Genomic DNA, 53,600 nt, shown 5'->3' with positions numbered 1-53,600 from the left:
GAAGTGGTCGACCGGGCCCTCGCCCTCGGCCAGCGGGATGCCGTAGAGGCGCCAGGCGCGCCGCGCCGTGGTCCAGTCGCCGAGCGCGGTGGCGGCGATGCCGAGGTTCCAGATCGCGCCCTCGTTGCCCGGATCGCACTGCACGGCGCGCGCATTGGCCTCGAGCGAGGCGGCCCAGTCGCCGCGGTACTTGTGGATCAGGCCGGCGTTGTACCAGGGCACGGCCCAGTCGGGACGGTGGCTGCTGGCCTCGGCATAGGCCTGCAGCGCGCCGTCCTCGTCGCCGTCGTCCTGGCGCGTGTTGCCGAGGTCGTTGCAGGCCTGGGCCTTGCCGGCTTTTCCGAATCGAAGGGGCATGGGGAGGAGCGAAGCGGTCGGGGGCGGAAAACGGGCCGTATTCTGCGCCCTGAACGCGGCACCTCGGCCCGCATACCCCGATGGCCGCCCCCGCTGCCCGGCGGCCGGCCGGCGCCTCTGGCACACTGCCGGCTTCCCCCTCTCCCGCTTCGCCTCCAAAGGATACTTTTCCATGGCCTCCGAGTTCGTCTTCGCCCCGCCTGCGACCGTTTCCGTTCCCGTCGTCGGACAGACCGCCCGCTTCCCGGTGCACCGCATCTACTGCGTGGGCCGCAACTACGAAGATCACGCCAAGGAAATGGGCTTCACCGGCCGCGAACCGCCGTTCTTCTTCATGAAGCCGGCCGACGCCGCCGTGGTGGTCGAGGCCGGCCAGACCGGCACCGTGGACTACCCCACGCTGACCAAGAACCTGCACCACGAGATCGAGCTCGTGGTGGCGATCGGCACCGGCGGCAAGAACATCGCGGCCGCCGACGCGCACAAGCACATCTTCGGCTACGCCGTGGGCCTGGACATGACCCGCCGCGACCTGCAGAACGAGATGAAGAAGCAGGGCCGCCCCTGGGACATCGGCAAGGGCTTCGAGCAGAGCGCGCCGATCGGCCCGATCGTGCCGGTGGCGCAGGCCGGCGACGCGGAGAAGGCAGAGATTTCGCTGCAGGTGAACGGCAGCGATCGCCAGCGCAGCAACGTGAGCAAGCTGATCTGGAACGTGGCCGAGACCATCGAGCACCTGTCGGCGGCCTGGGAGCTGCAGCCAGGCGACCTGATCTACAGCGGCACGCCCGAAGGGGTGGCAGCGGTGGTCGCGGGCGACACGCTGGTGGGCGAGGTCGCCGGCCTGCCAGTGCTGACCGTCAAGATCGTCTGAGGCCGCGAGCACGCCCGCCCCATGCTGCTGCGCATCCCCATCAAGCATTGCAAGAACTGCGGCACCGCGGTGGTCTACCGCGTGCCCGACGACGGCGACACCAAGGAACGCGCCGTCTGCCCGGCCTGCAACACGATCCACTACGAGAACCCGCTCAACGTGGTGGGGACCATCCCCGTGCTGGGCGACAAGGTGCTGCTGTGCAAGCGCAACATCGAGCCGCGCTGGGGCAAATGGACGCTGCCGGCGGGCTTCATGGAGCTCGAGGAGACCACGGCCCAGGGCGCGGCGCGCGAGACCGACGAGGAAGCCGGTGCGAATTTCGAGATCGAGAGCCTGTTCGCCGTGATGAGCGTGCCGCGCGTAGGACAGGTGCACCTGTTCTACCGTGCGCGCCTGCTCGACGACCGCTTCGATCCGGGCCACGAGACCATCGAGGCCAGGCTCTTCGCCGAAGAGGAGATTCCCTGGGACGAGATCGCCTTCCGCACGGTGCGCGAGGCGCTGCAGCACTACTTCGAGGATCGGCGCCGCGGCAGTTTCGACCGCGTCCACACGATCGACATCGTCTGAACCGATGAAGCACGCCATCTCCCTTCGACGCGGCGCGGCGCTCGCGTTCGCCGCCGCCCTGCTGGCCGCCAACGCGGCCCGCGCCGAGACAGTGGGCGAGGTCGACACCGCCTTCAAGCTGATCGGCCCCGACCACAAGATCGTGATCGAGGCCTACGACGACCCCAAGGTCAACGGCGTGACCTGCTACGTGTCGCGCGCCAAGACCGGCGGCATCGCGGGCGCCTTCGGCGTGGCCGAGGACAAGGCCGAGGCCTCGATCGCCTGCCGCCAGGTCGGCCCGGTGAACGTGACGCAGCCGCTGCCCAAGCGCGAGGAGGTCTACAGCGAACGGCTGTCGGTGCTGTTCAAGCGGCTGCGCGTGGTGCGCATGGTCGACCCACGGCGCAACACGCTGGTCTACCTCACCTACTCCGACCTGCTGATCGACGGCTCGCCGAAGAACAGCGTCACCGCGGTGCCGATCGACCGCGGCACGCCGATCCCGCTGAAGTGATCGCCTGAAGCCGCGCGGCCGTCCGCGCGCGGGAAGTCCCTGCCGGCCCGATGGGAACGTGCCGGCGACTTTGCTAGCATCGACCGGCCGGGACCACCCGGCCCCGAGATCCGAAGGAACCCTTCAGAACGCCCCCGTTCCAACCGAGCGCCATGCACCTTCAGACTTCCGTTTTCCGAATCGGCGCCGCGGCGCTGCTCGCCGCCGGCATCGCCGCCTGCACGACCACGCCGTTGCCGCCCATGCAGCAGCCCGGTCGCACCACGACGGCCCCGCCGCAACGCCAGGCCATGTTCATCCGGCCCGCCGCCGGCACCACCATCGGCCGCTTCGACGGCGTGCGCAACAAGGGCGTGGACATCGCCGGCAACCTCGGCGACCCGATCGTGGCCTCGGCCGACGGCCGCGTGGTGTACGTGGGCAACGAGCTGGCCGCCTACGGCAACATGGTCATCGTCAAGCACAACGAGACCTTCCTCACCGCCTATGCCCACGCGAGCACCATCCTCGTGAAGGAAGGCGCGGTGGTGCGCCAGGGCGAGAAGATCGCCGAGATGGGATCGGGCGGCGATGCCAACCGCGTGAAGCTGCGCTTCGAGATCCGCAAGAACGGCGTGGCCGTCGATCCCGAGCCCTACCTGAGCGGCCGGCTGCAGCAGTAAGAGAGCCTCACAGCAGGCTCTCGGGCACCAGCGGCGCGAGCAGCTCGAGCCGCCAGCGCGCCCAGAAATTCGTCTCCGGCTCGGTGTGCAGGATGGTGTCGGCACCATCGCCCGCGGCCGGGCTCACCCATTCGATGCCACCGCGCGGCCCGAGCTGCAGCTGGTAGGCGCCATCGAGCCGGATGAAGCCGATCAGGCTGTTGAGCTGCTGCGCGATCTGCGGGCTGAAGATGAAGAGCCCGATCTCGGTGTTGTGCAGCACCGAGCGCGGATCGAAGTTCATCGAGCCGATGAAGACCGTGCGCCCGTCGATCACCGCCGACTTGCCGTGCAGCCGGCCGCTCGAGGTCTCGTACATGCCGAAGCGCCGGCTCTGCTCGACCCGCTTGGGACTGAGTTCGTAGAGCGCCACGCCCAGACGCAGCATCTCGGCGCGGTAGCGGCGGTAGCCGATGTGCACCAGCGACTCGTCGGTGGCCGCCAGCGAGTTGGTGACCATGATGTAGCCCACGCCGTTGCCGCGCACATGCCGGATGGTTTCCATGCCGCCGCGGCCCGGGATCAGGTAGGGCGTGGTCTGCATGATCTCGGTGCGCGCGCCGCGCAGGTGGCGCTGAAGGTTGAACTGCACGCTGTCGGGCGAGACATCGGCCGGCGCGCCGCGGCCCTCCTCGGGCGCCAGCGCCTTGGCGGGCGCGTCCGCGTAGGCCTCGGCGCGCGCCCACGCCAGTTGCAGCTGGCCCGTATCGAGATCGGCGGCCAGCGGATGGTGGCCCAGCAGATCGGTGGCCGAGGGCTGCTCGGGCTCGGGCGTGCCCGGCCCGCTCGTGAGTTCGTCGAAGCGCGAGCGCAGTGCCTGCGGCGATGCGCCGTCGGCCGACACCAGCGACTCGATCGGGTAGACGTAGGGGCTGTTCCAGTAGATGTCGAACAGCGAGGACAGCTTGTGGACCACGGGCCCGGCCACCAGCGTGTCGATGTCGATGAAGTTCGAGCCGCCGTCGCGCAGGAAGTACTCGTTGGCGATGTTGCGCCCGCCCATCACCGCCATCGTGTCGTCGACCACGAACAGCTTGTTGTGCATGCGGCGGTGCACGCGGTTGAAGTCGAGCAGCGACGCGGTCCAGCGCGTGCCGAAGTGCTCGCGCCCGGCGGGGAAGGGATTGAACATCCGCACCTCGACGTTCGGATACGCGGCCAGGCCCCGGAACAGCGGATCGGCGCCGGCCGTGTAGAGATCGTCGACCAGCAGCCGCACGCGCACGCCGCGCTGGGCCGCGTCGCGCAGGTGGCGCAGCAGGTAGCGGCCGGTCTCGTCGTTCTGCACCAGGTAGTACTGCACGTCGATCGAGCGCTCGGCGCGGCGGATCAGCTCGATGCGCGCATGCAGCGAGAACTGCGCCATCGGCAGCAGGCGAAAACCGCTGAGCGGCTCGTCTTCGCTGCGCGGCGCGGTCGCCCTCACGAGGCGGCCGAGCGTGGTGTCGGCGCCGTTCGGGATCGTCACCGACGACCGGCGCGCGACCTCGGTGGGCAGGCCCGCGCAACCGCCCAACAGCAGCGCGAAACCGAGCGTGAGCCAGAGGACGAGCGTCGGCCATGCGCGGCCGATGCGGCCTGCAGGCAAGGTGGCGGGCGAAGCGGATGGGTGTGGCAAGGAGATGGCCGCACCGGAAGGCGATGCGGGCGGCGGTTTCTACCACGAGGCGACGACCCACGCAGCCTGCGTAATGTTGAGGCAATGCGCCTGCCTAGCATCGGTGGCCGACGCGCATCGCCCACGGCCATGGCGTCTCGCACCTGGCGGCCTGCCGCGCCATGCCGGGTTCCCTCCATCGCTTCGCAGACCCTGCCGCACATCGATGACCCTCGGACTCGCCACGCCGCCTCTTCCTCTTTCTTCGACCTGGCCAATGGCCCGCACCGCCGCCACCGCGGAAGACGCCAGGCCGCGCCGGCTCGAACTCGTCGATGCCTTGCGCGGCTTCGTGTTGTTCGGCGTGCCGGTCGTGGGCCTGCGCGGCTTCTCGCCGTTCGACTTCACGGGCGCCGCCGTCTCGTGGCCGCTCCTCGTGCTGGCGGGACTGTTGGCCGGCCTTGTCTTCGGCCATGCGGACGCGCTGCGGCAGTCGGTGGCTCATCGGCGGTTCTGGCGCCGGCTGCTGCTGGCGAGCCTCGCGACGGGCTTGCTGCTCGCGCTGCACGTTCCAGCGGGCCGATTCACGACCGGCCTGCCGCACGCGGCGACGGCGCTGGCCCAGGGGCTTTTCTGCATCGCGGCTTTCGTGCTGCTGTTCCAGCACGCCGCCTGGCGGCGCCGGCTGCGCAAGCTGACACCGCTGGGGCGCATGGCATGGAGCAACGGTCTCGTGCAGATGCTGGTGGGCCTGAGCCTGTTCTACGGCGTCGGCCCGGGTCTGTGCCCGAAGTTCGGCGTGGCGGGCCTCGCCGTGGCCTGCATGGCGATCCTGGCACTGCAAGCGGCCGCGAGTTGCTGGTGGCTGCGGCGCTACCGGCTCGGCCCCCTGGAATGGGCCTGGCGCAGCCTGGTACAGGGGCGCATGGCGCCGATGCGCTCGAAGCGGGAAGGACAGGTCTGATGCCGGCGGGCGCCTCTAAGAGAGATTTAACAATGCACTGCAACAATTCTCGGCGGATGGCCGGAGAGCCTCCCAGGGACCACGCAACACCGCGCCCGCGCCCGCGCCGGGAATTTCATGGCCAACCCGTTTTCGCCCTGCCCCTGCAGCATCGAGCATCTGGACAGCAGCCTGCAGCAGGCCTGGATGCGCTTCTTTCCGTGGCTGAAACCCTACCGCTGCAAGAACTGCGGCAAGTCGCAGCTGCTGCCCCCACGGGACGTGGAACGGGCCCTCGCCAGCCTGAGCAGCAGGAAGCCTCCGCGCCGGGGCCCACCCAAGCGGGCCAGGGTTCTGTAGCACGCCCGTCACGGGTGGGGGCTCTGCTCTTCCGGTCCCTGCTGGCTTGCGGTACAAACGTATATGTGTAACCCCCTGTAAACCGTGGGGTGCGAACTTACGTTAGGACCGCATGCGAGCATCCGACCCTTTCTTTATCGCTTTCGTTTTCATAGCCGGCATCGGTGCCGGCGCTGCCCTCATGGCCATGCTGGCCATCCTGCGGGCGGAGAAGCCGCGACGACAGCCGAAGCCTCGGGTCGAACGCGAGCATGTCGTCATCGGCCAGACCGGCTTCGGCAGCCTCTGAGAGGCCCGGCGGCGGCTCGGTGAGCGTCAGGCGCGGCGCTGTGAGCGTGCGCGCCGCCTGAGAGTGCGAGGGCCCAGCGTCGAGGCCCCGCGGTTCAGAGGCGAAAGCCCGTCTTTCCTTCGTCGATCATGCGATGGGCAAAGGCGACGCAGTTCGAGAGAAGCTCTTCTTCGGACCTGAAGGTGCCAATGCCGTGGCGGATGCGCCGAGTGGCCTGGCCTTCCTTCTCGAAAGTCACCCACGCGGGCCATTCGCCATTTTCTCGGTCCTGGATGTGGCGGCGTGCAACGAAGCCGCCCTTTTTGAGGATTTCGATGTGCTGCATCGGATGTCCATTTTTTTCTTGAGTGCGGGATTATTCTCGCGACAAGGTCTCAGGAACATGTCAGGCGCCGGCGGAGTTGTGACGGTCGGTAAAGGGTTGGCGGCGATATCGCGCGGCAGCGCGGCTTCAGGCGGCACGGATCGGCGCATCGCTTTCAGACATCTGCTTGTCGCGAAATCACTGTATATTCAAACAGTATTTCCACGCCGATTCTTCCCATGACCCAAGTTGAGCTGTTCCATCAACCGGCCATCGTCGATGGCGCCCTTCCAGAGCCCTTCGAAGAAGCACCGCCAGCGCGGCAGAAAGCCGGGCCCGCGCTGTCTTCCACGGAACTCGACACCGAGCCTCCCGCCGCTTACGAGGTGCTCCTGGCCGACTATGCCCGCGCCAGCGACGAAGCCATTGGCTTGGCGCAGCGGCGTTTCCAGCGCGAGCTCGAGCGGCAACTGGGCGGCGACGTGCTGCCGGCGCTGCGCGCCTTCCAGAACGCGAGCGAATCGAGCGAGAACGAACTCTCGAAGGCCGACATCGTGCTCGCGCGCCGCTGGGCCAAGGCCTACGACACGGCCAGGACAGCAGGCTTCCGCGATCTGGGCGATACGGACGAGGCGTTCTTCGAAGTCCGGGCGACGGCGTAGCCCTCGAGGGACGGGCTCGGTCGGCCCGGCACAATGACCTCCCATCCCAGTCCCGAGGAACCTCCGCCTATGGCCGACGACGTCTCCATGGTCTTCTTCGCATCGAGCGACTCCAGCCCCGATCTGAACGAGGCCGCGCGCCTGTTGACCGAGCAAGGCCTGGATGTGGCCGCCGATGGCGAGGCGCTCGTCGTTCAATGGGAGGACGACGGGCCCGCCCTTCGGATCAGGCTGTCCGCCGCGCCGCACGTGAACGCGGAAGCCATCGAGATCGCCGAAGGCACGGTGCATGCCGCCGCCATGCGCGGATGCAACGCCCGCTTCGAGATCGACATCGACGACCTCGACGAAACGCTGGACGAAATCAACACGCTGATCGAGGTGCAGGCGACGCTGCAGGATGCGACGGGCGGCTACCTGTTCAATTCGTGGAACGGCGAACTGAGCGCGCCGGATTCATCGCGCGACTGATCGCGCCTCGACGAAACGAACACCTCTCGGACACAACAAAAAAAACGGGTCAGAGCTTGTGACTCTGACCCGTTGTTCCATCTGACGATGATTATTGGTCGGTGTGAAAGGATTCGAACCTTCGACCCCTTGCACCCCATGCAAGTGCGCTACCAGGCTGCGCCACACACCGAAGCTCTCGATTATAGCCTTCTCTTTTCAGCGTCCGACAGTCAGCAACTCACGAATTTCAAAAAGCTCGCGGCGAAGCTGCAACAACTGCGACAGGTCGACGCTGCGGGCCGCGTTCGGTGCGGCTTCTTCGTCGTGCAGCGCGGCCTCGAACTCCTCGTGATCGATCTCGACGGCCTCCATGCCTTCGAGCGGAACCTCGCCGGCCTTGCGGCGGTCGCGTTCGTGCTGCACCAGTTCCTGCAGCTTGTTGCGTGCACCGCTGATCGTGAAGCCCTGGTCGTACAGCAGGTCGCGGATGCGGCGGATCATCAGCACCTCGTGGTGCTGGTAGTAGCGCCGGTTGCCGCGCCGCTTCATCGGGCGCAACTGCGTGAACTCCTGCTCCCAGTAGCGCAGCACATGCGGTTTCACCCCGCAGAGTTCGCCGACCTCACCGATGGTGAAGTAGCGTTTGACGGGAATGGGCGGGAGTGCCTTGTCGGCCATGTTCTCCATTGAAATCAAGTCTGCGCGCGGCAAACCTCAGAGGTTACTCCACGGAAGCGCGCCCGAACAAGTCCTATTCGGAACCCAGGCTCCACTCGACCTCGGGGGCGGCGTTCGGATCGATGTTTCCGTGAATCTGTTCCTTGAGCTTCGCGCTCGCATGGAAGGTGGCGACGCGACGCTCGCCGATCGGAATGGCTTCGCCGGTGCGCGGATTGCGGCCCGGACGCGGCGCCTTCACGCGGATCTGGAAGTTGCCGAAGCCCGAGATCTTCACGTCGGTGCCTTCGATCAGGCTGTTGGCAACCAGGTCGAAGAAAGCCTCGACCATGTCCTTGGACTCGCGCTTGTTCAGGCCGATCTGCTCGAACAGCAGGTCGGCCAGATGCGCCTTGGTGAGCGCGGGCGTCTCGAGTGCTTCGAGCGTGAATTCGACGGCATTCATTCGGGTCATCCTCTCAGGCGTCCGCCCACCTTCGCAGCCAGTTGATCGACGATGGCGCGCACGGCCGGCTCGACTTGCTCGTCGGTCAGGGTGGCGCTGTCGCCCTGGAAGCTCAGGCGCACCGCCATGCTCTTCTCGCCGGGTGCAAGGCCACCGGCCGCGGCCACCGTGCCGTCGCGCGCGGGCTGCGGACGGTAGATGTCGAACAGCACGGCGTCGCGCAGCAGGCCTTGCGCGGCGCCGGTCGAACGGATGGCGTCGATCAGCGCATCGTGCGTGACGGCTTCCGCCACCACCACCGCGATGTCGCGCTCGACCGCCTGGTGCTTGGGCACGGCTTGCGCCACCGGCACGGGCCGCGCGGTGACGGCATCGAGGTCGAGTTCGAACAGCACGGCGGGCTGCGCGAAATCCCACTTCTGGCGCCAGCGCGGATGCAGTTCACCGACGAAGCCGATGGCCTTGCCGTCGACCGTCACGCGCGCCGAGCGGCCCGGATGCAGCGCCGGGTGTTCGGCGGATTCGAAGCGCGGCACCAGCGGCGCGAGCAGCGCCTCGACGTCGCCCTTCACGTCGTAGAAGTCGACGCGCTGCGCCTTGCCGTCCCAGCGCGCTTCGTCGGCATCGCCCCAGGCGAGGCCGGCCACGCGCATCGGCTGGTGCACGCCGCGCACGGTGCTGTCGGTGGTGGCCACGCTGTCGTCGCGCAGGAACACGCGGCCCAGCTCGAACACGCGCACGCGCGGCGCCTTGCGGTCGAGGTTGAACTTGAGCACCTGCAGCAGCGAGCCGAGCAGCGACGAACGCATCACGCTCATCTGGCTCGCGATCGGGTTCAAGAGCTTGACCGGGTTGTCGTTGCCCGCGAGCTCCTTCTCCCAGTCGGCTTCGACGAAGCTGAAGTTGATGGTTTCCTGGTAGCCCAGCGCGGCGAGGCCGCGGCGCACCGCGAAGCGGCTGCGCTGCGCCTCGGGACGCACGCGCGCGGTGATCGGCGCGAGCGGCGCGGTGGTCGGCAGGTTGTTGAAGCCGATCAGGCGCGCGACCTCTTCGATCAGGTCTTCCTCGATCAGCAGATCGAAGCGATGCGGCGGCGGCACGATGGTCAGCGTGCCATCGCCCTCGGTCAGCGCGAAGCCCAGCCGACGCAGCGCGTCCACGCACTGGGCCTGGGTCAGCGGCATGCCGATCACGCGCGCTGCGCGCGCCACGCGCAGCGTCACGGGCAGGGCCTCGGGCACGCGCAGGATCTGGTCGTCCATGGCGCCGGCCTGGCCGCCGCAGATCTCGACGATCAGTTGCGTGATGCGCTCGATGATCTCGACGGTGCGGCTCGGGTCGACGCCGCGCTCGTAGCGGTGGCCGGCGTCGGTCGAGAAGTTGAAGCGGCGCGAGCGGCCCTGCACGGCCTCGGGCCACCAGAACGCGGCCTCGACGTAGATGTTGCGCGTATCGTCCGAGACCGCGGTGGCATCGCCGCCCATGATGCCCGCGAGCGATTCGACCTCGCGCGCATCGGCGATCACGCCCACCTTGTCGTCGACCGAGATGGTGTTGCCATTGAGCAGCTTGAGCTGTTCGCCGGCCTTGCCCCAGCGCACGGTCAGGCCGCCGTGGATCTTGTCGAGGTCGAAGATGTGGCTGGGCTGGCCGTACTCGAACATCACGTAGTTCGAGATGTCGACCAGCGGCGTGACGCTGCGCTGGCCGCAGCGCGCGAGGCGCTCGACCATCCAGGCCGGTGTGGCGACCTGGGTGTCGACGCCGCGCACGATGCGGCCCGAGAAACGGCCGCAGAGCTCGGGCGCCTCGACCTTCACGGGCAGCTTGTCGGCGAAGGCCACCTCGACCGGCGCCACGGTGCGCGGCTTGAGCGGCGCGCCGGTCAGCGCGGCGAGTTCGCGCGCCACGCCATACACGCTGAGACCATGCGCGAGGTTGGGCGTGAGCTTGAGCGTGAGCAGCGTGTCGTCGAGCTTGAGCACTTCGCGCACGTCGACGCCGATGGGCGCGTCGGCCGCGAGTTCGAGCAGGCCGCCGTGGTCTTCGCTCAGCTGCAGCTCGCGTGCCGAGCACAGCATGCCCTGGCTCTCGACGCCGCGCAGCTTGCCGAGCTTGATGAGGAAGGGCTTGCCGTCCTCGCCGGGCGGCAGTTCGGCGCCCACCAGCGCGCACGGCACCTTGATGCCGACGCGCGCATTGGGCGCGCCGCACACGATATTGAGCAAGGCGCCCTGCCCCGCGTCGACCTGGCAGACGCGCAGGCGATCGGCGTTCGGGTGCTGGACGGCTTCCTTGATCTCGCCCACCACGATGCGCGTGAAGGGCGGCGCCGCCGGCCGGCGCTCCTCGACCTCGAAGCCGCCCATGGTGAGGGTCTCGGCCAGTTCGGCGCTGTCGATGGGCGGGTTGCAGAACTCGCGCAGCCAGGATTCCGGGAATTGCATCTCTTCGATCTCGATCTGTTTTTCTGGTGTGGAAGGTCTCGTTTCGTCTCGCGCGTCAGCCGATCACTGGAATTGCGAGAGGAAGCGCAGGTCGCCGTCGAAGAACAGGCGAAGGTCGTTCACGCCGTAGCGCAGCATCGTGAGGCGGTCGGGGCCCATGCCGAAGGCGAAGCCGATGTAGCGCTCGGGGTCGAGGCCCATGTTGCGCACCACGTTCGGATGCACCTGGCCCGAGCCCGACACCTCGAGCCAGCGGCCGGCCAGCGGGCCGCTCTGGAACTGGATGTCGATCTCGGCGCTGGGCTCGGTGAACGGGAAGAAGCTCGGCCGGAAGCGCAGCACGAGATCGTCGCGCTCGAAGAAGGTGCGGCAGAAGTCGGTGAAGACGACCTTGAGGTCCTTGAAGCTCACGTTCTCGCCGAGCCACAGGCCTTCGCACTGGTGGAACATCGGCGAATGGGTGGCGTCGCTGTCGACGCGGTAGGTGCGGCCCGGCGCGATCACGCGGATCTCGGGCGCCTTGACCGTGCCGGTGGTGTCGGCGGCCGCGGCCGCGAACTCGGCCGCGTACTTCTTGATGTGCTGGTGGGCGTAGCGCACCTGCATCGGGCTGGTGTGCGGACGCAGGTTGTAGGGGATGCCGTCCTCGCCGTTCAGGTCGACGTAGAAGGTGTCCTGCATCGAACGCGCCGGATGGTTCGGCGGGTTGTTGAGCGAGGTGAAGCTGTGCCAGTCGCTCTCGATCTCGGGGCCGTCGGCCACGTCGAAGCCCATGCTCGAGAAGATCTCCTCGATGCGCTCGAGGGTGCGGCTCACCGGGTGCAGGCCGCCCGGGATGCGGCGGCGGCCGGGCAGGCTCACGTCGAGCGCCTCGGCGCGCAGCTGCTGCGAGAGCTCCTCGTCGGCCAGTTGCTGGCGGCGTTCGTTGAGGGCGGACTCGATCGCCTGCTTGGCCACGTTGATGGCGGCACCGCGCGACTTTTTCTCGTCGACGCTCAGTGCGGCCATGCCCTTCATCAGCTCGGTGATGCGGCCCGACTTGCCCAGGAACTGGGCCTTGGCGTTCTCGAGCTCTGCGGGGGTCTTCGCCTGCGCGAAGGCGGCACGTGCGGTGTCGACCAGGGAGTCCAACTCGTTCATAGCAACAACAGATTTCTTCGGGGAAAAATAAAAAAGGGCTGGTGCTCTTTCAAGCGCCAGCCCTTGTGCCGTGGGCGCAGGAAACTGTCCGGGGACGGTCTCCCGCTGTGCAGAATCAAGCAGCCAGCTTGGCCTTGACCTGCTCCACGATGCCCGCAAAAGCGGCCTTGTCGTGCACGGCGATGTCCGCAAGCATCTTGCGGTCGATCTCGATCCCGGCCTTGCGGATGCCGTTGGCGAACTGGCTGTAGGTCAGGCCCAGTTCACGCGAGGCGGCGTTGATACGCGCGATCCACAGTTGACGGAACACGCGCTTCTTGGTGCGGCGGTCACGGTAGGCGTATTGGCCTGCCTTCATCACCGCCTGTTTGGCGATGCGGAAGACATTGCCGCGGCGACCGCGGAAACCCTTGGCGAGTGCGAGAACTTTCTTGTGGCGGGCGCGAGCCGTTACACCACGTTTGACGCGAGGCATGTGATTACTCCTTGTTCGTCAGTTGATCAAATGCCCATGCCGGGCAGCATCGCGGCCATCGAAACCATGTTGGTTTCGTGCACCGACACCGCACCACGCAGGTGACGCTTGTTCTTGGTGGTCTTCTTGGTCAGGATGTGACGCTTGAAGGCTTGACCGCGCTTGACGGTGCCACCGGGACGAACGCGGAAACGTTTCTTCGCGCTGCTCTTGGTCTTCATTTTGGGCATGTGAATGCTCCTTTAATTTGTGCTCGTGAGGCGCCTTGGATGAACTCCATGGACTTGTTGGCCCCGAGACACTTCTTCATCCCGCCACCGCCTTCGCTTGCCTTTCGGCACGCGCCGGCGATCGGCGAAATCCCTTCAAATTCTCACTTCCGTCGGCACCCGGGGCTTTCGCCACCGGGCCCGGCCGGACCTTCGCTCAGGCGCCGACGGTGGTCGGTGCCGCGGCGGCTTCCGTCGCCGACTTTGCCGGAGCGCTGCCGGGCTTCTTGCGGCCCGGCGCGATCATCATGATCATCTGCCGGCCTTCGAGCTTCGGAAACTGCTCGACGAGGATCGTGTCGCCGAGCTCGTCGCGGATGCGCTGCAGCAGGGCGAGACCGAGTTCCTGGTGCGTGATCTCGCGCCCCCGGAAGCGCAGCGTGATCTTGCACTTGTCGCCATCCTCAAGAAAGCGCCGGATGTTGCGCATCTTGATGTTGTAGTCGCCATCGTCGGTACCGGGCCGGAACTTGATTTCCTTGACCTCGATGACCTTCTGCTTGGACTTCGCCTCGGCCGCCTTCTTCTGCTCGTGGTACTTGAACTTGCCGTACTCGATCAGGCGGCACACCGGTGGATTGGCCGCCGCGACGACCTCCACCAGATCCACGTCCTGCTCACCGGCGAGGCGCAAGGCCTCCGCAAGACTCACAACACCCAATTGCTCGTTATCCGGGCCGATCAGGCGGACTTCCGGGGCCATGATTTCCCGGTTCAGGCGATGTTGGCGTTCCTCGCGGTGGCGGCGGTCGCGAAATGCAGTAGCGATGGTTGGTATCCTCTAAGTTTTGCTACAAAAAAAGTAGCGAAAGCCGCTCAGTCCTCGCGGGCAAGCGGTATATTTGACACAGAAACATGTGGGGTGTTTCGACGACAAATCAACGCTTGTCAGCAATGTCCTGGACGACCCGTTGCACGAACGATTCGAGGGACATTGCACCGAGGTCTTGATTGCCCCGGGCGCGCACTGCGACGGCGCCAGCTTCCTTTTCCTTGTCGCCCACGACAACGATGTAAGGGAGCTTTTGCAACGAATGCTTGCGTATTTTATACGTAATCTTCTCGTTGTGCAGATCAAGCTGGACCCTAAGCCCTTGATTTTGCAGCGTTTTCGCAACTTGCGCGGCGTAATCGGCCTGTCCTTCGCTGATATTGAGCACCGCCACCTGCACCGGCGCGAGCCAGGCGGGCATCGCGCCGGCATGGTGTTCGATCAGCATGCCGATGAATCGCTCGAGGCTGCCGACGATCGCGCGGTGCAACATCACCGGGTTCGCGCGGCCGCTCGACTCCGTCACGTACTCGCCGCCCAGGCGCTCGGCCGTGTTGAAGTCGACCTGCATCGTGCCGCACTGCCACTGGCGGCCGATCGCATCGCGCAGCGTGTACTCGATCTTCGGTCCGTAGAAGGCGCCATCGCCCGGGGCGATCACGAACTCCACGCCCGAGCGGCGCAGCGATTCCATCACCGCGTGCTCGGCCTTGTCCCAGAGCTCGTCGGAGCCCACGCGGTTCTCGGGCCGCGTCGCTACCTTGTAGAGGATGTCCGTGAAGCCGAAGTCCGCGTACACCTTCTGCAGCTGTGCCGTGTAGGCGATGCATTCGTCGAGGATCTGGTCCTCCGTGCAGAAGATGTGGCCGTCGTCCTGCGTGAAGCCACGTACGCGCATGATCCCGTGCAGCGCGCCGCTGGGCTCGTTGCGGTGGCACTGGCCGAACTCGCCGTAGCGCAGCGGCAGGTCGCGGTAGCTGCGCAGGTCGCTCTTGAAGATCAGCACATGGCCCGGGCAGTTCATCGGCTTGAGCGCGTACTCGCGCTTCTCCGACTCCGTCGTGAACATGTTGTCGCGGTAGTTCTGCCAGTGGCCCGTCTTCTCCCACAGGCTCTTGTCGAGGATCTGCGGACCCTTCACTTCCCAGTAGCCCGTGTCGCGGTAGATGCCGCGCATGTACTGCTCGACCTGCTGCCAGATCGCCCAGCCCTTGGGATGCCAGAACACCACGCCCGGCGCCACTTCGTCGATGTGGAACAGGTCGAGTTCCTTGCCGAGGCGGCGGTGGTCGCGCTTCTCGGCTTCCTCGATGCGCTGGATGTACTGGTCGAGCTGCTTCTTGTCGGCCCAGGCCGTGCCGTAGATGCGCTGCAGCTGCTCGTTCTTGGCATCGCCGCGCCAGTAGGCGCCGGCCAGCTTCGTGAGCTTGAAGACTTTGAGGAAACGCGTGTTCGGCACGTGCGGGCCGCGGCACATGTCGACGTATTCCTGGTGGTAGTACAGGCCCATGGCCTGCTCGTCGGGCATGTCCTCGACCAGGCGCAGCTTGTAGTCCTCGCCGCGCGACTTGAAGACCTCGATCACCTCGGCGCGCGGCGTCATCTTCTTGACCACGTCGTAGTCCTGCGCGATCAGCTCGCGCATGCGCGCCTCGATCGCGGCCATGTCCTCGGGCGTGAAGGGGCGCTCGAACGCGATGTCGTAGTAGAAGCCCTCCTCGATCACCGGGCCGATCACCATCTTGGCCGTCGGATAGAGCTGCTTGACCGCGTGGCCGACCAGGTGGGCCGTCGAGTGGCGGATGATCTCCAGGCCCTCGTCGTCCTTGGGCGTGATGATCTGGAGCTTGGCATCGTGGTCGATGACGTCGCTGGCGTCGACCAGACGGCCGTCGACCTTGCCGGCCACCGTCATCTTGGCGAGGCCGGGGCCGATGGACTTGGCAACGTCGGCCACCGAGACCGGGCCGGGGTACTCGCGCTGCGAGTTGTCGGGGAGCGTGATGTGGATCATGAAAAACCTCGGGCGAAAAACAAAAAAGCGCGGTGGATGACCGCGCTTTGCTGTGGCAGGGAAGCTGGCTCGAACCAGCGCGCGCGGTTTAGCGGGCGCTTCCTTCGAAGAAGAAAACACCGCAGGTGGCTTGCGGAGTAGTTCGCGGTGTCATAACCAAAGTGCCTTTCTCGCCCTTGTTGACAGTGAAGCCTCGGATTCTAGCCGCTCGGCGCGCGGGCCGTGCCGAGCGGCCCATTAGCCCATTACGCCACGCCCGCCGCGTTCTTGAGCCCCAGCACGTCGATCGGCTCGATCGTCGGCGGCTTGGCGAACAGCTCGGGCGCCTTCGCCATCAGCGCCTGCGCGATCGGGCCGCCGAGGTGCGCCTGGCGGCCCGCCTCGGTCTCGAACGCATCGAACACGCCGAAGGTGGTCGGCGACAACCGCAGCGCGAACCAGATCGGCGTGGTGGCTTCGTCGCGCGCCATCGCGAGGCCGGCCTCGAGGAACTGCTGGACCTCGGCCTCCTTGCCGGGCTTGGCTTCGAGGCGGGCGAACAGGGCGAACTTGATCATGAACATCTCCGGTCGTTGCAAGGTGGAAGCGGTGCGCGGATCGCAACCGCTACGGTGACTCTAGAGTCGGCCCTCGCTTTCACCTATTGGCATTTTTGACATCTTTGATATTGTTATTGCCATGCGACTCGACATCCTCGCGCTCGACGGCGTGTTCGACACCGGCCTGGCCACGGTGGCCGACGTCTTCACCACCGCCAACGAACTGGCGGGCCTGCTCGCGCTCGGCGTGCCACCCTTCGAGGTCCGCCTCGCCGGCCTGCGCAAGCGCGTGCGCACCGCGCAAGGCCTGAGCGTGCCGGTCGTGCCGTTCGCCGCCGCCAAGGCACCTGACTGGATCGCGATCCCGGCCATCGGCGAGAAGATGCCCGCGGGCCTGGCGCGGGCGCTCGAACGCAAGGACATCGCCGATGCCGGCGCCGCGCTGCGCGAACGTGCCGACGAGGGCGCGAAGATCGCCGCCGCCTGCATCGGCACCTTCGTGCTCGCCGAATCGGGCCTGCTCGATCATCAGCAGGCCACCACCACCTGGTGGCTCGCCTCGATGTTCCGCCAGCGCTATCCCGAGGTGCGGCTCGACGACACGCGCATGCTCGTGCCCTCCGGGCCGTCGCTGGTCACCGCCGGCGCGGCGCTCGGCCATGTCGACATGGCGCTGTGGCTGGTGCGCCAGGTCAGTCCCGAGCTGGCCGCCACGGTGGCGCGCTACCTGATCGTCGATTCACGGCCCGCGCAATCCGCCTACGTGATCCACGACCACCTGAGCCATGCCGATCCGATGGTCGAGCGCTTCGAGCGCTGGGCGCGCGCGCGGCTGGCCGACGGCTTCTCGCTCGACGACGCGGCGCGCGCCGTCGGCACCAGCAAGCGCACGCTGGCGCGCCGGCTGCAGCAGGTGCTCGGCAAGAGCCCGCTCGGCTACGTGCAGGACCTGCGCGTGGAGCGCGCGGTGCACCTGCTCAAGACCAGCGACCGGAGCCTCGAGCAGATCGCCGCGCTGGTCGGCTATGCCGACGGCGTGACCTTGCGCACCCTGCTGCGCCAGAAGCTGGGCCGCGGCGTGCGCGAAGTGCGCATGCGCGACTGAGGCGGGTCCGGCACGGACGAAAAAAAGCCCGGCGCGCGGCCGGGCTTCAAGGTGACAGCGAATGTCGAGTCAGTTGCTCAGTGGAACTGCTCTTCTTCCGTCGAGCCGGTCAATGCCTTCACACTCGACTGGCCGCCCTGGATCACGGTGGTCACGTCGTCGAAGTAACCCGCGCCGACTTCCTGCTGGTGCGACACGAAGGTGTAGCCCTGTTCGCGCGCCGCGAATTCCGGCTCCTGCACCATGTTCACGTAGTGCTTCATGCCCTCGCCGCGTGCATAGGCGTGCGCGAACTTGAAGGTGTTGTACCAGTTGACGTGGATGCCGGCCAGCGTGATGAACTGGTACTTGTAGCCCAGGTCCGAGAGGTCTTCCTGGAAGGTGGCGATCTGCTTGTCGTCCAGGTTCTTCTTCCAGTTGAACGACGGCGAGCAGTTGTACGACAGCAGCTTGCCGGGGCAGGCGGCATGCACGGCCTGCGCGAACTCGCGGGCGAAGCCGATGTCGGGCACGCCGGTTTCGCACCACACCAGGTCGGCATAAGGCGCGTAGGCGACGCCGCGGCTGATGGCCTGCTCGAGGCCGTTCTTCACGCGGTAGAAGCCTTCCGAGGTGCGCTCGCCGGTCAGGAAGGGCTTGTCGTTGGCGTCGTGGTCGGAGGTGATCAGGTTCGCGGCTTCGGCGTCGGTACGGGCCAGCACGATGGTGGGCACGCCCAGCACGTCGGCGGCGAAGCGCGCGGCGATCAGCTTCTCGCAGGCTTCGCGCGTCGGCACCAGCACCTTGCCACCCATGTGGCCGCACTTCTTGACGGCGGCCAGCTGGTCTTCGAAGTGCACGCCGGCGGCACCCGCGGCGATCATGTTCTTCATCAGTTCGAAGGCGTTGAGCACGCCGCCGAAACCGGCTTCGGCATCGGCCACGATCGGCAGGAAGTAGTCGATGAACTCCTTGTCGCCCGGGTTCACGCCACGGCCCCACTGGATTTCATCGGCGCGGCGGAAGGTGTTGTTGATGCGGCGGACCATGGTGGGCACCGAGTCGTACGCGTAGAGCGACTGGTCGGGGTACATGGTTTCCGAGCTGTTGCCGTCGGCGGCCACTTGCCAGCCCGACAGGTACACGGCTTCGAGGCCGGCCTTGGCCTGCTGCATGGCCTGGCCGGCGGAGATCGCGCCGAAGGCGTTCACGTAGCCCTTCTTCGAACCACCGTTGATCTTGTCCCAGAGCTTCTCGGCACCGCGCTTGGCGAGCGTGTAGTCGATCGGGAACGAACCGCGCAGGCGCACCACGTCGGCCGCGCTGTAGCCGCGCTTCACGCCCTTCCAGCGGGGGTCCGTTGCCCATTCTTTCTCGAGGGCGGCAATCTGCTGTTCGCGGCTGAGTTGTTCGGTGAGGGTCTGGGGCATGGTCACTCCGTGAGTTGATTGAAGGGTTGGTTTCGAGCGTTTTGGCGCTGCGGCCATGGGCTTACTGTAATCGCGTCGCCCACTCTTATGTCTTATAGAAGACATATTTTTGCATCAACAAAATCAACAACTTACGGAGATATTTCTCAATGAGAAAACAACTTTCTCATATCGAGAAAAAATACTGCGGTGCAGCAGCAGCAATTTTCACGATGCGCAATCACTCTTTCGTCTGTGAAAAACGCGGGCCCAACCGCGCGCCGTCAACGCCGCGAATGCGCGATCCAGTCGCCACCCGCGATCACCGCGCGACCCTCGATGCGCGACGGATGGATCTCGTAGACCAGGCAATCGAAAGCCTGGCCGTCGCTGGCCTGCACGCGCAGCCAGCGCTTGATGTACTCGCCCGAATCGTCGTCGGCCACTTCCTCGAGCCGATCGAGCGCGGCCTCCACCTGCGCATCGATCGCGTAGATCTCGCCCTTCACGCGCGTCGTGCCGCCCAGCACCATGCCCGGATAGGCGCCGAGGTCGTAGAGCGTGCCCGCGAGTTCTGCATCGGCCACGCGGCGCGGCGGCGGCGCGAAGCGCGCGATGTCGTTGCGGCCACCCGCGCGCAAGGTGCCATAGACGAAGACGTGGCGCTCGCCCGGCGCGGGCGTCGGTTGCGGCATCATCGATGCCTCCTTTGGCATCATCGATGCCTCCTTTCCCAAATCACCCCAGTCTATTGAACCCCGCCGCACCCGCCCCAGGCCGGCTCATGGCCTACGGCTGCCTCGCGCTGAGCATGTCGCTCGTCGGCTGCTACGTCGCCCTCTCCAAGCCGCTGGTCGCGGCCTTCCCGGTGCTGCTGCTGGCCTGGCTGCGCTTCGGCATCGCGGCGCTCGCCATGCCGCACTGGCTGCGTCGCGCGCCCAACGAACCGCCGATGACCGCACGCACGCGCTGGCTGGTGTTCCTCGAGTCCTTCCTCGGCAACTTCCTGTTCTCGATCTGCATGCTGTTCGGCGTGAGCCTCACGAGCGCGGTCTCGGCGGGCGTGATCATGGCGTCGATCCCGGCGGCGGTCGCGGTGGCGAGCTGGCTGTTCCTGCGCGAACGCATCACGCTGCGCATCGGCCTCGCGATCCTCTGCGCGGCGATCGGCATCGGGCTGCTCGCGCTCGCCCCGGCGCATGCGAGCGCGCACCCGGGCACGGGAGCGTCCTCGTCGATGCCGTGGCTGGGCAACCTGCTGGTGTTCTGCGCGGTGCTCTGCGAGGCCGCCTACGCGGTGATCGGCAAGTCGCTCACCGGACGGCTCGGCCCCAAGCGGATCTCCTCGCTGATCAACCTCTGGGGCTTCGTGCTCAGCACGCCGCTGGGCATCTGGTTCGCGCTGCAGTTCGACTTCGCCGCGGTGCGTCCCGGCCTCTGGCTGCTGCTGGTCGCCTACGCCCTCGCAGCGAGCATCTGGACCGTGTGGCTCTGGATGACCGGACTGCGCCACATTCCCGCCGCGCAGGCCGGTGTTTTCGCCGTGATGCTGCCCGTGAGCGCGGCCCTCGTGGGCGTGCTCGTGCTCGGCGAAAGCCTCTCCCTGGTGCAGCTGTTCGCGTTCGCGCTCGCTCTCGCAGGCGTCTTCCTGGCGACCTGGCCCGCGCGCCGCAGGCAAAACGGGCGCTCTCCCCTCTGAAAAAACAACAGCCTCCAATGAAAAAACCGCTTTTTCCCTTGGAAACGCGTTTTTTCTCATTTAGCATCCGCGATGCCAGTGGAGACCCTGTTTTTCATTGGTGACTGTTCAACCAAAAAAGGAAATCAACCATGGCAACTGCAAAGAAGGCTCCGGCCAAGAAAGCTCCGGCAAAGAAGGCCGCTGCTCCCGCGAAGAAGGCTGCTGCTCCCGCGAAGAAGGCCGCTGCACCGGCGAAGAAGGCTGCTGCTCCTGCCAAGAAGGCTGCCGCACCGGCGAAGAAGGCTGCTGCTCCTGCCAAGAAGGCTGCACCCGCGAAGAAGGCTGCTGCGAAGGCTCCCGCCAAGAAGCGCACCCCGAACGCCGCCTTCATGAAGGCCCTGACCCCCAGCCCCGCACTGGCTGCCGTGGTCGGCTCGACGCCGCTGCCGCGCACCGCCGTCGTGAGCAAGCTGTGGGACTACATCAAGAAGAACAACCTGCAAGACAAGGCCAACAAGCGCAACATCAACGCCGACGCCAAGCTGAAGGAAATCTTCGGCAAGGCCCAAGTGTCGATGTTCGAACTGGCCGCGCTGATCGGCAAGCACGTCAAGTAAGCGCACCACTCGAGCGGCCTCCGGGTCGATCAGGAAAGCCGGCGACAGCCGGCTTTTTTTCGTCCGTACCTTTTGCGAGCGCCTCAGCGCGAAGTGTCGGCACCCTGCGCAAAGAAGCGCGAGGGCGTGCAGCCGAAATGGCGCCGGAAGGTCTCGATGAACGCGCTCACCGAGCTGTAGCCCACCGTCAGCGCCACCGCCGTCACGGGCTCACCCATGCCCAGCAATTGCACCGCCTTGAGCAGCCGCGCCTGCTGGCGCCACTGCGCGAAGCTCAGGCCGGTCTCGGCGGCGAAGCGGCGCGTGAGCGTGCGGCGTGCCATGCCGATGCGATCGGCCCATTGCTCGAGCGTGTCGTCGCGCGCGGGATCGTCGGCCAGCGCAGTGGCCAGCGCGAGCAGGCGCCGCTCCTGCGGCAGCGCGAGATGCAGCGAGGTCCGCGTGCCCGCCACCAGTTCGTCGACCAGCACTCCCACCAGCCGCAGGCGGCGCGCTGCCTCCCCCTCTTCGCCGAGCGACACCAGCCGCCCCACCAGCTCGCGGATCAGCGGCGTCGACGCGAACACATGCGGCTGCGCGGGCAAGGCCGTCGTCAGCGCCGGATCGAGATAGAGGCTCCACCCGGCCGTCGCACCGTGGCTTTGCGCCGCGTGCGCGCAGCGCGGCGCGATCCAGCCGATCCATCCGGGCGGCAGCACCCAGCGCCCCGCGCTGGTCTCGATCAGCTGCAGGCCGGCGCGCAACGCGAACAGCTGGCCTTCCTCGTGCGCATGCGCGCCCGTGGTGCGCGGTGCCTCGTAGGCGTTGAGATCAAGCCGCGCCATGAGCTCAGCCATCGCGTCGCTCCATCTGCGGCATGGCCCGATGGCGATACCGATTGGCACCGCGCCGCAAGCCCGCAGCGTGGCGCCTGCCTAGCATCGAAGCCATCGATCCACCCTTCCCTCTCTTCTTCAAGGAGTCGCCATGAAAGCCCAGGATGTCCTGCCCGATGACCAGAACTTCGCCGTCCTCAACGGCCAGCCCGTGCGCAAGGGCTCGGTCGGTGCCTTCCTCGCCAATGTGCGCGTGCTGGAGGACGTCCAGGCCGGCGAGGCGCAGCGCCAGGCCGCGCACGAGGACCTCGTCGCGCTGATCCCCGCGCTCGAGGCGCTCGGCCTGTTCGATGTGTTCGAGCTGCGCTCCGCAGCCCTGCGCGCGGAGGTCGCGAGGCATCGCGCCGCGCTCAGCCCCGCGCCTGCTGCTGCGCCGCGCGCCTGATCGACGACAGCGTGCCGCGCGTGGTGATGACCTCGGGGTCGAGCGGAATCTCGATCAGCGTGCCGGTGTCGGCAGCCAGCGCACGCAGCAGCGCGGCCTCGAACTGCGCGGTCTCGGTCACGCGCTCGGCCGCGTAGCCGTAGGCGCGCGCCAGCCCGCAGAAGTCGGGATTGCGCAGCGCGGTGCCGCTGGTGCGCTCGGGGTACTCGCGCTCCTGGTGCATGCGGATGGTGCCGAACATGCCGTTGTTCAGCAGCACGACGATGCTCTTGCCGCCATGCTGCGCGGCCGTGGCCAGCTCCTGGCCCGTCATCAGGAAATCGCCGTCGCCCGCGATCGTGAAGGCCACCCGGCCGGTCGCGAGGCTGGTGGCGATGCCGGCCGGCACGCCGTAGCCCATGGCGCCGCTGGTGGGCGCCAGCTGCGTCTTGTGGCCCTTGGCGAGGCCGTGGTAGCGGAAGTAGCGGTGCACCCAGCTCGCGAAGTTGCCGGCGCCGTTGGTGATCGTGGCATCGGCCGGCAGGTGCTTCTGCAGCGTCGCCACCACCGCCGCCATGTCGACCGCGCCGCGCGGCGTTTCCGTGGGCATGCCGGCCAGTGCCTGCGGCTCGAGCCAGGCCTGGTAGTCGGCGTTCGCCTGCAGCGCCCAGTCCTCCCAGGGCAACGTGGGCGGCGCGCTCAGCACCTCGAGGCTGCGCGCCGCGGCGCTCATGCCGGCATTGATCGCGAGGTCGGCCTGGTAGACGCGGTTGAGCTCCTCGGCGCTGGCATGGATGTGGACCAGCGTCTGCTTCGCCTTCGGCGCCTCGAGCAGCGTATAGCCACCGGTGGTCATCTCGCCGAGGCGCGGGCCGATGGCGAGGATCAGGTCGGCGTCCTTCACGCGCTGCGCCAGCTTCGGATTGATGGCGATACCGACATCGCCCGCATAGAGCGGATGGTGGTTGTCGAAGGTGTCCTGGAACCGGAAGGCATTGGCCACCGGCAGCCGCCAGTTCTCGGCGAAGCGCTGCAGCGCCTGCGCGGCCTGCGCGGTCCAGCCGCCGCCGCCGGCGATCACCAGCGGCTGGCGCGACTTCAGCAGCAGCTCGCGCAGGGTGCGCAGCGCGCCCGGGTCGCTCCAGGGCTCGACCGCCTCCACCCGCGGCAGCGGCCGCGCGGCGGTCTCGCTGCGCAGCATGTCCTCGGGCAACACCAGCACCACCGGGCCGGGGCGGCCGTTCATCGCGGTCGAGAAGGCGCGCGCGATGTACTCGGGGATGCGATTGGCATCGTCGATGCGCTCCACGCGCTTGGCGAAGCCCTTGGTGCTCGGGCCGAAGAAGCTGCCGTAGTCGACCTCCTGGAAGGCCTCGCGGTCGCGGAAGTCGCTGCCCACGTCGCCGACGAACAGCACCATCGGCGTGGAATCCTGGAAGGCGTTGTGCACGCCGATCGAGGCATTGGTGGCGCCCGGGCCGCGCGTCACGAAGCAGATGCCGGGGCGGCCCGTGAGCTTGCCGTGCGCCTCGGCCATGAAGGCCGCGCCGCCCTCCTGCCGGTTGACGATGAAACGCGCGCGCTCGCCGTAGGCATGGAAGCCGTCGAGCACCGCGAGGAAGCTCTCGCCGGGCACGCCGAACGCGATCTCCATGCCCTGTTCGAGCAGGCACTCGACGATCAGGTGGCCTGCGGGTTGTGATGTACTCATGAGCAGTAGAACTCCAACACTTTGTCCGCGGCGATTATGTGCGCCCGCCCCGCCTCCCTTGTTTTAATTCCCCAAATGGTTAAATTCGCGCCATGAAGGCCACCGCCCCCGACACGCTGGAACCCCGCTCGCGCGATGCCGACCGTTCGCAGCTCGCGATCCTCGCCTCGGCGCGCGACGAGTTCTCGGCGCGCGGCCTCGCGGGTGCGCGCATGGACAGCATCGCCGAGCGCGCGGGCCTCAACAAGCGGCTCATCTACTACTACTTCGGCAGCAAGGACGACCTGTTCCTCGCCGTGCTCGAGCGCACCTACGCCGACATCCGCGAAGCCGAGCAGCGGCTGCACCTCGACGAGATCGATCCGGTCGAGGCGATCCGCCAGCTGGTGTCCTTCACCTGGCACTACTACCTCGAGCATCCCGAGTTCATCACCCTGCTCAACAGCGAGAACCTGCACCAGGCCTCGCACCTCAAGCGCTCGGAACGCATCCAGGAGATGAACTCGCCGCTGGTGCAGCTGCTCGACACGGTGCTCGAGCGCGGCCGGCGCGACAACCTGTTCCGCGCGGGCGTCGATCCGGTGCAGCTCTACATCTCGATCGCCTCGCTGTGCTACTTCTACCTCTCGAACAACCACACGCTCTCGGCCATCTTCGGCCGTGACCTGCGCGCGCCCAAGGCGATGGCGCAGCGCCTCTCGCACATGACCGACCTCGTGCTCGGTTACGTGCTGCACTGAAGAGCCCTTCCCGCCGCGCTCCGTCGCTTCCTGCCGCTCCTCGCGCGGCGGCGGGGCCGCGCGCCATCGCCGCGCACGACGACCCCCATCGCTTCAAAGATCTACGGGTATCCACCAGGGTCCACCCGTTGACGCTGCCGCGCCCGCGTTCCTAGAATCAGCAATTCACTTATTGGTGAATTAAGCTCGCAACGACACCAGCGGCACCGCCGCGCGGAGACACCACCCATGAAGCAACTCGCACGCACCGCCACGCTGGCCGCGATCGTCGGCCTGGGCGCCCTGCTCCCCGCCCTCGCCGGCGCGGAAGCCGCCTACCCCAGCAAGCCGATCCGCGTGATCGTGCCCTTCGCGGCCGGCAGCACCACCGACATCATTGCCCGCGCCATCGCCGACAAGATGGGCGCGAGCATGGGCCAGCCGCTGGTGATCGAGAACCGCGGCGGCGCCAGCGGCACCATCGGCCAGCAGGCGGTGGCCACCGCGGCGGCCGACGGCTACACGGTGATGATCCATTCCTCGTCGCACACGGTCAGCCCCTCCACCTTCGCCAAGCTGCCCTTCGACACGGTGAACGACTTCGCGGGTGTCACGCCGATCTCCTCGCTGCCCAACGCGCTGGTGATCGCGCCCTCGAAGAACATCAAGACGCTGCCGCAACTGCTGGCCGCCGCGCGCGCCAAGCCCGGCAGCATGAACTTCGCCTCGGCCGGCCAAGGCAGCGCTACGCACCTGAACGCCGAGAAGTTCAAGATGGCCGCCAAGATCGACGCGACCAACATCCCGTTCAAGGGATCGGGCGAGGCCGTCACCGAGGTGCTCTCGGGCCGCGTCGACTACTACTTCTCGCCGATCGCGCCGGTCATCGGCCAGATCAAGGAAGGCCAGTTGCTGGCACTCGCCGTGGGTTCGCCCAAGCGCGCGGCCGCCCTGCCCGACGTGCCCACCACCGCCGAGGCCGGCGTGCCCGGCTCCGAGTTCAACTTCTGGATCGGAATGATGGCGCCCGCGAAGACGCCGCGCGCCGTGGTCGACCGCCTGCACGACGAGGTGGCGAAGGCCCTCGCCACGCCCGAGGTGAAGGAGCGCTTCCTCAAGCTCGGCGCCGATGCCTGGACGCTCAAGCCCGCGCAGTTCGATGCCTACATCAAGCAGGAGATCGCGAGCAACGCCGAGCTCGTGAAGGCCGCCGGCCTCGCGGTCCAGCAGTAACGCCGCTTCCGCCAGCCCCCGTTTCCCCCGCTCCGCCCGCAGCCCACCGACTTCCGACCGAACGTCCCGCGCCGCCACCGGCGCGCTCTCCATGATCCGCAAACTCCTGCTCTCCCCGGCGCTGCGCCCCTTCCTGCTGATCCTGCTGCTGCTGGTGCTGTGGGACCTGGCGATCCGTCTCTTCAAGATCCCGGCCTACCTGATCCCGCCGCCGTGGGAGGTGGTGAAGCAGCTGGTCAACGAATGGCCGCGCCTGCTGGCCGAGAGCTGGAAGACCACGCTGGCCACGCTCGGCGGCTTCGGCCTCACCATCCTCATCGGCATTCCGATGGCGATGGTCATCGCCTACTCGCGGCTGGTCGAGTCCTACGTCTATCCGCTGCTGGTGTTCTCGCAGAGCATCCCCAAGGTCGCCATCGCGCCGCTGTTCGTGGTGTGGTTCGGCTTCGGCATCTTCCCCAAGGTGATCTCGGCCTTCCTGCTGGGCTTCTTCCCGGTGGTGGTCTCCACCGTGATGGGCTTCAAGTCGGTCGAGCCTGACATGCTCGACCTCGCGCGCTCGATGGGCGCGAGCCGGCTGCAGACCTTCTTCAAGATCAGCCTGCCGCAGGCGCTGCCGCAGATCTTCAGCGGCCTCAAGGTCTCGGTCACGCTGGCCGTCGTCGGCGCAGTGGTCGGCGAGTTCGTCGGCTCCAACTCGGGCATCGGCTACGTGCTGCAGGTGGCCAACGGCAACTTCGACCTGCCGCTGATGTTCGCCGCGCTGGTCGTGCTCTCGAGCATCGGCGTGATCCTGTTCGTGGCGGTCGACCTGGTCGAGCGCCTGATGATTCCCTGGCACGCCTCGCAGCGCCACGCGGACTGATCCACCCCGCCCCTTTTCTTTCTGGTTCCTTCGCCCACGCCAACAACTCCCTGGAGACAAGACATGAAGAAACTGCTTCCCCCGCTGCTCGCCGCCGCCGCGCTCGCCACCTTCGCCATCGCTCCCGCCCATGCGCAGGGCGACAAGCCCAAGGACAAGGTCACGCTGATGCTCAACTGGTATCTGTACAGCGAGCACGCGCCCTTCTTCCTCGGCAAGGAAAAGGGCTTCTACGCCGAGGAAGGCATCGACCTCGACATCCAGGAAGGCCGCGGCTCCGCCGTCACCGCGCAGGCGGTGGCCGCCAAGTCGGCGACCTTCGGCTACATCGACGTCACGACCATGATCAAGGCCGCCGCCAAGGGCGCGCCGCTGAAGTCCACCGGCGTGCTGTTCCAGGTCAGCCCGATGTCGGTCATGGGCTTCACCGAGAAGAACATCAAGACGCCGAAGGACATCGTCGGCAAGACCGTGGCCGTGACGCCGGGCGACTCGATGTCGCAGATGTGGCCGCTGTTCCTCAAGGTCAACGACATCAAGCCCGATCAGGTGAAGATCGTCTCGGGCGATGGCCAGACCAAGCTCAATGCGGTGATCAACGGCCAGGCCGACCTGCTGCTGGGCTACGTGATGGACCAGGCGATCAAGCTGCAGGACGCCACCGGCAAGCCGGTGTCGCCGATCCGCTTCGCCGACTCGGGCGTGAACCAGATCAGCTCCGGGATCATCACCAACAAGAACCTGCTGACCGAGAACCCCGACCTGGTGAAGCGCTTCATGCGCGCCTCGACCAAGGCCGCCGAAGCCGCCGAGAAGAGCCCCGAGGCCGCGGTCGACGCGATGCTCAAGGCCAACCCCAAGGCCGGCGTGCGCGACACGCTGATCGTGGGCATGAAGCAGAGCGTGGCGCTCTATCACACCAAGGACACGGCGAACCAGCGCCCCTTCCGCGTGGCGATGAAGAACGTCAACGAGTCGCTGGACCTGCTGGTGCAGTACGGCGGCATGGACGCCTCGACGCGCGGCAAACCAGAAGACTACGTGACGCTCGATTTCCTGCCGTAAACAGCTCGCCCCCAGGCTCCGCGCACTTCGTGTCGCTTCTCCCACCCCCTACCGGGGGCAACACCAGCGGCCCGGCAAAGCCGGTTCCGCGGTGTTCCCCGAAAACGCCACAAGCGCCCCGTCACCTCGTTCGCTTCGTCCTTTACTACGCTCCATGTCTCCAGTCCAACTGATCGAAGCGCGCGGCGTCTCGAAGATCTACCAAAGCAAGGATGGCCCCGTCGAGTCGCTGAAGCCGCTCGACTTCGCGATCCGCGAGGGCGAGTTCGTCTCGGTCGTCGGCCCCTCGGGCTGCGGCAAGAGCACCTTGCTCAAGATGGTGGCGGGCCTGCTGCCGATCAGCGGCGGCAGCCTCACGCTGGCCGGCAAGCCGATCCAGGGACCGCAGAAGGACGTGGGCATCGTGTTCCAGAGCGCGGTGCTGCTGCCCTGGCGCAGCGTGGAGGACAACATCCTGCTGCAGGCCGAGATGCGCCACCTGCCGATGGACGCCGCCAAGGCGCGCGCCCACGAGCTGATGGCCATGGCCGGCCTCAAGGGCTTCGAGCGCAAATACCCGTGGCAGCTCTCGGGCGGCATGCAGCAGCGCGCCTCGATCTGCCGCGCGCTGCTGCACGATCCGTCGGTGCTGCTGATGGACGAGCCCTTCGGCGCGCTCGACGCGATGACGCGCGAGAAGATGAACCTCGAGCTGCAGCGCATCTGGATGGCCTCGAAGAAGACCGTGATGCTGATCACCCACAGCATCCCCGAAGCCATCTTCCTGTCGGACCGCGTGATCGTGATGAGCGAGCGCCCGGGCTCGATCGCGGCCGTCTACGACATCGAACTGCCGCGCGCCCGCACCCTCGACATGATGGCCTCGAGCGAGTTCGGCCACTACACGAAGCTGGTGCGCGCGCATTTCTTCTCGCAGGGCATCCTGGACCACTGACCATGGACGCGCCCCGTTTCCACGTCGAGGAGATCCGATTCGCCGAGCGCGACGTCGCGCTGCGGCTGCCGTTCCGCTTCGGCGCCGCCACCGTCACCGCCTGCCCGCAGGTCTACGTGCGCGCGCGCATCCGCCTCGAGGACGGCCGCACGGCCAGCGGCTGCGCGGCCGAGATGATGGTGCCCAAGTGGTTCGACAAGAACCCGGCGCTCACCAACGAACAGAACTTCGAGCAGCTGCGCTTCGCGCTGCGCGACGCGCGCGAGGCCTACACCGGCGAGGCCGATGCCCAGACCGCCTGGACGCATTTCGCCGCCAACTACGCCGCGCTGATGGCGCGCGCCCGTGCCAAGGGCCTGCAGCCGCTGGTGGCGGGATATGGGCCGGCCCTGATCGACCGCGCGATCTTCGATGCGCTGTGCCTGCATGCCGGCACCGGCTTCGCCGCCGCGATGAGCGCCAACCTCGGCGGCATCGACATCGCGGGCAGCGGCCTGGCCGACGACCTCGCCGGTTTCGACATGCCCGCCTTCCTCGCCCGGCAGCACCCTGCGGAGCGCATCGCCGCGCGCCACACCGTGGGCCTGGCCGACGCGATCGACGACGACGATGCATTGCCCGATGCGCCCGCCGACGGCCTGCCGACCACGCTCGTGGCCGCCGTGCGCCGCTACGGCCTCACGCACTTCAAGCTCAAGCTCGGCGGCGACACCGCGCGCGACATCGACCGGCTCGAGCGCATCGCGCGCGCCATCGACGGCCATGCGCAGCTGGTCACGCTCGACGGCAACGAGCAGTACGCCGATGCCGATGCCTTCGCCGCCTTCCTCGACCGCCTGCTGTCCACGCCCGCGCTGTGGGCGCTGGCGAAGAGGACGGTGTTCGTCGAGCAGCCGATCCGGCGCGACGCCGCGCTCGAGCGCGATGTGCGCTCGCTCGGCCGGCGCATCCCGCTGCTCATCGACGAATCCGACGCCACGCTCGATGCCTTCGTGCGGGCGCGCGAACTCGGCTACACCGGCGTGTCGAGCAAGAGCTGCAAGGGCTTCTACAAGTCGGCCGTCAACGCGGCGCGCTGCGCGCGCTGGAACGCGGCCGACGACGGCACACGCTACTTCCTCTCGGGCGAGGACCTGACCATGCAGGCCGGCCTCGGCGTGCAGCAGGACCTGGCGCTGGTGAGCTGGCTCGGCCTCTCGCACGTCGAGCGCAACGGCCACCACTACGTCAACGGCCTCGCGGCCGTGCCCGAGGCCGAGCAGCACGCGCTGCTGCGCGCCCACCCCGATCTCTACGAATCCAGCGATGGCGCGGTGCGCCTCGCGATCCGCGGCGGACAGCTCGCCCTGTCCTCGCTCGCCTTTGCGCCCGGCTTCGCCACCGGCCAGCCCGGCGCGGGCATCTCGTGGGACGCCATGCGTTCCGTCTACTGAAGCAGCGCTTCTCCGTCCCCTCTCTCACTCAAGGAAAGAACATGCCCACCCAACGTCTAGGAATCATCATGCACGGCGTCACAGGCCGCATGGGCATGAACCAGCACCTGATCCGCTCGATCTGCGCCATTCGCGCCCAGGGCGGCGTGACGCTGTCGAACGGCGACAAGGTGATGCCCGACCCGATCCTGATCGGCCGCAATGCCGAGAAGATCGAGGCGCTGGCCAAGGCCCACGGCATCCAGCGCTGGGGCACCGACCTCGACAAGGCGCTCGAGAACAAGGACGACACCGTCTTCTTCGACGCCGGCACCACGCAGATGCGCCCCACCCTGCTGGCCAAGGCGATCCGCGCCGGCAAGCACGTCTACTGCGAGAAGCCCATCGCCACCAACCTCAACGAGGCAGTGGAGATCGCGCGCCTGGCCGAGGAAGCCAAGGAGAAGCACGGCCTCAAGCACGGCGCGGTGCAGGACAAGCTCTTCCTGCCCGGCCTGCGCAAGCTCGACATGCTGCGCCGCGCCGGCTTCTTCGGCCGCATGCTCAGCGTGCGCCTGGAGTTCGGCTACTGGGTGTTCGAGGGCGACCTGCAGCCGATCCAGCGCCCGAGCTGGAACTACCGCAAGGAAGACGGCGGCGGGATGATCCTCGACATGATGTGCCACTGGCGCTACGTGCTCGACAACCTGTTCGGCGAGGTCAAGTCGGTGTCGTGCCTGGGCACCACCCATATCCCGAAGCGCTGGGACGAGGCCGGCCAGCCCTACGAGGCCACGGCCGACGACGCCGCCTACGCCACCTGCGAGCTCACCGGCCACAACGGCGAGCCGGTGATCGCGCAGATCAACATGAGCTGGGTGACGCGCGTGCGCCGCGACGACCTCGTGACCTTCCACGTCGACGGCACCGACGGCTCGGCCGTGGCCGGCCTGTCGAGCTGCCGCGCCCAGTCGCGCGTGGCCACGCCGCGCCCGGTGTGGAACCCCGACGAGAAGCAGACCATGAACTTCCTCGACCAGTGGCAGGAGATTCCGGACTCGCAGGTCTACGACAACGGCTTCAAGATCCAGTGGGAACACTTCATCCGCCACGTGGTGGAGGACGCGCCCTACAAGTGGACCCTGCCCGAAGGCGCCAAGGGCGTGCAGCTGGTCGAGGCCGCGCTCGAATCGTGGCAGGACCGCCGCTGGGTCGACGTGCCCGCGCTGAAGGTCTGAGACCCGGAGACCCGACCGCATGGCCCTCTCGCTCAAGCTCCCCACCGCCGGCGGCGCGCTCGCCGACTACGCGCTGCGCGGCAGCACGCCGCCGAAGCCGCCCGCGGGCGTGCGCTTCGACCGCATCGCCTACTCGGCCGCGCACGTCGTGGCCGACCCGCTCGCGGCCATCGATCCCTGGCTGCAATGCGCGGTCGACTGGGACGCCACCCTCGCCTACCGGCGCCACCTCTACGCGCTCGGCCTGGGCGTGGCGGAGGCCATGGACACCGCGCAGCGCGGCATGGGCCTGGACTGGCCGACCTCGCTCGAGCTGATCCGCCGCTCGATCGACGCCGCCAGCGACATCCCCGGCGCGCTCGTGGCTTCGGGCTGCGGCACCGACCACCTCGACCTCGATGCGGTGAAGAGCGTCGACGACGTGATCCGCGGCTACGAGGAACAGATGGCCGCCATCGAGAAGCTCGGCGGCAAGCTGATCGTGATGTGCAGCCGCGCGCTGGTGCGCGTCGCGAAGAGCCCGGCCGACTACGAGCGCGTGTACGACCGCATCCTGAGCCAGGCGAAGCAGCCCGTGGTGCTGCACTGGCTCGGCGAGATGTTCGACCCCGCGCTGGCCGGCTACTGGGGAACGACCGACGTCGATGCCGCGATGGAGACCGCGCTCGGCGTGATCGCGGCCCATCCCGACAAGGTCGACGGCATCAAGATCTCGCTGCTCGACAAGGACAAGGAGATCGCGATGCGCCGGCGCCTGCCGACCACCGGCGGCCCCGACGGCCAGGGCGCTCGCATGTACACCGGCGACGACTTCAACTACGCCGAGCTGATCGCGGGCGACGGCCACGGCAGCCACCCCACGCACGGCAAGAGCGATGCGCTGCTGGGCATCTTCGACGCCATCGCGCCGGCCGCCAGCGCCGCCCTCGGCGAACTGGCCGCGGGCCGCGTCGAACGCTTCCACGAGATCCTCGGCCCCACCGTGCCGCTGTCGCGCCACATCTTTGCCGCGCCCACGCGCTTCTACAAGACCGGCGTGGTCTTCATGGCCTGGCTCAACGGCCACCAGAAGCACTTCACCATGGTCGGCGGCCAGCAGAGCACGCGCTCGCTGCAGCACTTCGCCGAGCTGTTCCGGCTGGCCGACGCGGCCAACCTGTTCGAGCAGCCCGAGCTCGCGGTGCGGCGCATGAACACGCTGCTGTCGCTGCACGGCGTGGAGTAAGCTTGTCCATGCGCGATTTCTCGCAGAACCACGACTGGCTCTCGATCAACACCGCCACGGTGCGCAAGCAGTCGGGCGTCGAGGTGCCGCTCGACCGCATCGTCGACCAGTGCGCCGAGCGCGGCATCCGCGCCATCAGCCCCTGGCGCGACCAGGTCGCGGCCGTCGGCATCGACAGGATCGCGCGGCAGTTGAAGGCGCACGGCATCGGCCTCTCGGGCTACTGCCGCGGCGGCTTCTTCCCGGCGCCCGATGCCGCGGGCCTGAAGGCCGCGCTCGACGACAACCGCCGCGCCATCGACGAGGCGAAGACGCTCGATGCGCCCTGCCTCGTGCTGGTGGTCGGCGCGCTGCCCGGCGCGCTCGACGGCAAGGCCGCCTACCGGGACATCGCGCGGGCGCGCGCCGAGGTGCGCGACGGCATCGCGGCCTCGCTCGAGTACGCACGCGAGGTCGGCATGCCGCTGGCCATCGAGCCCCTGCACCCCATGCAGGCGGCCGACCGCGCCTGCATCAACACGCTCGAGCACGCGCTCGACCTCTGCGACGAGCTCGATGCGGGCAGGAGCGGCATGCTCGGCGTGGCGCTCGACATCTACCACGTGTGGTGGGACCCGAAGCTGCAGCAGCAGATCGCGCGCGCGGGCCGCGAGCGCCTGCTGGCCTACCACGTCTGCGACTGGCTCACGCCCACGCGCGACCTGCTGTCCGACCGCGGGATGATGGGCGACGGCGTGGTCGAGCTCAAGAAGATCCGCGGCTGGGTGGAGGACGCCGGCTTCGCGGGCTTCAGCGAGGTCGAGATCTTCTCGAACCTCGACTGGTGGCAGCGGCCGGGGGCCGAGACGCTCGACGTCTGCATCGAGCGGCATCGCAGCGCGGTCTGAGCACGGCCCCGGGGCGAGCAAGCCATGGCGGCCTGTGCTGCAATGCGCCCATGCCCGCCCCCAGCCTCGACGACCTGCGCCGCTACGCCGTGGCGCGCACCCTGTTCAAGCCCACCACGCTCCCCGGCGCGATCAAGAAGCTCGGCTTCGTGCAGGCCGATCCGATCCGCGCCCCGGCGCGCGCGCAGGACCTGACGCTGCGCCACCGCGTCACCGACTACCGCGCGGGTGACCTCGAGCGCCGCTACACGCGGCTCGCGATCGAGGAGGACTGCCTGGTCAACTACGGCTTCCTGCCGCGTGAGCACCTGGCGCTGATGCATCCGCGCGAGGCCGCCAAGCCCTGGGACGCCGAGACGCGGCGCAAGGCGGCCGACGTGCTGGCCTTCGTGCGCGAGCGCGGGCGCGTGCATCCGCGCGAGGTCGAGCAGCACTTCGCGCACGGCCGCATGCGCAACTACTGGGGCGGCTCGGGCAATGCGTCGACGCACCTGCTCGACGGCATGCACTACCGCGGCCTGCTGCGCGTCGTGCGGCGCGACAGCGGCACGCGCATCTACGAGGCGGTCGAGCATGCGCCGGCCGACGAGAGCCCGACCGGTCGCGCGCGCCGCGCGGCGGCGCTGATCGAACTGATCGTGCGCAAGTACGCGCCGCTGCCGGCCGGCAGCCTGACCTACCTGGTGCGGCTGCTCGGCTATGGCGCGCCGCACCTGGCGGCGCAGACCCAGGCCGCGCTGCGCCTCGCGCGCGAGGAGCTCGCGAGCCTGCGCATCGACGGCACCACCTGGTACTGGCCGGCCGACGAGAACCCGGCCTCGCGCCGCCATGCGCCCGACGACGCGGTGCGCCTGCTCGCGCCCTTCGACCCCGTGGTGTGGGACCGCCGCCGCTTCGAGCTGCTCTGGGGCTGGACCTACAAGTTCGAGGCCTACACGCCCGCGCCGCAGCGCCAGTTCGGCTACTACGCGCTGCCGCTGCTGTGGCACGACCGCGTGATCGGCTGGGCCAACGTGAGCGCACCCGAGGGACGGCCCCAGCCCGCCTTCGGCTACGTCGAGGGCCGCAAGCCGCACGGCGCGGCCTTCCGCGCGGCGCTCGACGACGAGCTCGGGCGCATGGCCGAGTTCCTCGCGGCGCGCTGAGCCGGCCACGGGCCACCCCCGGCGGCCTGGGGTCTTGGCCCGTGCGCGACAGGGCCGGGCGCGCCGCCTGCCTAGAATCGCCCCCGCCCCGGTGCGAGCCGGGGCAAGCGTTCTCAGGGCGGGGTGCAATTCCCCACCGGCGGTGATGGCGGCGTTCTTCGAACCGAAGGCGCCGCATGAGCCCGCGAGCGCCCGTGGCTTGCAACGAGCCGCGGGGTCAGCAGACCCGGTGCGATCCCGGGGCCGACGGTCACAGTCCGGATGAAAGAGAGCGCGAAATGCGGGCCGGCCCGCGCGCTCCTGCCATGGAGCGTGCGGTCTGCTCCGTGGTTTCGTGCGCCCTGATTCAGGAAACCTGCTTTTGAAGAGGCACACCATGAGTCAGATCAACGACCTTCCCCTTTCCGCCATCGCCGCGACGGACGCGCCGCGCGGCCAGCGCATCGCCTTCGTCGAGGCGCAGTGGCATTCCGACATCGTCCACCAGGCGCGCGACGCCTTCCTCGAGGAGATGGAGCGCCTGGGCGTGCCGCGCGATCGCATCGACGTCTTCGACGTGCCCGGTGCCTTCGAGATCCCGCTGCATGCCAAGCGGCTCGCGCTGTCGGGCCGCTACGCCGGCATCGTGGCTTGCGCGCTGGTGGTGGACGGCGGCATCTACCGCCACGAGTTCGTGGCCAGCACGGTGGTCAGCACGCTGATGTCGCTGCAGCTCGAGACCAACGTGCCGATCTTCTCGGCCGTGCTCACGCCGCATCACTTCCACGAGCACGTGGAGCACCGCAAGTACTTCCATCGCCATTTCGCGGTCAAGGGCTCCGAGGTGGCCGAGGCCTGCGTCAAGACGCTGAAAGGTCTGCAAGAGGTCGAAACGCTGCTGGCGGCCTGAACGCGGGCGCGCTAGTCTGGGTGGATGGCCTCCCCGTCATCCCCCACCTCACCGCCCTCCGCCGCGCCCGGTCGTTACACGCTCTACGGCGCGCCCGGCTCGGGCGCGACGCCCGTGCATGCGGCGCTCACGCTGATCGGCCTCGGCGACCAGGTCGACACGGTCGATATCGCGACCTGGGAAGGCGATGCCGAGCGCGATCGCATCGCCAACCTGAACCCGATGCGCCAGGTGCCGGCGCTGGTGCTGCCCTCGGGCGAGCTGATGACCGAGAGCGCGGCGATCCTGATCTGGCTCGGCGACCGCCATCCTGAGGCCGGCCTCTGCCCCGCACCCGGGGATGCGCTGCGCGCGCAGTACCTGCGCTGGATGGTCTACCTGCCGGCCGCGATCTATTCGATGTTCTGGGTGCGCGACGATCCCGCGCGGCTGGTGCCCGACAAGGCGGCGCAGCCCGCGATGCTCGAGCGCTCGGCCGAGCGCGTGGCCCATTGCTGGCACCTGATGAACACGCAGATCGCCGAGCCCTCGCCCTACCTGCTCGGCGAGCGCATCGGCATGCTCGACCTCTACGTGGCCGTGATGTCGCGCTGGACACCGTGCCGCGAACGCTTCTACCGCGAGGCGCCGCGCATGGCCGAGGTGGTGAAGCGCGTCGACGCCGAGCCGCGGCTGGCCGCGTTCTGGGCCGAGCGCTTTCCGTTCACGCCGGGCTGGGAGCGCGGCGAGTGACGCGCGTCGGTCCGCAGCTTCCGATAATCGCGCCATGACCCGCAAAGAAGCCACCACCGACTACCCGATGACGATCTACCACAAGCCCAACTGCAGCACCTCGCGCAACGTGCTGTCGTTGATCCGCGAAAGCGGCGTGGAGCCCGAGATCGTCGAGTACCTGAAGACGCCGCCGTCGAAGAAGAAGCTGCGCGAGCTCGCCGACGCAATGGGCCTGAAGGCGCGCGAGCTGCTGCGCACGAAGGAAGAACCGTACGCCACGCTGAAGCTCGACGACCCGACGTGGAGCGACGACCAGATCCTCGGCTTCATCGTCGAGCACCCGATCCTGCTGCAGCGCCCGATCGTGGTGTCGCCGCGCGGCACGCTGATGTGCCGGCCCTGGGAGCGGGTGCGCGAGATCCTGCCTGCCGCCTAAGGGCTGTCGGATTCGCGCAGTGTCCAGCCGTTGTCGCCGGGCGCCAGGCGATGGGTCGGCGCGAGCGCGTCGAGGAAGCGCGCATCGTGCGAAGCCACGACGAGCACGCCCGGAAAGCCTTTGAGCGCCTGCTCGAGCGCTAGCACCGAGGCGATGTCGAGGTGGTTCGTGGGCTCGTCGAGCAGCAGCATCTCGGCCGGAGCGCCGCTCCACAGCGCGCAGGCCAGCGCGGCCTTGAGTCGCTCGCCGCCGCTCAGTTGCGCCAGCGGCCGCAGCACTTGGGCCGCACCGAGCCCCAGCAGCGCGAGCCGGGTGCGCAGCTCGCCTTCGGGCAGCGGCGAATGCAGCGCATCGAGCTGCTGCAGCAATGACCTGTCGAGCGACATCGCGGCGCCGCCATCCTGATCGAGCCATGCCGGGCGCAGCGGTGCTTCGCAACGCCCGGCGATCGGTGCCTGCTGTCCCGCGAGCATGCGCATCAGGCTGGTCTTGCCGCAGCCATTGGGGCCGCCGATGCCGATGCGCACGGGGCCATGCAGGCACAGGTCCAGCGGCTTCGCGCCGGCCGGCTGCGCGGGCACCGCGCCCTCGAGCCACAGCACGCGGCGCCCGGCGGGAACCACCGAGCCCGGCATCGCGAGCGCGATGGCCGACGGTGGCGCCACGCCGGCGGCCGCCTCGCGCACCGCGGCATCGAGCGCCGCGCGACGCTCGCGCTGCCACTCGTGCTCGCGTCCCGCGTGGGCCTCGGCATTGCCCTGGAGGCGGCCCAGGTAGAGCCCGCCTAGATTGGCATCGCGCGCCCAGGCGGCGCCGCGCGCAACACGGCGTTGCTGCGCGTCGTGCTGCCGGCGCAGTTCGCGCAAGGCGGCGTCGCGCTCGTTGCGCGCATGCGCGAGCCGGGCCTGCGCGGCATCGGCCCCGCGCTCGCGCCAGGCGCTGTAGGCCTGCCAGCCGCCGATGCAGCCGCGCAGGCCGCGGGCCGGCGTGATCTCGACGATGCGGTCCATGCCCTCGAGCAGTTCGCGGTCGTGGCTCGCGACCACCACCACGCCACGCCAGGCCGCGAGCCGCTCGCGCAGCCAGCGCCGTGCATCGGCATCGAGATGGTTGCTGGGCTCGTCGAGCAGCAGCGCATCGGCGCCCGAGAGAAAGGCACCGGCCAGCGCGACGCGGGTGCGCTCGCCGCCGCTCAGGCTGTCGGCGCGGCGGTCGATGGCGAAGGGCAAGCCCGCGTCGGCGAGCGCGGCCGCGAAGCGCGCGGGCAGGTCCCAGCAGCCCTCGGCATCATCGAAGTCGGCGGGCGTGCCCTGCCCGGCCTCGATGCGCGCGAGCGCGGCGAAAGGGCGTGCGAGGCCCGCGAGCGCGGCCAGGTCCGCATCCGGCGCGACGCCGGCGTTCTGCGCCACGTGCACACGGCGCGAGGGCCGCACGATCGCGCCCGCGGTGGGTTCGCGCCGGCCCGCGAGCAGGTCGAGCAGCATCGACTTGCCGGCGCCATTGCGCCCGACCAGCCCGATGCGCCCGGGCTGGAAGGTCTCGCGGAGATCGTCGAACAGCAGGGTCCCGCCCGGCAGCGCGAAGCTGGCGTGGCGCAGCTCGAAGCCGGCGGTGGCGGAAAGAGAAAAGGAAGCGTCCGGCCCTGAACCCGGGCGCGGTGCGTGCGTGCGATGAGCCATGCAGGCCCTCCGATGAATCGTTGGCAAGGCGATGCACGGTGGTCATGCATCGCGGCGATCAAGGAAGGCTCAAAGGCGCATTTCGGGGGGACGCTCCGGAAAAAACGAAAGGGCCGTGAAAGGCCCCGGGCCGGTTTGGAGGCGGACCTCGCGCGAAGGTTCCGCGACTTTTCTCTTCTTCAGCGCCGCAGCAGCGCCGGCAGCGCCGAGGCCAGCATCGCCACGCCCGAGGCCGTCAGCAAGCTCAGCACGATCTTGCGGAAGGTGGCTTCGCTGATGCCGATGTACAGCCGCGCGCCGAGCCGCACCGGCACGAACACGGCCACCGCGACCAGGCCCAGCAGCGGGAGGGTCGACACGGCGACGCCGCCGCGCGCCACGTGCAGCGAGAAGGCCACCACCAGCATCGTGAGGTTGAAGTTCTGGATCACCGCGCGCTGGGTGTCGCGCTCGAAGCCGCGCAGGGTGCACCACAGCGTGGGCACCACGCCCGAGAAGCCGCCGATGCCGGCCATGGCGCCGCCAATGGCACCGGCCACGCCGTCGGCCACCCGGCCGCCGAAGCGCACGCGCGGCAGCCGCTGCGACATCAGCATCGCGGGGCACCACAGCACCAGCACCACGCCGAGGCAGACCTTGAACAGCTCGACGTCCAGGTGCGGCAGCAGCCAGACACCGAAGGGAATGCCCGCGAGGCCGCCGGCGACGAAGGGCCACAGCAGCTGGCGGTCGAAGCGGCGGCGCACGCTGAAGGCGGTGATCAGCTGCCCGGTCATGCCGCCGAACAGCGCGAGGATGGCCGCGAGCTGCGGGTCGAGGGTCCAGGCCCAGACCGACATCGACACCATGCTGAACGCAAAGCCGGACAGGCCCTGCACGAATCCCGCCAGCACCGCGCCGACGATCACATAGAGATACAAGGACTGCATGCGGCCGATGATATCGGCCGCCCCCTGCGAGCGAAGGGACTCAGGCCGAGGCCGGCACCAGCGCCGTGCGGCGCACGCGCGTCACGTTGAAGGCGCTCGCGATCAGCACGCCCTGCACCAGCGCCAGGCCCACGATCACGGCCACGTACTGGCCATGGTCCATCAGGCGGCCGAAGATCAGCGGCGCCACGGCCTGCCCGATGTCGAGGCCGGCGTAGACCACTCCATAGACGCGGCCGGTGGCATTGGGCGGCGTCGAGCGCTTGACCAGCAGGTCGCGCGAGGGACCGGCCACGCCCGAGACGAAGCCCATGGCGCCGAACAGCACCGGCACCACCAGCGGCGGGAAGTCGGCGAAGGCCAGCACCAGCGCCAGCGCGGCGGCGATGCCGAAGCCCAGGCCCACGATGCGCTCGCAGCGCGAGGGATCGGAAGCCAGGAAGCCGCCCGCCACCATGCCGGCCGAGCTCGCCACCATGTAGACCGTGAGGCACACCGCCACGATGCCGACCGGCACCGCGTGCAGGTGGCCGGCCGCGACCGGCGCGAAGGTCTGGACCACGCTGATCACGGCCGCATAGAAGAAGAAGAAACCGAAGCACATCCACACGGCCGGGATGCGCAGGAAATCGAACTGCCCGCCCACCGCGGCCTCGCCCTGGCCGGTGGCCTTGTGCACGGCCTTCACGTCGAGGTCGAGCACGCGGCGGTAGACCCACAGCACCAGCAGCACCACGATCGCGAGCACGCCGGCCGAGGCCAGCGCCACGCGCCACGAGGTGGCGATGGCGATCGGCACCACGAAGGCCGGCGCCAGCGCCCAGCCCAGGCTGCCGGTGATGCCGTGCACGCTGTAGGCATGGCCCAGCCGCGTGGGCGCGACCTTGCGGTTGAACAGCGTGTAGTCGACCGGGTGGAACACGCCGTTGCCGATGCCGCCGACCACGGCGCACAGCAGCAGCATCCAGTAGCTCTGCGCCAGCGCGTAGCCGAAGGCGGCCAGGCCCAGCGCGCCCAGCCCGACGAACAGCACCGGCCGCGGGCCCAGCTTGTCGACGATGAAGCCCGAAGCCGCCTGCACGATGCACGAGACCACGAAGAACACGGTCAGCACCGCGCCCAGCTCGGTGTAGCTCACGCCGAAGGCGTCCTTGAGCCAGGGGAACAGCGGCGCCAGGATCAGCTGGCTGAAGTGGCTGATCGCATGCGCCAGCCCGACCAGGCCGATCAGTTGGGCGTCGTTGCGCAGGGTGGTCGGGGCGGTGGCGTCGGGAGTGGTCGAGGCGGAGGAAGACATGGATTGCTACAAAAAACCGGGGCAAGCCCCGATGCTATGTCCGGGCTCGGCGGCAGAATGGCGATACCGCGACAACATTTGTCGAAACTATGCCAAGCGAGCCCCCCACCCCTGCGGACGGCGTTCCGCGACCCGACAAGCCGCGCGCGGCCCCGGTGCCCGCGCCGGTCACCAGCGTGGCCTCGCTCACGCCGCACCTGTACGCGCCCGACGCGGTGCGGCCGCTGCGCGCCAAGGAACACTTCCTGAGCGCCGACACCTTCGTCGAGCTGCACCAGCATCCGTGGCCGCAGCTGACCTTCTCGACCCGCGGCGTGATCCGCCTCAACACCCAGGACGGCAGCTACATCGTGCCGCCCTCGCGCGCGGTCTGGGTGCCGGCCGACATGCCGCACAGCATCATGCTGATCGAGGACGCCGAGCTGCGCACCATCTACCTCCATGCCTGGCTGGGCCCGGCCTGGGAGAAATGCGAGGTGCTCGAGATCAGCCCGCTGCTGCGCGCGCTGATGCTGGCGCTGGACACCACGCCCGACGGCCTGCCGCCCACCGACGCGCATGCGCCGCAGCGCGAACGCATGATCGCGCCGCTTTTGGTCGACGAGCTCGAGCGCGCCACGCAGATCCGCATCGACGTGCCGCTGCCCGCCGACAAGCGGCTGCGCCAGCTCTGCGAGGCGCTGCTGCGCAACCCGGCCGACCGCGCCACCCTGGCCGAACGCGCCGCCAGCATCGGCGCCAGCGAACGCACGGTGGCGCGCATGTTCCGCGACCAGCTCGGCATGAGCTGGCAGCAGTGGCGCCAGCAGGCGGTGATGGCGCATGCGCTGCCGCTGCTGGCGCGCGGCATGGCCGTGAGCCAGGTGGCGGCCGCCAGCGGCTATGCCACCGACAGCGCCTTCTGCGCCATGTTCAAGGCCGCCACCGGGCGTTCGCCGACCTCGTTCCAGCACCGCAAGCGCGGTCCCTCGTCCGCGCACGCCTGAGGTGCTTTGCGCCGGGCGGTCACGGGGCTCTGGCAAGATCGCCGCCACCCCGCCATGAACCGACCGCTCCCCCTGCCCCTGCCCGCCGCACCGGCCACGCCCACCTGGGGCGCCGAGATCGGGCGCCGCGTGCGCAGCCTGTTCCTGCTGAAGGCGGTCGGCACCACGGTCTTCACCTGGCTGTTCTTCATCGGCTACTTCCACCTGCTGCGCAACCCGGCCTTTCCGGTCACGGTGATGCCGCTGACCGCGCTCGACGCGCTGGTCCCGTTCCAGCCGCACTTCCTGGGCGCCTACCTGTCACTGTGGCTCTACGTGGGCGTGGCGCCCGGGCTGCAGCCGAACTTTCGCGAGCTGCTGGTCTACGGCTTCTGGGTCGGCGGGCTGTGCCTCACGGGGCTGGGCCTGTTCTACCTGTGGCCGACGCAGATACCTCCTCTGGCCATCGACGTTTCGGGCTATCCGGGCTTCGAGATGCTGCAGGGCGTGGACGCGGCCGGCAACGCCTGCCCGTCGATGCACGTGGCGGTGGCGATCTTCACCGCGGTGCGACTCGAGCACGTGCTGCGCGAGGCCCGCACGCCGCTGTGGCCGCGGCTGCTGAACTGGCTCTGGTTCGCGGCCATCGCCTGGTCGACGCTGGCGGTCAAGCAGCACGTGGCGCTCGATGCACTGGCCGGCGCGCTGCTCGGGCTGGCCTTCGCGCTGCCCTCGCTGCGCTGGCGTCCGGGTTACCGAGCACGCTGACTCCCCCTTCCGGCCGGCATGTCCCTGCGGTGGGAGCGGATATCATTGGCGCTCACCGACCCTAGACATACGCCGAGCGAGGAAGGGATCGATTGCAATCGATCAGCGGCTGGCAAGAGAGACCACAGGCATCGCACGATGAGTTCGCTGAAGGAATTGCAGGACCTGATCCAAGAGAAGTACGGCATCGAACCGTCGACCCTCGACCCCCATGCCTCCATGCGGGAGAAAGGCGGCCTCGATTCGCTGGCGCTGGCCGAATTCCTGTTCGCCATCGAAGACCACTTCGGCATCACCATGCCCGACGAGGACGCCAACATCGACACGCTGGCCGAACTGGCCGTGCTGGTCGACAAGGTCCGCGCCGCCAAGCCAGCGTGAACACGCCCTCGGAGGTCGCCGTCACCGGGCTGGGCGTCGTCGCCCCGCACGGCGACCATCCCGACACCTTGTTCCAGGCCCTGCTGCAGGGCCGCTCGGCCATCGCGCCGGTGTTTCCCGAACTCCCCAAGCCGGCCGCCGCCGCCACCGTCGCCTTCGACGAGAGCCGCTGGTTCACCAAGCTGCAGCTCGCGGGCGTCGACCGCGTGAGCCAGCTCGCGGTGGCCGCCGCCGACCTCGCGATGCGCGATGCCGGCATTCCCGCCCTCGCCGACAGCGGCCTCGACGCCGAGCGCGTGGGCGTCTACGGCGGCTGCGGCATGGGCGGCGCGGCGGCGCTCGAGGCCGCCTACCGCGGCAACGGCCGCGTGTCGCCGCTGACCATTCCGGCCTTCATGCCCAATGCGCCGGCGGCCCACGTGTCGATGCGCCAGGGCGTGCAGGGCCCGGTGCTCACCTATTCGGTGGCCTGTGCCTCGTCGTCGGTGGCGATCGCGGAAGCCGCCAAGGCGATCCAGCGCGGCGAGGTCGATCTCGCCATCGCGGGCGGCAGCGAAGCGCTGATCGTGCCCGGCGTGGTGCTGGCCTGGCAGGCCATGATGACGCTGGCCGGCTTCCAGCCCGGCGAGGCGGCGCGGGCGGTCAGACCCTTCGCGGCCGACCGCAGCGGCTTCGCGCTCGGCGAGGGCGCGGCCTTCGTGGTGCTCGAGTCGGCCGAGCGCGCGCGCCGGCGCGGCGCGCGCATCCATGCGCTGCTCGCCGGCTGGGGCCTGAGCAGCGACGCCACCCATCTCACCAAGCCCGACGCGCCCGGCCAGGCGCGCGCATTGCGCTCGGCCCTGCGCCAGGCCGGCCTGGCGCCGCGCGACGTGGGCTACTGCAACGCGCACGGCACCGCCACCCGCATCGGCGACGCGGTGGAGCGCAACGCGCTGGCCGCGGTCTGGGGCGACGATCTCGACGGCCTGCGCACCAGTTCGACCAAGGCGCTGCACGGCCACCTGCTCGGCGGCGCCGGCGCGCTCGAGGCGGTCATCACCATCCTCGCGCTGCGCGAACGCCGGCTGCCACCCAACGTGAACGGCGGCCAGGCCGATCCCGACTGCGCGCTGAACCTCGTGGCCGCAGGCGACGCCGACGCGCCCGCGCTCGAGGCGGCGATCAGCAATTCCTTCGCCTTCGGCGGCACGAACTCGGTGCTGCTGTTCCGCCGCGCCTGAATCGCGCCGGCCTCAAGCGGTCGGCAGTTCGCAGACCCAGTCGATGAAGGCCTGCACCAGCGGATCGGCCGCACGCTGCGGCGGCACGAACACGCTGTAGCCGCGGCGCGAGGGCGCCTCGTGCTCGCAGGCCAGCGCCAGTTCGCCCGAACGCAGCGCGCGCTCGACGTAGTAGCGCGGCACCAGCCCCACGCCGAGGTCGGCCCGCACCGCCTCGACCAGCATCGAGAACAGGTCGAAGCGATGGCCGGCAATGAGGTTCTCGGGCGGCTGCATCGCGGCGGGCGCCTGCGCGAACCACTCCTCCCAGGCACCGAGCCGGCTGCGCAGCTGCAGCAACGGTGCCGCGCGGAAATCGCCGCGCGCCATCTCGGCGCGGCCGCGGGCGCCGGGCGCGCACACCGCCACGCAGGCCTCGGCCATCAGCGGCTGCGTGTGGGCGCCGGGCCAGACCGCATCGTCGTACTGCACGCCGACGTCGAAGGGCAGGTCCTCCATGTAGCGCAGCGTCGGGAAGACCTGCAGGTGCAGGCTGCAGCCCGGCTGCAACGCCGTGAAGCCGGGCAGCCGCGGCAGCAGCCAGCCCTCGGCCAGCACCGGCACCGCGCCCACGATCAGCCGCAGGCCGTCGGTGCGCCGCGCCATCGCCTCGAGCGTGTGGTCCTGCAGCCGGATCAGGTCGCCCGAGATCTGGCCGTGGTAGCGCCGGCCGGCCTCGGTCAGCGTGGTGCCGCGCGCGGAACGCTGCACCAGCCGCACGCCGATCTGGCTTTCGAGCAGCCGCAGCTGCTGGCTCACGGCGCTGTGCGTGAGGCACAGCTCCTCGGCGGCGCGGCTCACGCCGTGCTGGCGCGCGACCGCGTCGAAGACCAGCAGCGCGCGCGTGCTCGGGATGTGACGTCGCATGGTGTTCGTTAGAAAAACTGACGGAGTCGAAGATTAAACCCCAGCACGACAGCCGACTGAAAGGAAGAATCGCCGACGCTTCGTCCTCGGCGAACCGGTGATGCCGTCGTCGAGGCTTCGAATCCCCCATGCTCCGTCGAACGACGGTTTTTCTTTCAACAGGATCCTTCACTCCCGGACTACCGCATGCCCCGTCTCGCGCCCTCTTCCCTCCGCCTCGCCCCGCTTGCCCTCGCCCTCGCGGTGTTCGGTACCGCCCCGCTCGCCTATGCGCAGAGCGCGGCGGTGGCACCCACGCCGGCCCAGGTGAGCCCGGAGGTCGAGAAGGCCTACACGCAATTGATGGCCGCGCCCACGGTCCAGAAGCTGCTCGAGGCGGTGAAGGCCGACCACGAGCGCTCGGTGGAAGACCTGAAGCTGCTGACCGAGATCGAGGCGCCGCCGTTCAAGGAACAGAAGCGTGCCGAGGCCTTCCTCGCGCGCATGAAGGCGCTGGGCCTGGCCGACGCGAAGATCGATGCCGAGGGCAATGTGGTCGGCCTGCGCAAGGGCACGGGCAATGGTCCGAAGCTGCTGATCTCGGCGCACCTCGACACCGTGTTCCCCGCCGGTACCGACGTGAAGGTGAAGGAGCGCGAGGGCAAGCTGTTCGCCCCGGGCATCTCCGACGACACGCGCGGCCTGTCGGTGCTGCTGTCGTGGCTCAAGGTGCTCAACGACAACAAGATCCAGACCCGCGGCGACCTGCTGTTCGTCGGCAATGTCGGCGAGGAGGAACTCGGCAACCTGCGCGGCATGAAGGCGATCTTCCGCGACCATCTCGACATCGACGGCATGGTCGGCCTCGAGCCCTCGCCCGACGGCAACGTGCTGGTGCTGGGCACCGCGAGCCATCGCTACGAAGTGAGCTTCAAGGGCCCGGGCGGCCACAGCTTCGGCGCCTTCGGCCAGGTGCCCAGCGCGATCCACGGCATGGGCCGCGCCATCGCCAAGATCGCCGAGGTGCGCACGCCCAGCTTCCCCAAGACCACCTTCACGGTCGGCACGGTCGGCGGCGGCACCTCGGTCAACACCATCGCGCCCGATGCGCGCATGGCGATCGACATCCGCTCGGACGACATGGCCTCGCTGCTCGAGGCCGAGAAGAAGATCCTCGCCACACTCGACGAGGCCGTGGCCGAGGAGAACAAGCGCTGGAACGTGAACACGCTGAGCGTGAGCACCAAGCTGATCGGCGACCGGCCCGGCGGTCGCACCCCACCGGATTCGGTGATCGTCGAGGCCGCCACGCGCGCCAACGCGGCCTTCGGCCACAAGACCTTGCTGCGCGGCGGGAGCACCGATGCCAACGTGCCGATCTCGCTCGGCATCCCCGCGATCATCATCGGCGGCGGCGGCAAGACCGGCGGCTTCCACGCGCTCAGCGAGTGGATCGACGTGACCGACGGCTGGAAGGGCGCGCAGAACTCGCTGGTGACCGTGCTCGGGCTGGTCGGCGTCGCGGGCGTGAGCGAGCCGCTGCTGCCCAAGCGCCCGGCGCGCACGCGCTGAGCCGGTCCGCGCGGCGACCTCCTTTCGCCACCGGGGCGGCGTATGCTGTGCCCGCATATCCATTCGCACCAAGGAGGTCGCCATGAAGTTCCGTTCCACCCTGATCGCGCTCGCCCTGCTCGCGGCCGGCGTCTCGGCCAGCGCCGAATCGAAGCTGCTCGACCAGCTCAAGAACCAGATGGGCGGCGGCGCGGCCAGCGCCGGCAGCAACGGTGCAAGCAGCGGCGGCGCGACCGCCGGGCTGGCCGAGAACCTCGGCTTCTCGATGCCCGCGATCGGCAACAACACCATGGGCAACGCGGCCGGCGTGCTGCAGTACTGCATCAAGAACAACTACCTGGGCGGCGGCGACGCGGCCTCGGTCAAGGACAAGCTGCTGGCCAAGATCACCGGCCAGAAGCAGCAGCAGACCGGCTTCGCGAACGGCGCCAAGGGCCTGCTCAAGGGCGGCGACGGCCAGACGCTCAACTTCAAGCTGCTGACCTCGAAGGTCAAGGAAAAGGGCTGCGACTACGTGCTGAAGAACGCGACCAAGCTGCTCTGAGGTCCAGTGCCCCGGCAGCGGCGATGCCGGGGTAAACCGTGCTGCCCCGGCACCGTGCGGCGCACTAACATCGCACGGTCGCGGCATTTTTCCTCTTCCCTTCGTTCTCGTGCCGCGTCCGCCCACGCCCCGCGTGCGCGACAGACCGCTTTCCATGACGCCGCCACCCGCCACCTCCGCTTCTTCCCCGTCCCTGCGCCAGCGCCTGGCGCGCTGGGTTCCCTGTCTGGGCTGGCCGCGCCCCTCCGCCGCCCTGCTGCGCGGCGAGGCGATGGCCGGCATCACCGTCGCGCTGATGGTGATCCCGCAGGGCGTGGCCTATGCGGCGCTCGCGGGCATGCCGCTGGTCACCGGCGTCTACGCGGCGCTGTTCCCGGCGCTGATCGCCGTGATGTTCAGTTCCTCGCAACGGCTGTCGGTCGGTCCGACCGCGCTCACCAGCCTGCTCGTGGGCGCCTCGCTCGCGCCGCTGGCGGTGGCCGGCAGCCCCGAATGGGTGGCGATGGCGGTGTGGCTCACGCTGATGTCGGGCGCGATCCAGATCGTGCTGGGCGCGGGCGGCTTCGGCTGGATGCTGCGGCTGGTGAACTCGCCGGTGCTGATCGGCTTCACGCAGGGCGCGGCGGTGCTGATCGCGATCTCGCAATTGCCGGCGCTGCTGGGCTTCACCGGGCGCACCATCCCGCAGGTGCTGCGCGGCGACGGCCCGCTGCCCGACCTCACGGCCATCGCCTTCGGTCTCGGCGGTATCGCCGTGCTGTGGCTGGGCAAGCGCTTCGTGCCGCGCTTTCCCACCACCATGGCGCTGGTGGCCGGCGCGGCCGCGCTGAGCTGGGGCATCAGCTACGCGCTGCGCGGCGGCGCGGTGGTCGGCAGCCTGCCCTCGGGCCTGCCCGACTTCTACTGGCCCGGCCTGCTGCCGGCCAGCACCTTCAGCGCGCTGGTGCTGCCGGCGCTGATGATCACGCTGGTGAGCTTCCTCGAGACCGCCTCGAGCGCCAAGGTCGACAACGCGCGCGCCGGCACGCTGTGGAACGAGAACCAGGACCTGATCGGCCAGGGCCTGGCCAAGCTGGCCTCGGGCTTCACCGGCGCCTTTCCCACCAGTTCCTCGTTCTCGCGCTCGGCGATCACGCTCTACGCCGGCGCGCAGACCGGCTGGGCCACGCTGTTCAGCGTGGTGGTGGTGGCCGGCGCGCTGCTGTGGCTGATGCCGCTGCTCTACCACGTGCCGCAGGCGGTGCTGGCCTCGGTGGTGGTGACGGCCATCCTCGGGCTGGTCAAGCCCTCGAGCTTCACCGCGCTGTGGCGCATCTCGCGGCTCGAGGCCGGCATCGCGATCGGCACCTTCGTGCTCACCATCGCGACCGCGCCCAGCATCTACTGGGGCGTGCTCGGCGGCCTGCTCGCGAGCCTGGCGAACTACATGTACCGCCACCTGCACCCGCGCATCATCGAGGTCGGCCTGCATCCCGATGGCAGCCTGCGCGACCGCCACCTGTGGAAGCTGCCGCCGCTGGCGCCGCACCTGCATGCGCTGCGCATGGACGCCGAACTCGACTTCGCCTCGGCCTCCACGCTCGAGCGCGCGCTCACCGTGGCGCTGGCCGACCGGCCCGACCTCACCGACGTGTGCCTGTTCGCCCAGCCGATCAACCGCATCGACATCACGGGCGCCGAGGTGTTCGGCTCGATCCGCCGCATGCTCGAGTCGCGCGGCGTGCGGCTGCACCTGAGCGGCCTCAAGCTGCCCGCGATGCAGGTGCTGGAACGCGCCGGCCTGCTGGCGCCGGGGCCGCTGCTGTTCAGCTACCGCACCGACGGCGAGGCGCTGGCCGCGCTGGTGCCGCGCATCGAGGTGCCGCTGCCGGCCGAGGCCCAGGCCGCGCACTGAACGAGCGTTCATGAAGACCACGATCGAGGAACTGCTGGCCTTCCGCACCGTGGTCGACACCGGTTCGATCACGGCCGCGGCCGAGCAGCTCTCGCAGACGGTCTCGGGCGTGAGCCGCGCGCTGAGCCGGCTCGAGCAGAAGCTGGCCACCACGCTGCTGCGCCGCACCACCCGGCGGCTGGAGCTGACCGAGGAAGGCGCGGCCTTCCTGCAGCGCACCCGCGCCATCCTCGACGCCATCGACGAGGCCGAGGAGCAGATGGCCTCGCGCCGCGGGCAGCCCGCGGGCCGGCTGCGCGTGAATGCCGCCTCGCCCTACATGCTGCATGCGGTGGTGCCGCTGGTGGCCGAGTTCCGCCGGCTCTTTCCGCAGATCGAGCTCGAGCTCGACACCGACGACCTGCCGATCGACCTGCTCGAGCGCCGCACCGACATCGCGATCCGCATCGGCCCGCTGCGCGACTCCACGCTGCATGCGCGGCCGCTGGGCACGCACCGGCTGCGCGTGCTCGCGAGCCCGGCCTACCTCGAGGCGCATGGCCGGCCGCGCAAGGTGGAGGAGCTCGCCACGCACACGCTGCTGGGCTTCACCCAGCCCGAGTCGCTCAACCGCTGGCCGCTGCGCGGCCCGCACGGCGACGAATGGCAGATCGCGCCCGGCCTCGCGGCCTCGAGCGGCGAGACCCTGCGCCAGCTCGCGCTGGCCGGCGTGGGCATGGTGTGCCTGTCGGACTTCATGACCGCGGCCGACCGCGCGAGCGGCGCGCTGGTGCAGGTGCTGGCCAGGGACACGGTCGACGTGCGCCAGCCGGTCAACGCGGTCTACTACCGCAACACGCAGCTGTCGGCGCGCATCACCTCGTTTCTGGATTTCCTGGCCGAGCGGCTCGCGGACTGAACCGCGGCGCTCGGGCTACTGCGCCTTGGCGACGAAGGGCTCGACCGCCGCCGAGCGGATCTCGTAGCCGCTCACGCCCATGTCGGCCGAGGCGTAGCGCGCCGCGCGCAGGGTGCCGCGCACATGCACCGTGTCCATCGCATGCAGGCCCTTCACCGTCTCGTGGGCGATCACGCGCACGATCTGGTTGGCCGGCGGTGGCGGCGTGTGGATGCAGGCGCCGAAGTACGGCACCAGCAGGAACTCGCGGATGCCGTCGGGCGAGGCGTCCAGCGGCACCACGAAGCCGGTCAGGCGGCCGTCGACGCCGTCGAGCGCCACGTTCACCGGCGCGTTGTCCCAGACCGCGCGCATCTCGTCGAGCATCTGGATCGCGCGCGGGTCGTTGTCGCGCAGCGATTCGAGGCTGATGTTGCGGTAGCGCTGGGTCGGGTCCCAGCTCTTGGGGATCAGTTCCTCCCACTTGAGCTCGGGCGCCACGCCGGCCGCCGCGCTGGCCGGGGCCGCGCGCTCGGGTCCGCATCCGGCCAGCAGCCCCGCGGCCAGCGCCAGCGAGAGGGCCGCGGCGCGCACGGGAGCGAAACGCTTCGTCAAGAAACTCATCGACAGGATTGTGCAAGCGCCGCGTGACCGCAGGTTTAAGCGGGACTTAACCGGCCCCTCCCCAAAAGCGGCCGAACACGACAGAATCGCGCGCACCACGAAACATGAGGAGCAGCACATGGCGGCAACGGTCTGGCTGGGGTTGACTTCGTTGGGGATCGTCCATACGGCGATCAGCCTGGTAGCTTTGGCGGCGGGGGCACTCGCACTCATCCGCTACAAGGAGATCTCCTGGCGCACCGGCCTCGGCCGGCTCTACGTCTGGACCACGGTGCTGACCTGCCTCACGGGCTTCGGCATCTTCCAGCATGGCGGCTTCGGCCGGCCGCACGTGCTGGGCATCGTGACCCTGCTGGCGCTGGCCATCGGCTTCCAGGCCGGGCGCGGCCGGCTCTTCGGGCGCTTCGCGCGCCATGCCGAGTTGGCGGCCTACTCGGCCACCTTCATGTTCCACTGGATTCCGACCTTCACCGAAACGCTGACGCGGCTGCCGCTCGGCGCGCCGCTGCTGGCGAGCCCCGATGCGCCCGAACTCAAGGCGATCACCGGTGTGCTGCTGGTGCTCTATGCGGTGGGCCTGAGCCTGCAGATCCGGCGGCTGCGCGGCGGCACCGCGCCGCTCAGTCCCCCCGGACCGGTCCGCGCAGGCTCTTGACCTGCGAGCGCTGGCTCTTGCCTTCGAGCCGGCGCTGCTTCGAACCGTAGGTGGGCTTGGTGGCGCGCCGCGCGCGCGGCACCGTCGCCACGCTGTCGACCACGGCCTGCAGGCGCGCAATCGCATCGGCGCGGTTCATCTCCTGGCTGCGGTGCTGCTGGGCCTTGAGCACCAGCACGCCCTCCTGCGTGATGCGGCTGTCGCGCAGCGCTAGCAGCCGTTCCTTCAGGTCCTCGGGCAGCGAACTCGCGCGGATGTCGTAGCGCAGGTGGACCGCGCTCGAGACCTTGTTGACGTTCTGCCCGCCCGCGCCCTGGGCACGGATCGCGCTGAAATCGATCTCGGATTCGTCGACGAGGATGGGGGGATGGCGCTGCACGGGCTGCATTGTGCGCGGTGCGGCGAAGCGGGAAGCTGGGGGGAGCGTGGGGAGAGCGGTCTGGAAGGAGGCATGTCGCGTCGGGCAGACCACCCCGCCCGACGCGCTGCACACACCCGGAGTCCTCTCCTCGATCACTCGCTCCTCCTCTCCGGGCAGGCAGAAGATTAGCGGGGGTATGGCTTCGGGCCATCCTCCTTGTGGAGGATGCCGCCACACACCGCGTTGCGTTGCTCGCGCCGGATCAGACGCGCTCGAACACCGCGGCGATGCCCTGCCCGCCGCCGATGCACATCGTGACCAGCGCATAGCGGCCCTGCACGCGGTGCAGCTCGGCGATCGCCTTCACCGCGATGATCGCGCCCGTGGCGCCCACCGGATGGCCCAGCGAGATGCCCGAGCCGTTGGGATTGACCTTGGCCGGGTCGAAGCCCAGCTCCTGGATCACCGCGCAGGCCTGGGCCGCAAAGGCCTCGTTCGACTCGATCACGTCGAAGTCGCTCACCTTGAGGCCGGTGCGCTCGAGCACCTTGCGCGTGGCCGGCACCGGGCCGATGCCCATGTAGGCCGGCTCCACGCCCGCGTGCGCATAGCCCACGAGCCGCGCCAGCGGCTTCAGGCCCTCGGCCTTCGCGCGCGCGCCCTCGGCCAGCACCAGCGCGGCGGCGCCGTCGTTGATGCCCGAGGCATTGCCGGCCGTGACCAGGCCATCCTTCTTGAAGGCCGGCTTCATCTTGGCGAGCGTCTCCAGCGTGGTGTCGGCGCGCACGTGCTCGTCGGTGTCGAACAGCACCACGCCCTTGCGCGTCTTGACCTCGACCGCAACGATCTGCTCCTTGAAGCGGCCCGCGGCGATGGCGGCCGCGGCACGCTGCTGGCTGGCCACGGCCAGCGCGTCCTGCTGCTCGCGCGTGATGCCGTAGCGCGCCGCCACGTTCTCGGCCGTGATGCCCATGTGGATCTTCTCCCACGGGTCGTGGAGGATGCCGAGCATGTAGTCGACCAGTTGCACGTCGCCCATGCGCGCGCCGTAGCGCGCGGCGGTGTCGAAGTACGGGCCGCGGCTCATCGATTCGGAGCCGCCGCCGATCGCGATGTCGCAGTCGCCGAGCGCGATCGCCTGCGCCGCCGAGACGATGGCCTGCAGGCCCGAGCCGCAGAGGCGGTTGACGTTGAAGGCCGGCGTCTCGATCGGGCAGCCGGCATCGATGGCGGCGACGCGGCTGAGGTAGGCGTCCTTGGTGTCGGTGGGAATCACGTTGCCCATCACCACGTGGCCGATGGCCGCGGGCGCGACGCCGCTGCGCTCGATCGCGGCCTTGACCGCGGTGGTGGCCAGCTGGGTGTTGGGCACGTCCTTCAGCGAACCGCCGAAGGTGCCGATGGCTGTGCGGGCGCTGCCGACGACGAAGATCTCGCGTGAGGTCATGAACTGCTCCTGGATGAAATGAACGAGAAAAGGGAAAAAGGGATCAGCGGCCTTCGAAGCGCGCCGGCTTCTTCGCGAAGAAGGCGTCGACGCCGCTGCGGAAATCCTGGCTCGCGGCGCAGACCTGGAAGGCCGCCGATTCGGCGGCGAGCTGCGCCGGCAGCTCACGCTCGAAGCTGCCGCGCATCAGCCGCCGCAACTGGCCCAGCGCCACGGTCGGCCCGTTGGCCAGGCGCCGCGCCAGCGCCATCGCCTCGCCAGCCAGCGCATCGGCCGGAAGCACGCGGTTGATGAGGCCGATGCGCTCGGCCTCGGCCGCTTCGAGCATGTCGCCGAGCATCGCGATCTCGAGCGCGCGCCGCAGCCCGACCCAGCGCGGCAGCGCCCACGAGGCGCCGACGTCGCAGCTCGCGCCGATGTTGACGTAGGCCAGGTTGAAGCGCGTGCCCTCGGCCGCGAGCACGAAGTCGGCCTGCAGCATCAGGCTCAGGCCCGCGCCGGCCGCCACGCCGTGCACCTGCGCGACCACCGGGGCGTCGATGGTGGCGAGCACTTCCAGCGCCTCGTGCAGCGGGCCGATCAGCGCGGCCGCGCCGCCCTGCGGATCGGCG

The 53,600-nt window shown here is 68.9% G+C and carries 57 protein-coding genes, 1 tRNA gene and 1 riboswitch (2 of these 59 only partly in view); of the genes, 33 read left to right on the top strand and 25 right to left on the bottom strand.

The window, feature by feature from the left end:
- Positions 1-357 carry the beginning of a tetratricopeptide repeat protein gene (locus AC07RV_RS14325; protein ID WP_296777532.1) on the bottom strand. Its footprint begins 561 nt before the window's first position, so the window shows 357 of its 918 coding nt (coding positions 1-357); it begins with the start codon at positions 355-357; its stop codon lies beyond the left edge, outside the window.
- Between the two features lie 172 nt (positions 358-529).
- Here AC07RV_RS14325 and AC07RV_RS14320 point away from each other — a divergent pair, with 172 nt between their 5' ends.
- The 4 genes from AC07RV_RS14320 (at position 530) to AC07RV_RS14305 (ending at position 2,962) form a co-directional block, all read left to right on the top strand.
- Positions 530-1,231, top strand: a complete 702-nt coding sequence (locus AC07RV_RS14320; RefSeq protein WP_208509969.1) for a fumarylacetoacetate hydrolase family protein — start codon at positions 530-532, stop codon at positions 1,229-1,231.
- A 21-nt stretch (positions 1,232-1,252) separates the two neighbouring features.
- Entirely contained in the window at positions 1,253-1,804 is a 552-nt protein-coding gene (locus tag AC07RV_RS14315) for an NUDIX hydrolase (protein WP_296777523.1), read from the top strand.
- 4 nt (positions 1,805-1,808) lie between these two features.
- Entirely contained in the window at positions 1,809-2,300 is a 492-nt protein-coding gene (locus tag AC07RV_RS14310) for a CreA family protein (protein WP_296777519.1), read from the top strand.
- Positions 2,301-2,452: 152 nt separating this feature from the next.
- Complete coding sequence (locus AC07RV_RS14305) at positions 2,453-2,962, top strand: murein hydrolase activator EnvC family protein (RefSeq protein ID WP_093342883.1); 510 nt, start codon at positions 2,453-2,455, stop codon at positions 2,960-2,962.
- Between the two features lie 7 nt (positions 2,963-2,969).
- Here the strand turns inward: AC07RV_RS14305 and AC07RV_RS14300 are convergent, their stop codons facing one another.
- Positions 2,970-4,574 carry a phospholipase D family protein gene (locus AC07RV_RS14300; protein WP_296777684.1) on the bottom strand — a complete coding sequence of 535 codons (1,605 nt, stop codon included), beginning with the start codon at positions 4,572-4,574 and terminating at the stop codon, positions 2,970-2,972.
- Between the two features lie 250 nt (positions 4,575-4,824).
- Between AC07RV_RS14300 and AC07RV_RS14295 the strand changes: the two genes are divergently transcribed.
- Entirely contained in the window at positions 4,825-5,562 is a 738-nt protein-coding gene (locus AC07RV_RS14295) for a DUF418 domain-containing protein (protein ID WP_296777511.1), read from the top strand.
- Between the two features lie 722 nt (positions 5,563-6,284).
- Here the strand turns inward: AC07RV_RS14295 and AC07RV_RS14290 are convergent.
- Positions 6,285-6,515, bottom strand: coding sequence for a hypothetical protein (locus AC07RV_RS14290; protein WP_093342886.1), 231 nt, complete (start codon positions 6,513-6,515; stop codon positions 6,285-6,287).
- 218 nt (positions 6,516-6,733) lie between these two features.
- Here AC07RV_RS14290 and AC07RV_RS14285 point away from each other — a divergent pair, with 218 nt between their 5' ends.
- Together AC07RV_RS14285 and AC07RV_RS14280 are read left to right on the top strand one after the other, a co-directional pair.
- Positions 6,734-7,156 (top strand): hypothetical protein, encoded by a 423-nt coding sequence (locus AC07RV_RS14285; RefSeq protein ID WP_296777506.1) that lies wholly within the window; start codon positions 6,734-6,736, stop codon positions 7,154-7,156.
- 69 nt (positions 7,157-7,225) lie between these two features.
- The gene (locus AC07RV_RS14280) at positions 7,226-7,627 is read left to right on the top strand and encodes a hypothetical protein (RefSeq protein WP_296777504.1); all 402 of its coding nucleotides are present in this window, start codon (positions 7,226-7,228) and stop codon (positions 7,625-7,627) included.
- A gap of 95 nt (positions 7,628-7,722) precedes the next feature.
- Here AC07RV_RS14280 and AC07RV_RS14275 read toward each other — a convergent pair.
- From AC07RV_RS14275 to AC07RV_RS14230, 10 genes are all read right to left on the bottom strand, one after another.
- Positions 7,723-7,799: transfer RNA gene (locus AC07RV_RS14275), tRNA-Pro, on the bottom strand.
- 26 nt (positions 7,800-7,825) lie between these two features.
- The gene (locus AC07RV_RS14270) at positions 7,826-8,287 is read right to left on the bottom strand and encodes a MerR family transcriptional regulator (protein WP_431512303.1); all 462 of its coding nucleotides are present in this window, start codon (positions 8,285-8,287) and stop codon (positions 7,826-7,828) included.
- 73 nt (positions 8,288-8,360) lie between these two features.
- Entirely contained in the window at positions 8,361-8,732 is a 372-nt protein-coding gene (locus AC07RV_RS14265; protein ID WP_093342889.1) for an integration host factor subunit alpha, read from the bottom strand.
- A gap of 5 nt (positions 8,733-8,737) precedes the next feature.
- A complete protein-coding gene (pheT, locus tag AC07RV_RS14260; RefSeq protein ID WP_296777498.1) occupies positions 8,738-11,179 on the bottom strand; it encodes a phenylalanine--tRNA ligase subunit beta in 2,442 nt (813 codons plus the stop codon).
- Positions 11,180-11,242: 63 nt separating this feature from the next.
- Complete coding sequence (gene pheS, locus AC07RV_RS14255) at positions 11,243-12,319, bottom strand: phenylalanine--tRNA ligase subunit alpha (protein ID WP_057596654.1); 1,077 nt, start codon at positions 12,317-12,319, stop codon at positions 11,243-11,245.
- 115 nt (positions 12,320-12,434) lie between these two features.
- Entirely contained in the window at positions 12,435-12,794 is a 360-nt protein-coding gene (gene rplT, locus AC07RV_RS14250) for a 50S ribosomal protein L20 (RefSeq protein ID WP_012747009.1), read from the bottom strand.
- Between the two features lie 26 nt (positions 12,795-12,820).
- Positions 12,821-13,024, bottom strand: coding sequence for a 50S ribosomal protein L35 (rpmI, locus tag AC07RV_RS14245; RefSeq protein ID WP_057596107.1), 204 nt, complete (start codon positions 13,022-13,024; stop codon positions 12,821-12,823).
- A gap of 196 nt (positions 13,025-13,220) precedes the next feature.
- Positions 13,221-13,841 (bottom strand): translation initiation factor IF-3, encoded by a 621-nt coding sequence (gene infC / locus AC07RV_RS14240; protein ID WP_093342892.1) that lies wholly within the window; start codon positions 13,839-13,841, stop codon positions 13,221-13,223.
- 100 nt (positions 13,842-13,941) lie between these two features.
- Positions 13,942-15,849 (bottom strand): threonine--tRNA ligase, encoded by a 1,908-nt coding sequence (gene thrS / locus AC07RV_RS14235; protein WP_296777494.1) that lies wholly within the window; start codon positions 15,847-15,849, stop codon positions 13,942-13,944.
- A gap of 245 nt (positions 15,850-16,094) precedes the next feature.
- Positions 16,095-16,406: a putative quinol monooxygenase gene (locus AC07RV_RS14230; RefSeq protein ID WP_296777492.1), complete on the bottom strand. Its 312-nt coding sequence runs from the start codon at positions 16,404-16,406 to the stop codon at positions 16,095-16,097.
- 121 nt (positions 16,407-16,527) lie between these two features.
- On the opposite strand from AC07RV_RS14230, the gene AC07RV_RS14225 reads away from it, so the two are divergent.
- Entirely contained in the window at positions 16,528-17,493 is a 966-nt protein-coding gene (locus AC07RV_RS14225) for a GlxA family transcriptional regulator (protein ID WP_296777489.1), read from the top strand.
- Positions 17,494-17,570: 77 nt separating this feature from the next.
- Here the strand turns inward: AC07RV_RS14225 and aceA are convergent, their stop codons facing one another.
- Together aceA and AC07RV_RS14215 are read right to left on the bottom strand one after the other, a co-directional pair.
- Positions 17,571-18,902 (bottom strand): isocitrate lyase, encoded by a 1,332-nt coding sequence (aceA, locus tag AC07RV_RS14220; protein ID WP_093342897.1) that lies wholly within the window; start codon positions 18,900-18,902, stop codon positions 17,571-17,573.
- Between the two features lie 263 nt (positions 18,903-19,165).
- Positions 19,166-19,576, bottom strand: coding sequence for a gamma-glutamylcyclotransferase family protein (locus AC07RV_RS14215; protein ID WP_296777678.1), 411 nt, complete (start codon positions 19,574-19,576; stop codon positions 19,166-19,168).
- Between the two features lie 89 nt (positions 19,577-19,665).
- On the opposite strand from AC07RV_RS14215, the gene AC07RV_RS14210 reads away from it, so the two are divergent.
- Together AC07RV_RS14210 and AC07RV_RS14205 are read left to right on the top strand one after the other, a co-directional pair.
- Positions 19,666-20,580, top strand: coding sequence for a DMT family transporter (locus AC07RV_RS14210; RefSeq protein ID WP_296777486.1), 915 nt, complete (start codon positions 19,666-19,668; stop codon positions 20,578-20,580).
- 131 nt (positions 20,581-20,711) lie between these two features.
- Positions 20,712-21,179, top strand: coding sequence for an SWIB/MDM2 domain-containing protein (locus tag AC07RV_RS14205; RefSeq protein ID WP_093342900.1), 468 nt, complete (start codon positions 20,712-20,714; stop codon positions 21,177-21,179).
- An 83-nt stretch (positions 21,180-21,262) separates the two neighbouring features.
- On the opposite strand, the gene AC07RV_RS14200 is transcribed toward AC07RV_RS14205, so the two are convergent.
- Positions 21,263-22,015: an AraC family transcriptional regulator gene (locus AC07RV_RS14200; protein WP_296777481.1), complete on the bottom strand. Its 753-nt coding sequence runs from the start codon at positions 22,013-22,015 to the stop codon at positions 21,263-21,265.
- A gap of 130 nt (positions 22,016-22,145) precedes the next feature.
- On the opposite strand from AC07RV_RS14200, the gene AC07RV_RS14195 reads away from it, so the two are divergent.
- On the top strand, positions 22,146-22,439 hold the full coding sequence (locus AC07RV_RS14195; RefSeq protein WP_296777479.1) for a hypothetical protein: 294 nt from the start codon (positions 22,146-22,148) through the stop codon (positions 22,437-22,439).
- On the opposite strand, the gene AC07RV_RS14190 is transcribed toward AC07RV_RS14195, so the two are convergent.
- On the bottom strand, positions 22,405-24,129 hold the full coding sequence (locus AC07RV_RS14190) for a thiamine pyrophosphate-binding protein (RefSeq protein WP_296777476.1): 1,725 nt from the start codon (positions 24,127-24,129) through the stop codon (positions 22,405-22,407). The two genes, AC07RV_RS14195 and AC07RV_RS14190, sit on opposite strands and share 35 nt — an antisense overlap.
- Before the next feature lie 92 nt (positions 24,130-24,221).
- On the opposite strand from AC07RV_RS14190, the gene AC07RV_RS14185 reads away from it, so the two are divergent.
- From AC07RV_RS14185 to arsC, 13 genes are all read left to right on the top strand, one after another.
- Positions 24,222-24,869 (top strand): TetR/AcrR family transcriptional regulator, encoded by a 648-nt coding sequence (locus AC07RV_RS14185; RefSeq protein WP_281077614.1) that lies wholly within the window; start codon positions 24,222-24,224, stop codon positions 24,867-24,869.
- Positions 24,870-25,097: 228 nt separating this feature from the next.
- Positions 25,098-26,081: a tripartite tricarboxylate transporter substrate binding protein gene (locus AC07RV_RS14180; RefSeq protein WP_093342906.1), complete on the top strand. Its 984-nt coding sequence runs from the start codon at positions 25,098-25,100 to the stop codon at positions 26,079-26,081.
- Positions 26,082-26,172: 91 nt separating this feature from the next.
- A complete protein-coding gene (locus AC07RV_RS14175) occupies positions 26,173-26,946 on the top strand; it encodes an ABC transporter permease (RefSeq protein WP_296777471.1) in 774 nt (257 codons plus the stop codon).
- 63 nt (positions 26,947-27,009) lie between these two features.
- Entirely contained in the window at positions 27,010-28,011 is a 1,002-nt protein-coding gene (locus AC07RV_RS14170; protein ID WP_296777468.1) for an ABC transporter substrate-binding protein, read from the top strand.
- Positions 28,012-28,165: 154 nt separating this feature from the next.
- Positions 28,166-28,945: an ABC transporter ATP-binding protein gene (locus AC07RV_RS14165; RefSeq protein ID WP_296777465.1), complete on the top strand. Its 780-nt coding sequence runs from the start codon at positions 28,166-28,168 to the stop codon at positions 28,943-28,945.
- 2 nt (positions 28,946-28,947) lie between these two features.
- Positions 28,948-30,378 (top strand): enolase C-terminal domain-like protein, encoded by a 1,431-nt coding sequence (locus AC07RV_RS14160; RefSeq protein WP_296777462.1) that lies wholly within the window; start codon positions 28,948-28,950, stop codon positions 30,376-30,378.
- A gap of 41 nt (positions 30,379-30,419) precedes the next feature.
- Positions 30,420-31,595 (top strand): Gfo/Idh/MocA family protein, encoded by a 1,176-nt coding sequence (locus AC07RV_RS14155; RefSeq protein WP_209540883.1) that lies wholly within the window; start codon positions 30,420-30,422, stop codon positions 31,593-31,595.
- Between the two features lie 19 nt (positions 31,596-31,614).
- On the top strand, positions 31,615-32,820 hold the full coding sequence (locus AC07RV_RS14150; protein WP_296781334.1) for a dihydrodipicolinate synthase family protein: 1,206 nt from the start codon (positions 31,615-31,617) through the stop codon (positions 32,818-32,820).
- Between the two features lie 8 nt (positions 32,821-32,828).
- Positions 32,829-33,707 carry a sugar phosphate isomerase/epimerase family protein gene (locus tag AC07RV_RS14145; protein WP_296781335.1) on the top strand — a complete coding sequence of 293 codons (879 nt, stop codon included), beginning with the start codon at positions 32,829-32,831 and terminating at the stop codon, positions 33,705-33,707.
- 50 nt (positions 33,708-33,757) lie between these two features.
- Positions 33,758-34,852, top strand: coding sequence for a DNA glycosylase AlkZ-like family protein (locus AC07RV_RS14140; protein WP_296781336.1), 1,095 nt, complete (start codon positions 33,758-33,760; stop codon positions 34,850-34,852).
- Between the two features lie 105 nt (positions 34,853-34,957).
- A riboswitch (FMN riboswitch) is annotated at positions 34,958-35,129 on the top strand.
- A gap of 99 nt (positions 35,130-35,228) precedes the next feature.
- Positions 35,229-35,741, top strand: a complete 513-nt coding sequence (locus AC07RV_RS14135) for a 6,7-dimethyl-8-ribityllumazine synthase (protein WP_093342920.1) — start codon at positions 35,229-35,231, stop codon at positions 35,739-35,741.
- Positions 35,742-35,765: 24 nt separating this feature from the next.
- Complete coding sequence (locus tag AC07RV_RS14130) at positions 35,766-36,473, top strand: glutathione S-transferase family protein (RefSeq protein WP_296781337.1); 708 nt, start codon at positions 35,766-35,768, stop codon at positions 36,471-36,473.
- 34 nt (positions 36,474-36,507) lie between these two features.
- Positions 36,508-36,891: an arsenate reductase (glutaredoxin) gene (arsC, locus tag AC07RV_RS14125; RefSeq protein WP_208509690.1), complete on the top strand. Its 384-nt coding sequence runs from the start codon at positions 36,508-36,510 to the stop codon at positions 36,889-36,891.
- On the opposite strand, the gene AC07RV_RS14120 is transcribed toward arsC, so the two are convergent.
- The 3 genes from AC07RV_RS14120 to AC07RV_RS14110 all read right to left on the bottom strand — a co-directional run bounded on the left by AC07RV_RS14120 (position 36,888) and on the right by AC07RV_RS14110 (position 40,796).
- A complete protein-coding gene (locus tag AC07RV_RS14120) occupies positions 36,888-38,570 on the bottom strand; it encodes an ATP-binding cassette domain-containing protein (protein ID WP_296781338.1) in 1,683 nt (560 codons plus the stop codon). The genes arsC and AC07RV_RS14120 overlap by 4 nt on opposite strands.
- A gap of 179 nt (positions 38,571-38,749) precedes the next feature.
- On the bottom strand, positions 38,750-39,499 hold the full coding sequence (locus AC07RV_RS14115) for a sulfite exporter TauE/SafE family protein (protein ID WP_296781339.1): 750 nt from the start codon (positions 39,497-39,499) through the stop codon (positions 38,750-38,752).
- 40 nt (positions 39,500-39,539) lie between these two features.
- Entirely contained in the window at positions 39,540-40,796 is a 1,257-nt protein-coding gene (locus AC07RV_RS14110) for an MFS transporter (RefSeq protein WP_296781340.1), read from the bottom strand.
- Between the two features lie 89 nt (positions 40,797-40,885).
- Between AC07RV_RS14110 and AC07RV_RS14105 the strand changes: the two genes are divergently transcribed.
- The 4 genes from AC07RV_RS14105 (at position 40,886) to AC07RV_RS14090 (ending at position 44,130) form a co-directional block, all read left to right on the top strand.
- Positions 40,886-41,782: an AraC family transcriptional regulator gene (locus tag AC07RV_RS14105; RefSeq protein WP_256222509.1), complete on the top strand. Its 897-nt coding sequence runs from the start codon at positions 40,886-40,888 to the stop codon at positions 41,780-41,782.
- A gap of 54 nt (positions 41,783-41,836) precedes the next feature.
- Positions 41,837-42,529, top strand: a complete 693-nt coding sequence (locus tag AC07RV_RS14100) for a phosphatase PAP2 family protein (RefSeq protein ID WP_208511196.1) — start codon at positions 41,837-41,839, stop codon at positions 42,527-42,529.
- Positions 42,530-42,667: 138 nt separating this feature from the next.
- Positions 42,668-42,910 (top strand): acyl carrier protein, encoded by a 243-nt coding sequence (locus AC07RV_RS14095; RefSeq protein WP_057597863.1) that lies wholly within the window; start codon positions 42,668-42,670, stop codon positions 42,908-42,910.
- The gene (locus AC07RV_RS14090; RefSeq protein ID WP_296781341.1) at positions 42,907-44,130 is read left to right on the top strand and encodes a beta-ketoacyl-[acyl-carrier-protein] synthase family protein; all 1,224 of its coding nucleotides are present in this window, start codon (positions 42,907-42,909) and stop codon (positions 44,128-44,130) included. Before AC07RV_RS14095 ends, AC07RV_RS14090 begins: the two co-directional genes overlap by 4 nt.
- A 12-nt stretch (positions 44,131-44,142) precedes the next feature.
- On the opposite strand, the gene AC07RV_RS14085 is transcribed toward AC07RV_RS14090, so the two are convergent.
- Complete coding sequence (locus tag AC07RV_RS14085) at positions 44,143-45,036, bottom strand: LysR substrate-binding domain-containing protein (RefSeq protein ID WP_296781342.1); 894 nt, start codon at positions 45,034-45,036, stop codon at positions 44,143-44,145.
- 186 nt (positions 45,037-45,222) lie between these two features.
- Here AC07RV_RS14085 and AC07RV_RS14080 point away from each other — a divergent pair, with 186 nt between their 5' ends.
- From AC07RV_RS14080 to AC07RV_RS14065, 4 genes are all read left to right on the top strand, one after another.
- Positions 45,223-46,587: a M20/M25/M40 family metallo-hydrolase gene (locus tag AC07RV_RS14080; protein WP_492716194.1), complete on the top strand. Its 1,365-nt coding sequence runs from the start codon at positions 45,223-45,225 to the stop codon at positions 46,585-46,587.
- An 82-nt stretch (positions 46,588-46,669) separates the two neighbouring features.
- Positions 46,670-47,131, top strand: a complete 462-nt coding sequence (locus tag AC07RV_RS14075; RefSeq protein ID WP_296777982.1) for a DUF2501 domain-containing protein — start codon at positions 46,670-46,672, stop codon at positions 47,129-47,131.
- Between the two features lie 154 nt (positions 47,132-47,285).
- Entirely contained in the window at positions 47,286-49,025 is a 1,740-nt protein-coding gene (locus tag AC07RV_RS14070; RefSeq protein WP_296777985.1) for a SulP family inorganic anion transporter, read from the top strand.
- 10 nt (positions 49,026-49,035) lie between these two features.
- Entirely contained in the window at positions 49,036-49,923 is an 888-nt protein-coding gene (locus tag AC07RV_RS14065) for a LysR family transcriptional regulator (RefSeq protein WP_296777989.1), read from the top strand.
- A 15-nt stretch (positions 49,924-49,938) separates the two neighbouring features.
- On the opposite strand, the gene AC07RV_RS14060 is transcribed toward AC07RV_RS14065, so the two are convergent.
- The gene (locus AC07RV_RS14060) at positions 49,939-50,526 is read right to left on the bottom strand and encodes a DUF3299 domain-containing protein (protein WP_296777991.1); all 588 of its coding nucleotides are present in this window, start codon (positions 50,524-50,526) and stop codon (positions 49,939-49,941) included.
- A 118-nt stretch (positions 50,527-50,644) separates the two neighbouring features.
- Between AC07RV_RS14060 and AC07RV_RS14055 the strand changes: the two genes are divergently transcribed.
- Positions 50,645-51,181 (top strand): hypothetical protein, encoded by a 537-nt coding sequence (locus AC07RV_RS14055; RefSeq protein ID WP_296777993.1) that lies wholly within the window; start codon positions 50,645-50,647, stop codon positions 51,179-51,181.
- Here the strand turns inward: AC07RV_RS14055 and arfB are convergent.
- From arfB to AC07RV_RS14040, 3 genes are all read right to left on the bottom strand, one after another.
- Positions 51,147-51,569 (bottom strand): alternative ribosome rescue aminoacyl-tRNA hydrolase ArfB, encoded by a 423-nt coding sequence (gene arfB, locus AC07RV_RS14050; RefSeq protein WP_444814485.1) that lies wholly within the window; start codon positions 51,567-51,569, stop codon positions 51,147-51,149. The genes AC07RV_RS14055 and arfB overlap by 35 nt on opposite strands.
- Before the next feature lie 235 nt (positions 51,570-51,804).
- Entirely contained in the window at positions 51,805-52,989 is a 1,185-nt protein-coding gene (locus AC07RV_RS14045; protein WP_296777997.1) for an acetyl-CoA C-acyltransferase family protein, read from the bottom strand.
- A 43-nt stretch (positions 52,990-53,032) separates the two neighbouring features.
- Positions 53,033-53,600: the 3' portion of an enoyl-CoA hydratase/isomerase family protein gene (locus AC07RV_RS14040; protein WP_296778001.1), read on the bottom strand. The gene runs 227 nt beyond the window's last position; only the last 568 of its 795 coding nucleotides appear in the window; the start codon falls outside the window, past its right edge; the stop codon is at positions 53,033-53,035.

This window comes from Variovorax sp. GW821-FHT09B01, from assembly GCF_059418345.1.
This window is presented reverse-complemented; position numbering and strand designations above follow the sequence as displayed.

Excerpts from the sequence above, each read along its gene's own strand:
- AC07RV_RS14320 (WP_208509969.1), top strand. The coding sequence starts at position 530 with ATGGCCTCCGAGTTCGTCTTCGCCCCGCCTGCGACCGTTTCCGTTCCC.
- AC07RV_RS14315 (WP_296777523.1), top strand. The coding sequence starts at position 1,253 with ATGCTGCTGCGCATCCCCATCAAGCATTGCAAGAACTGCGGCACCGCG.
- AC07RV_RS14310 (WP_296777519.1), top strand. The coding sequence starts at position 1,809 with ATGAAGCACGCCATCTCCCTTCGACGCGGCGCGGCGCTCGCGTTCGCC.
- AC07RV_RS14305 (WP_093342883.1), top strand. The coding sequence starts at position 2,453 with ATGCACCTTCAGACTTCCGTTTTCCGAATCGGCGCCGCGGCGCTGCTC.
- AC07RV_RS14295 (WP_296777511.1), top strand. The coding sequence starts at position 4,825 with ATGACCCTCGGACTCGCCACGCCGCCTCTTCCTCTTTCTTCGACCTGG.
- AC07RV_RS14290 (WP_093342886.1), bottom strand. The coding sequence starts at position 6,515 with ATGCAGCACATCGAAATCCTCAAAAAGGGCGGCTTCGTTGCACGCCGC.
- AC07RV_RS14285 (WP_296777506.1), top strand. The coding sequence starts at position 6,734 with ATGACCCAAGTTGAGCTGTTCCATCAACCGGCCATCGTCGATGGCGCC.
- AC07RV_RS14280 (WP_296777504.1), top strand. The coding sequence starts at position 7,226 with ATGGCCGACGACGTCTCCATGGTCTTCTTCGCATCGAGCGACTCCAGC.
- AC07RV_RS14270 (WP_431512303.1), bottom strand. The coding sequence starts at position 8,287 with ATGGCCGACAAGGCACTCCCGCCCATTCCCGTCAAACGCTACTTCACC.
- AC07RV_RS14265 (WP_093342889.1), bottom strand. The coding sequence starts at position 8,732 with ATGAATGCCGTCGAATTCACGCTCGAAGCACTCGAGACGCCCGCGCTC.
- pheT (WP_296777498.1), bottom strand. The coding sequence starts at position 11,179 with ATGCAATTCCCGGAATCCTGGCTGCGCGAGTTCTGCAACCCGCCCATC.
- pheS (WP_057596654.1), bottom strand. The coding sequence starts at position 12,319 with ATGAACGAGTTGGACTCCCTGGTCGACACCGCACGTGCCGCCTTCGCG.
- rplT (WP_012747009.1), bottom strand. The coding sequence starts at position 12,794 with ATGCCTCGCGTCAAACGTGGTGTAACGGCTCGCGCCCGCCACAAGAAA.
- rpmI (WP_057596107.1), bottom strand. The coding sequence starts at position 13,024 with ATGCCCAAAATGAAGACCAAGAGCAGCGCGAAGAAACGTTTCCGCGTT.
- thrS (WP_296777494.1), bottom strand. The coding sequence starts at position 15,849 with ATGATCCACATCACGCTCCCCGACAACTCGCAGCGCGAGTACCCCGGC.
- AC07RV_RS14230 (WP_296777492.1), bottom strand. The coding sequence starts at position 16,406 with ATGATCAAGTTCGCCCTGTTCGCCCGCCTCGAAGCCAAGCCCGGCAAG.
- AC07RV_RS14225 (WP_296777489.1), top strand. The coding sequence starts at position 16,528 with ATGCGACTCGACATCCTCGCGCTCGACGGCGTGTTCGACACCGGCCTG.
- aceA (WP_093342897.1), bottom strand. The coding sequence starts at position 18,902 with ATGCCCCAGACCCTCACCGAACAACTCAGCCGCGAACAGCAGATTGCC.
- AC07RV_RS14215 (WP_296777678.1), bottom strand. The coding sequence starts at position 19,576 with ATGCCGCAACCGACGCCCGCGCCGGGCGAGCGCCACGTCTTCGTCTAT.
- AC07RV_RS14210 (WP_296777486.1), top strand. The coding sequence starts at position 19,666 with ATGGCCTACGGCTGCCTCGCGCTGAGCATGTCGCTCGTCGGCTGCTAC.
- AC07RV_RS14205 (WP_093342900.1), top strand. The coding sequence starts at position 20,712 with ATGGCAACTGCAAAGAAGGCTCCGGCCAAGAAAGCTCCGGCAAAGAAG.
- AC07RV_RS14200 (WP_296777481.1), bottom strand. The coding sequence starts at position 22,015 with ATGGCTGAGCTCATGGCGCGGCTTGATCTCAACGCCTACGAGGCACCG.
- AC07RV_RS14195 (WP_296777479.1), top strand. The coding sequence starts at position 22,146 with ATGAAAGCCCAGGATGTCCTGCCCGATGACCAGAACTTCGCCGTCCTC.
- AC07RV_RS14190 (WP_296777476.1), bottom strand. The coding sequence starts at position 24,129 with ATGAGTACATCACAACCCGCAGGCCACCTGATCGTCGAGTGCCTGCTC.
- AC07RV_RS14185 (WP_281077614.1), top strand. The coding sequence starts at position 24,222 with ATGAAGGCCACCGCCCCCGACACGCTGGAACCCCGCTCGCGCGATGCC.
- AC07RV_RS14180 (WP_093342906.1), top strand. The coding sequence starts at position 25,098 with ATGAAGCAACTCGCACGCACCGCCACGCTGGCCGCGATCGTCGGCCTG.
- AC07RV_RS14175 (WP_296777471.1), top strand. The coding sequence starts at position 26,173 with ATGATCCGCAAACTCCTGCTCTCCCCGGCGCTGCGCCCCTTCCTGCTG.
- AC07RV_RS14170 (WP_296777468.1), top strand. The coding sequence starts at position 27,010 with ATGAAGAAACTGCTTCCCCCGCTGCTCGCCGCCGCCGCGCTCGCCACC.
- AC07RV_RS14165 (WP_296777465.1), top strand. The coding sequence starts at position 28,166 with ATGTCTCCAGTCCAACTGATCGAAGCGCGCGGCGTCTCGAAGATCTAC.
- AC07RV_RS14160 (WP_296777462.1), top strand. The coding sequence starts at position 28,948 with ATGGACGCGCCCCGTTTCCACGTCGAGGAGATCCGATTCGCCGAGCGC.
- AC07RV_RS14155 (WP_209540883.1), top strand. The coding sequence starts at position 30,420 with ATGCCCACCCAACGTCTAGGAATCATCATGCACGGCGTCACAGGCCGC.
- AC07RV_RS14150 (WP_296781334.1), top strand. The coding sequence starts at position 31,615 with ATGGCCCTCTCGCTCAAGCTCCCCACCGCCGGCGGCGCGCTCGCCGAC.
- AC07RV_RS14145 (WP_296781335.1), top strand. The coding sequence starts at position 32,829 with ATGCGCGATTTCTCGCAGAACCACGACTGGCTCTCGATCAACACCGCC.
- AC07RV_RS14140 (WP_296781336.1), top strand. The coding sequence starts at position 33,758 with ATGCCCGCCCCCAGCCTCGACGACCTGCGCCGCTACGCCGTGGCGCGC.
- AC07RV_RS14135 (WP_093342920.1), top strand. The coding sequence starts at position 35,229 with ATGAGTCAGATCAACGACCTTCCCCTTTCCGCCATCGCCGCGACGGAC.
- AC07RV_RS14130 (WP_296781337.1), top strand. The coding sequence starts at position 35,766 with ATGGCCTCCCCGTCATCCCCCACCTCACCGCCCTCCGCCGCGCCCGGT.
- arsC (WP_208509690.1), top strand. The coding sequence starts at position 36,508 with ATGACCCGCAAAGAAGCCACCACCGACTACCCGATGACGATCTACCAC.
- AC07RV_RS14120 (WP_296781338.1), bottom strand. The coding sequence starts at position 38,570 with ATGGCTCATCGCACGCACGCACCGCGCCCGGGTTCAGGGCCGGACGCT.
- AC07RV_RS14115 (WP_296781339.1), bottom strand. The coding sequence starts at position 39,499 with ATGCAGTCCTTGTATCTCTATGTGATCGTCGGCGCGGTGCTGGCGGGA.
- AC07RV_RS14110 (WP_296781340.1), bottom strand. The coding sequence starts at position 40,796 with ATGTCTTCCTCCGCCTCGACCACTCCCGACGCCACCGCCCCGACCACC.
- AC07RV_RS14105 (WP_256222509.1), top strand. The coding sequence starts at position 40,886 with ATGCCAAGCGAGCCCCCCACCCCTGCGGACGGCGTTCCGCGACCCGAC.
- AC07RV_RS14100 (WP_208511196.1), top strand. The coding sequence starts at position 41,837 with ATGAACCGACCGCTCCCCCTGCCCCTGCCCGCCGCACCGGCCACGCCC.
- AC07RV_RS14095 (WP_057597863.1), top strand. The coding sequence starts at position 42,668 with ATGAGTTCGCTGAAGGAATTGCAGGACCTGATCCAAGAGAAGTACGGC.
- AC07RV_RS14085 (WP_296781342.1), bottom strand. The coding sequence starts at position 45,036 with ATGCGACGTCACATCCCGAGCACGCGCGCGCTGCTGGTCTTCGACGCG.
- AC07RV_RS14080 (WP_492716194.1), top strand. The coding sequence starts at position 45,223 with ATGCCCCGTCTCGCGCCCTCTTCCCTCCGCCTCGCCCCGCTTGCCCTC.
- AC07RV_RS14075 (WP_296777982.1), top strand. The coding sequence starts at position 46,670 with ATGAAGTTCCGTTCCACCCTGATCGCGCTCGCCCTGCTCGCGGCCGGC.
- AC07RV_RS14070 (WP_296777985.1), top strand. The coding sequence starts at position 47,286 with ATGACGCCGCCACCCGCCACCTCCGCTTCTTCCCCGTCCCTGCGCCAG.
- AC07RV_RS14065 (WP_296777989.1), top strand. The coding sequence starts at position 49,036 with ATGAAGACCACGATCGAGGAACTGCTGGCCTTCCGCACCGTGGTCGAC.
- AC07RV_RS14060 (WP_296777991.1), bottom strand. The coding sequence starts at position 50,526 with ATGAGTTTCTTGACGAAGCGTTTCGCTCCCGTGCGCGCCGCGGCCCTC.
- AC07RV_RS14055 (WP_296777993.1), top strand. The coding sequence starts at position 50,645 with ATGGCGGCAACGGTCTGGCTGGGGTTGACTTCGTTGGGGATCGTCCAT.
- arfB (WP_444814485.1), bottom strand. The coding sequence starts at position 51,569 with ATGCAGCCCGTGCAGCGCCATCCCCCCATCCTCGTCGACGAATCCGAG.
- AC07RV_RS14045 (WP_296777997.1), bottom strand. The coding sequence starts at position 52,989 with ATGACCTCACGCGAGATCTTCGTCGTCGGCAGCGCCCGCACAGCCATC.